Annotated in this window: 55 protein-coding genes, 1 pseudogene and 1 riboswitch (2 of these 57 running past the window's edge); of the genes and pseudogenes, 33 read left to right on the top strand and 23 right to left on the bottom strand. The window is 58.8% G+C overall.

Translation table 11 applies throughout. The features are described 5' to 3' along the window. The 5 genes from bioA to QU667_RS01430 all read right to left on the bottom strand — a co-directional run. Positions 1-1,108: the 5' portion of an adenosylmethionine--8-amino-7-oxononanoate transaminase gene (gene bioA / locus QU667_RS01450; protein ID WP_304987581.1), read on the bottom strand. Its footprint begins 239 nt before the window's first position; the window shows 1,108 of its 1,347 coding nt (coding positions 1-1,108); its start codon is at positions 1,106-1,108; the stop codon falls past the left edge of the window. Between the two features lie 21 nt (positions 1,109-1,129). Further along, positions 1,130-1,810 (bottom strand): dethiobiotin synthase, encoded by a 681-nt coding sequence (bioD, locus tag QU667_RS01445; protein ID WP_304987580.1) that lies wholly within the window; start codon positions 1,808-1,810, stop codon positions 1,130-1,132. Positions 1,811-2,018: 208 nt separating this feature from the next. Beyond that, on the bottom strand, positions 2,019-2,555 hold the full coding sequence (locus QU667_RS01440) for a biotin transporter BioY (protein WP_304987579.1): 537 nt from the start codon (positions 2,553-2,555) through the stop codon (positions 2,019-2,021). 425 nt (positions 2,556-2,980) lie between these two features. Further along, entirely contained in the window at positions 2,981-4,288 is a 1,308-nt protein-coding gene (locus QU667_RS01435) for a purple acid phosphatase family protein (RefSeq protein WP_304987578.1), read from the bottom strand. 47 nt (positions 4,289-4,335) lie between these two features. After that, positions 4,336-5,079, bottom strand: a complete 744-nt coding sequence (locus tag QU667_RS01430; protein ID WP_304987577.1) for a metallophosphoesterase family protein — start codon at positions 5,077-5,079, stop codon at positions 4,336-4,338. A 180-nt stretch (positions 5,080-5,259) separates the two neighbouring features. Here QU667_RS01430 and purB point away from each other — a divergent pair, with 180 nt between their 5' ends. The 4 genes from purB to QU667_RS01410 all read left to right on the top strand — a co-directional run bounded on the left by purB (position 5,260) and on the right by QU667_RS01410 (position 8,636). Further along, positions 5,260-6,552 carry an adenylosuccinate lyase gene (purB, locus tag QU667_RS01425; RefSeq protein ID WP_304987576.1) on the top strand — a complete coding sequence of 431 codons (1,293 nt, stop codon included), beginning with the start codon at positions 5,260-5,262 and terminating at the stop codon, positions 6,550-6,552. 24 nt (positions 6,553-6,576) lie between these two features. After that, positions 6,577-7,863, top strand: coding sequence for an adenylosuccinate synthase (locus QU667_RS01420; protein ID WP_304987575.1), 1,287 nt, complete (start codon positions 6,577-6,579; stop codon positions 7,861-7,863). 126 nt (positions 7,864-7,989) lie between these two features. Further along, positions 7,990-8,334 carry a type II toxin-antitoxin system RelE/ParE family toxin gene (locus QU667_RS01415; protein WP_304987574.1) on the top strand — a complete coding sequence of 115 codons (345 nt, stop codon included), beginning with the start codon at positions 7,990-7,992 and terminating at the stop codon, positions 8,332-8,334. Next, positions 8,331-8,636 (top strand): helix-turn-helix domain-containing protein, encoded by a 306-nt coding sequence (locus QU667_RS01410; protein WP_304987573.1) that lies wholly within the window; start codon positions 8,331-8,333, stop codon positions 8,634-8,636. The genes QU667_RS01415 and QU667_RS01410 overlap by 4 nt, the downstream gene beginning before the upstream one ends. A 41-nt stretch (positions 8,637-8,677) precedes the next feature. Here QU667_RS01410 and QU667_RS01405 read toward each other — a convergent pair whose 3' ends face one another. Genes QU667_RS01405 through QU667_RS01395 form a run of 3 tightly spaced genes read right to left on the bottom strand, consistent with a single transcriptional unit; the run spans position 8,678 to position 10,655 of the window. Then, positions 8,678-9,286: a DNA glycosylase gene (locus QU667_RS01405; protein WP_304987571.1), complete on the bottom strand. Its 609-nt coding sequence runs from the start codon at positions 9,284-9,286 to the stop codon at positions 8,678-8,680. Between the two features lie 9 nt (positions 9,287-9,295). Continuing rightward, positions 9,296-10,279, bottom strand: coding sequence for a YeiH family protein (locus QU667_RS01400; protein WP_304987570.1), 984 nt, complete (start codon positions 10,277-10,279; stop codon positions 9,296-9,298). 13 nt (positions 10,280-10,292) lie between these two features. Continuing rightward, on the bottom strand, positions 10,293-10,655 hold the full coding sequence (locus QU667_RS01395; protein ID WP_304987569.1) for an arsenate reductase family protein: 363 nt from the start codon (positions 10,653-10,655) through the stop codon (positions 10,293-10,295). 227 nt (positions 10,656-10,882) lie between these two features. On the opposite strand from QU667_RS01395, the gene QU667_RS01390 reads away from it, so the two are divergent. From QU667_RS01390 to QU667_RS01355, 8 genes are all read left to right on the top strand, one after another. Further along, positions 10,883-11,338 carry an Hsp20/alpha crystallin family protein gene (locus QU667_RS01390; RefSeq protein ID WP_304987568.1) on the top strand — a complete coding sequence of 152 codons (456 nt, stop codon included), beginning with the start codon at positions 10,883-10,885 and terminating at the stop codon, positions 11,336-11,338. 137 nt (positions 11,339-11,475) lie between these two features. Next, complete coding sequence (locus QU667_RS01385; RefSeq protein ID WP_304987567.1) at positions 11,476-11,745, top strand: hypothetical protein; 270 nt, start codon at positions 11,476-11,478, stop codon at positions 11,743-11,745. Between the two features lie 73 nt (positions 11,746-11,818). Further along, complete coding sequence (locus tag QU667_RS01380; RefSeq protein WP_304987566.1) at positions 11,819-13,207, top strand: aspartate ammonia-lyase; 1,389 nt, start codon at positions 11,819-11,821, stop codon at positions 13,205-13,207. Between the two features lie 145 nt (positions 13,208-13,352). Further along, the gene (dcuC, locus tag QU667_RS01375) at positions 13,353-14,633 is read left to right on the top strand and encodes a C4-dicarboxylate transporter DcuC (protein ID WP_304987565.1); all 1,281 of its coding nucleotides are present in this window, start codon (positions 13,353-13,355) and stop codon (positions 14,631-14,633) included. A gap of 6 nt (positions 14,634-14,639) precedes the next feature. After that, a complete protein-coding gene (locus QU667_RS01370) occupies positions 14,640-15,761 on the top strand; it encodes a M20/M25/M40 family metallo-hydrolase (protein WP_304987564.1) in 1,122 nt (373 codons plus the stop codon). A gap of 973 nt (positions 15,762-16,734) precedes the next feature. Continuing rightward, positions 16,735-18,762 (top strand): OPT family oligopeptide transporter, encoded by a 2,028-nt coding sequence (locus tag QU667_RS01365; protein WP_304987563.1) that lies wholly within the window; start codon positions 16,735-16,737, stop codon positions 18,760-18,762. A 271-nt stretch (positions 18,763-19,033) separates the two neighbouring features. Further along, positions 19,034-21,166 (top strand): methyl-accepting chemotaxis protein, encoded by a 2,133-nt coding sequence (locus tag QU667_RS01360; RefSeq protein ID WP_304987562.1) that lies wholly within the window; start codon positions 19,034-19,036, stop codon positions 21,164-21,166. A 136-nt stretch (positions 21,167-21,302) separates the two neighbouring features. Beyond that, the gene (locus QU667_RS01355; RefSeq protein WP_304987561.1) at positions 21,303-21,722 is read left to right on the top strand and encodes a pyridoxamine 5'-phosphate oxidase family protein; all 420 of its coding nucleotides are present in this window, start codon (positions 21,303-21,305) and stop codon (positions 21,720-21,722) included. A gap of 183 nt (positions 21,723-21,905) precedes the next feature. Here QU667_RS01355 and thiD read toward each other — a convergent pair whose 3' ends face one another. From thiD to QU667_RS01335, 4 genes are all read right to left on the bottom strand, one after another. Then, on the bottom strand, positions 21,906-22,709 hold the full coding sequence (gene thiD / locus QU667_RS01350; RefSeq protein WP_304987559.1) for a bifunctional hydroxymethylpyrimidine kinase/phosphomethylpyrimidine kinase: 804 nt from the start codon (positions 22,707-22,709) through the stop codon (positions 21,906-21,908). Positions 22,710-22,721: 12 nt separating this feature from the next. Further along, positions 22,722-23,543 carry a hydroxyethylthiazole kinase gene (thiM, locus tag QU667_RS01345; protein WP_304987558.1) on the bottom strand — a complete coding sequence of 274 codons (822 nt, stop codon included), beginning with the start codon at positions 23,541-23,543 and terminating at the stop codon, positions 22,722-22,724. Positions 23,544-23,608: 65 nt separating this feature from the next. After that, positions 23,609-23,715, bottom strand: a riboswitch (TPP riboswitch). A gap of 8 nt (positions 23,716-23,723) precedes the next feature. Next, the gene (locus QU667_RS01340) at positions 23,724-24,746 is read right to left on the bottom strand and encodes a PRC-barrel domain-containing protein (protein WP_304987557.1); all 1,023 of its coding nucleotides are present in this window, start codon (positions 24,744-24,746) and stop codon (positions 23,724-23,726) included. A 27-nt stretch (positions 24,747-24,773) separates the two neighbouring features. Further along, on the bottom strand, positions 24,774-25,595 hold the full coding sequence (locus QU667_RS01335; RefSeq protein WP_304988372.1) for a conjugal transfer protein TraD: 822 nt from the start codon (positions 25,593-25,595) through the stop codon (positions 24,774-24,776). A 268-nt stretch (positions 25,596-25,863) separates the two neighbouring features. On the opposite strand from QU667_RS01335, the gene QU667_RS01330 reads away from it, so the two are divergent. The 6 genes from QU667_RS01330 (at position 25,864) to sucD (ending at position 31,692) form a co-directional block, all read left to right on the top strand. Then, positions 25,864-26,130 (top strand): HPr family phosphocarrier protein, encoded by a 267-nt coding sequence (locus QU667_RS01330; protein ID WP_304987556.1) that lies wholly within the window; start codon positions 25,864-25,866, stop codon positions 26,128-26,130. Positions 26,131-26,207: 77 nt separating this feature from the next. Further along, on the top strand, positions 26,208-27,941 hold the full coding sequence (ptsP, locus tag QU667_RS01325) for a phosphoenolpyruvate--protein phosphotransferase (RefSeq protein WP_304987555.1): 1,734 nt from the start codon (positions 26,208-26,210) through the stop codon (positions 27,939-27,941). Positions 27,942-28,075: 134 nt separating this feature from the next. After that, on the top strand, positions 28,076-28,282 hold the full coding sequence (locus QU667_RS01320) for a ferredoxin (RefSeq protein ID WP_304987554.1): 207 nt from the start codon (positions 28,076-28,078) through the stop codon (positions 28,280-28,282). Positions 28,283-28,358: 76 nt separating this feature from the next. Next, positions 28,359-29,432 carry an aldose epimerase family protein gene (locus tag QU667_RS01315; protein WP_304987553.1) on the top strand — a complete coding sequence of 358 codons (1,074 nt, stop codon included), beginning with the start codon at positions 28,359-28,361 and terminating at the stop codon, positions 29,430-29,432. Between the two features lie 144 nt (positions 29,433-29,576). Beyond that, positions 29,577-30,767, top strand: coding sequence for an ADP-forming succinate--CoA ligase subunit beta (gene sucC, locus QU667_RS01310; RefSeq protein ID WP_304987552.1), 1,191 nt, complete (start codon positions 29,577-29,579; stop codon positions 30,765-30,767). Positions 30,768-30,786: 19 nt separating this feature from the next. After that, positions 30,787-31,692 carry a succinate--CoA ligase subunit alpha gene (sucD, locus tag QU667_RS01305; protein WP_304987551.1) on the top strand — a complete coding sequence of 302 codons (906 nt, stop codon included), beginning with the start codon at positions 30,787-30,789 and terminating at the stop codon, positions 31,690-31,692. A gap of 60 nt (positions 31,693-31,752) precedes the next feature. Here the strand turns inward: sucD and QU667_RS01300 are convergent, their stop codons facing one another. Both QU667_RS01300 and QU667_RS01295 read right to left on the bottom strand, forming a co-directional pair. Next, positions 31,753-31,977, bottom strand: coding sequence for a type II toxin-antitoxin system HicB family antitoxin (locus tag QU667_RS01300; protein ID WP_304987550.1), 225 nt, complete (start codon positions 31,975-31,977; stop codon positions 31,753-31,755). A 12-nt stretch (positions 31,978-31,989) separates the two neighbouring features. Then, positions 31,990-32,241, bottom strand: coding sequence for a toxin HicA (locus QU667_RS01295; protein WP_304987549.1), 252 nt, complete (start codon positions 32,239-32,241; stop codon positions 31,990-31,992). A 207-nt stretch (positions 32,242-32,448) separates the two neighbouring features. Here QU667_RS01295 and QU667_RS01290 point away from each other — a divergent pair, with 207 nt between their 5' ends. The 9 genes from QU667_RS01290 to QU667_RS01250 all read left to right on the top strand — a co-directional run bounded on the left by QU667_RS01290 (position 32,449) and on the right by QU667_RS01250 (position 40,875). Then, positions 32,449-33,747, top strand: a complete 1,299-nt coding sequence (locus QU667_RS01290; protein WP_304987548.1) for a TPM domain-containing protein — start codon at positions 32,449-32,451, stop codon at positions 33,745-33,747. Between the two features lie 130 nt (positions 33,748-33,877). Continuing rightward, on the top strand, positions 33,878-34,447 hold the full coding sequence (locus tag QU667_RS01285; RefSeq protein ID WP_304987547.1) for a LemA family protein: 570 nt from the start codon (positions 33,878-33,880) through the stop codon (positions 34,445-34,447). 17 nt (positions 34,448-34,464) lie between these two features. Beyond that, positions 34,465-35,355, top strand: a complete 891-nt coding sequence (locus QU667_RS01280) for a hypothetical protein (RefSeq protein WP_304987546.1) — start codon at positions 34,465-34,467, stop codon at positions 35,353-35,355. Between the two features lie 70 nt (positions 35,356-35,425). Next, the gene (locus QU667_RS01275) at positions 35,426-36,304 is read left to right on the top strand and encodes a hypothetical protein (protein ID WP_304987544.1); all 879 of its coding nucleotides are present in this window, start codon (positions 35,426-35,428) and stop codon (positions 36,302-36,304) included. A gap of 18 nt (positions 36,305-36,322) precedes the next feature. Further along, entirely contained in the window at positions 36,323-37,141 is an 819-nt protein-coding gene (locus tag QU667_RS01270) for a hypothetical protein (RefSeq protein ID WP_304987543.1), read from the top strand. 86 nt (positions 37,142-37,227) lie between these two features. Next, complete coding sequence (locus QU667_RS01265; protein WP_304987542.1) at positions 37,228-38,193, top strand: hypothetical protein; 966 nt, start codon at positions 37,228-37,230, stop codon at positions 38,191-38,193. A gap of 4 nt (positions 38,194-38,197) precedes the next feature. After that, on the top strand, positions 38,198-39,103 hold the full coding sequence (locus QU667_RS01260) for a hypothetical protein (protein ID WP_304987541.1): 906 nt from the start codon (positions 38,198-38,200) through the stop codon (positions 39,101-39,103). 30 nt (positions 39,104-39,133) lie between these two features. Beyond that, entirely contained in the window at positions 39,134-40,000 is an 867-nt protein-coding gene (locus QU667_RS01255; protein WP_304987540.1) for a hypothetical protein, read from the top strand. Between the two features lie 5 nt (positions 40,001-40,005). After that, a complete protein-coding gene (locus QU667_RS01250) occupies positions 40,006-40,875 on the top strand; it encodes a hypothetical protein (protein WP_304987539.1) in 870 nt (289 codons plus the stop codon). Between the two features lie 72 nt (positions 40,876-40,947). Here QU667_RS01250 and QU667_RS01245 read toward each other — a convergent pair whose 3' ends face one another. Both QU667_RS01245 and QU667_RS01240 read right to left on the bottom strand, forming a co-directional pair. Beyond that, positions 40,948-42,228 (bottom strand): sensor domain-containing diguanylate cyclase, encoded by a 1,281-nt coding sequence (locus tag QU667_RS01245; protein ID WP_304987538.1) that lies wholly within the window; start codon positions 42,226-42,228, stop codon positions 40,948-40,950. A gap of 128 nt (positions 42,229-42,356) precedes the next feature. Continuing rightward, positions 42,357-43,166, bottom strand: a complete 810-nt coding sequence (locus QU667_RS01240; protein ID WP_304987537.1) for a DUF6630 family protein — start codon at positions 43,164-43,166, stop codon at positions 42,357-42,359. Between the two features lie 206 nt (positions 43,167-43,372). Between QU667_RS01240 and QU667_RS01235 the strand changes: the two genes are divergently transcribed. Beyond that, positions 43,373-44,260, top strand: coding sequence for a fructose bisphosphate aldolase (locus tag QU667_RS01235; RefSeq protein WP_304987536.1), 888 nt, complete (start codon positions 43,373-43,375; stop codon positions 44,258-44,260). Between the two features lie 155 nt (positions 44,261-44,415). Here QU667_RS01235 and QU667_RS01230 read toward each other — a convergent pair whose 3' ends face one another. The 3 genes and pseudogenes from QU667_RS01230 to QU667_RS01220 form a co-directional block, all read right to left on the bottom strand. Continuing rightward, positions 44,416-45,435 (bottom strand): DUF4238 domain-containing protein, encoded by a 1,020-nt coding sequence (locus QU667_RS01230; RefSeq protein ID WP_304987535.1) that lies wholly within the window; start codon positions 45,433-45,435, stop codon positions 44,416-44,418. A 152-nt stretch (positions 45,436-45,587) separates the two neighbouring features. Then, a complete protein-coding gene (locus QU667_RS01225) occupies positions 45,588-47,102 on the bottom strand; it encodes an ABC transporter substrate-binding protein (protein ID WP_304987534.1) in 1,515 nt (504 codons plus the stop codon). Between the two features lie 214 nt (positions 47,103-47,316). Next, a pseudogene (locus QU667_RS01220) lies at positions 47,317-47,468 on the bottom strand (secretion protein HlyD). Positions 47,469-47,538: 70 nt separating this feature from the next. On the opposite strand from QU667_RS01220, the gene QU667_RS01215 reads away from it, so the two are divergent. Both QU667_RS01215 and QU667_RS01210 read left to right on the top strand, forming a co-directional pair. After that, complete coding sequence (locus QU667_RS01215; protein WP_304987533.1) at positions 47,539-48,828, top strand: hypothetical protein; 1,290 nt, start codon at positions 47,539-47,541, stop codon at positions 48,826-48,828. A 52-nt stretch (positions 48,829-48,880) separates the two neighbouring features. Continuing rightward, the gene (locus QU667_RS01210) at positions 48,881-49,423 is read left to right on the top strand and encodes a hypothetical protein (RefSeq protein ID WP_304987532.1); all 543 of its coding nucleotides are present in this window, start codon (positions 48,881-48,883) and stop codon (positions 49,421-49,423) included. Between the two features lie 111 nt (positions 49,424-49,534). Here the strand turns inward: QU667_RS01210 and QU667_RS01205 are convergent, their stop codons facing one another. Next, positions 49,535-50,716, bottom strand: a complete 1,182-nt coding sequence (locus tag QU667_RS01205) for a hypothetical protein (protein ID WP_304987531.1) — start codon at positions 50,714-50,716, stop codon at positions 49,535-49,537. Between the two features lie 197 nt (positions 50,717-50,913). Here QU667_RS01205 and QU667_RS01200 point away from each other — a divergent pair, with 197 nt between their 5' ends. From QU667_RS01200 to QU667_RS01190, 3 genes are read left to right on the top strand one after another with little or no spacing between them, the layout of a single operon-like run. Then, on the top strand, positions 50,914-53,358 hold the full coding sequence (locus tag QU667_RS01200; RefSeq protein WP_304987530.1) for a type 2 periplasmic-binding domain-containing protein: 2,445 nt from the start codon (positions 50,914-50,916) through the stop codon (positions 53,356-53,358). Beyond that, entirely contained in the window at positions 53,346-54,734 is a 1,389-nt protein-coding gene (locus tag QU667_RS01195; protein ID WP_304987529.1) for a sensor histidine kinase, read from the top strand. Before QU667_RS01200 ends, QU667_RS01195 begins: the two co-directional genes overlap by 13 nt. Then, complete coding sequence (locus QU667_RS01190; protein ID WP_304987528.1) at positions 54,731-55,360, top strand: response regulator transcription factor; 630 nt, start codon at positions 54,731-54,733, stop codon at positions 55,358-55,360. Before QU667_RS01195 ends, QU667_RS01190 begins: the two co-directional genes overlap by 4 nt. 197 nt (positions 55,361-55,557) lie before the next feature. Here QU667_RS01190 and QU667_RS01185 read toward each other — a convergent pair whose 3' ends face one another. The 3 genes from QU667_RS01185 to QU667_RS01175 all read right to left on the bottom strand — a co-directional run. Then, positions 55,558-55,764, bottom strand: a complete 207-nt coding sequence (locus tag QU667_RS01185; protein WP_304987527.1) for a hypothetical protein — start codon at positions 55,762-55,764, stop codon at positions 55,558-55,560. Positions 55,765-55,784: 20 nt separating this feature from the next. Next, positions 55,785-56,372 carry a vWA domain-containing protein gene (locus tag QU667_RS01180; RefSeq protein ID WP_304987526.1) on the bottom strand — a complete coding sequence of 196 codons (588 nt, stop codon included), beginning with the start codon at positions 56,370-56,372 and terminating at the stop codon, positions 55,785-55,787. A 115-nt stretch (positions 56,373-56,487) separates the two neighbouring features. Then, positions 56,488-56,826: the final stretch of a helix-turn-helix transcriptional regulator gene (locus QU667_RS01175; protein ID WP_304987525.1), read on the bottom strand. The gene runs 591 nt beyond the window's last position; only the last 339 of its 930 coding nucleotides appear in the window; the start codon falls outside the window, past its right edge; its stop codon occupies positions 56,488-56,490.

The raw sequence follows: 56,826 nt of genomic DNA, 5'->3' as shown, positions 1-56,826 counted from the left end.
GGATCTCGCCGACGTTTGGATGTGCGCCGAACGCCTCCGTCATCCGCTCTGTCAGCCACGCGGCGGTATGCTCCGCCTGCTCCAATACATTTTCCTCGTCGAGGATGTCGAGCACCGCAAGCGCGGCCGCACAGCCGAGCGGATTGCCCGCATAGGTATGACTATGCATGAACGCCTTGCCCTCGCTCCAGTCGGCATAGAACGCCTCGTAGATCTTTTCCTTAACGATGGTAATGGACATCGGCATATAGCCGCCCGTCAACCCCTTCGAGAGGCACATGAGATCGGGCGAGACGCCCGCACGCTCACACGAAAAAAGCCGTCCCGTACGCCCGAAGCCCGTCGCGATCTCGTCCGCGATAAGGAGCACATCATAGGTATCACAGAGCGCACGCAGTTTTCTGAGGTATTCCTCGGGGTAGATGCGCATCCCCGCACTCCCTTGGAGCAGCGGCTCGACGATCATCGCTGCCGTTTCGTGCCCGTGCTGTGCAAAGGCACGCTCCGCGTGCTCAATGCACGCACAGTCACAGTTCCCGCGCTGTTTCCCGTACGGACAGCGGTAGCAGTCGGGAGCCTCGACGTGAATGTTGTCCATCATCATGGGTTTGTACATCTCGGCAAAGAGATCCATGCTCCCAACCGAGAGTGCGCCGATGGTCTCGCCGTGGTAGCCCTCCGAAAGGCACATAAAGCGGGTTTTCTCCGTGCGCCCCGTCTGCTGACAGTATTGGAACGCCATCTTGAGCGCCGCCTCGACCGCCGACGATCCGTTGTCGTTGAAGTGGAACTTCGTCAGTCCCTCGGGCACGAGCGCGGCAAGCCGCTCGGCGAGTTCAATCGCGGGGCGGTGGGAGAAATTCGCAAAGATGACGTGTTCGAGGCGGTCAAGCTGCGCCGCAATCCGCGCATTGATCTTCTCGTTCGCGTGCCCGAGGAGGTTCGCCCACCACGAACTCACGATGTCGAGATAGGAATGCCCGTGCACATCGTAGAGCCACGCGCCCTTTGCGTGGTCTATCACCATGGGCGGCAGTTCCTCATAGTCCTTCATCTGTGCGCACGGATGCCAGATATGGCGCAGATCGCGCTCCTCAATCGTCGGCATAATGCTCTCCTTCTTTCTCCGTTACTGATACAATGCGGCAAGTGCGTCCGCCGCCATCGGCAGCTTTGCAGCACCGTGCTCTACACAGGCAAGCACGCGTGCTCCCGTCAGGATCTCCACCATCCGCACATTGTCCTCCTGCATCGCGCCGCCCTGCCAATTGTTAAAGATGAATCCCCTCAGCGGAATGCCACGCATCTTCAAATGCTCCGCTGTGAGGACGGCGGCGTTGATCGTGCCGAGCCCCGCGTCCGCGACGACAAGCGCAGAGAGCCCGAGCCGCAGGGCGAGATCGTCCAGAATAACGTGCTCCTCATTGTCCCAGCGCAGGGGGCAGATGATGCCGCCGCTGCCCTCGACGGTCAGATACTCCGTCCGCTCCTTTGCCGCGCGAAAGTCCCGCTCCACCTTGTCGAAATCCATCGGACGATCCTCGATCTGCGCGGCGAGATGAGGGGATACGGCGTCGCGGTAAACATAGGAAACCGTTGTATCCTCCGCCGCAAGATGCGCGACGCGTGCGACATGGAGCGCATCTCCCGGCAGCAGCGTGCCGTCCGCAGCCACCTCCGCCCCCGAGAGAGCCGCCTTGTAGTAGCCCGCACGCAGCCCCGCATCCACGAGTTTTTTCACAATCAGCCCCGTGACGTAGGTCTTGCCGATGTCCGTACCCGTGCCTGTAATAAATAATGCCTTGCCCATCGTGTACTCTCCTCCATGCGCGGTGTAATGCTCCACGCGAACACTTAGTTACGCAAGCGGTCAGGCACTTATCTGCCGAAATACCTGCGGATTTCAAACGCGCTACGCTTGAACGAAAGAAATCCGCAGGGGGGCAGAACGTGCCCTCGTTTCCGCTTGCTCCACTATGGTTCGCTTAGGAGGCATCACACCTCACAGCCAGCTTCCATTACAGCCAAAGTCCCGCCTTCTGTGTCCGCACGCCGATGTACGCCGCCGCGACACAGAGCAGGAAGTCCGGCAGAACCTGCAAGACCCCGCAGTACCAGATCGCCACCCAGAACCCGATCGGCGCGTCGATGATGTAGTTCGATGCGAAGTAGAAATACGAAATGCCAAAGACATAGACCACCACCATGCCTAAAAGGCACGCCGTCAGTGCACGACGGAACGTCGGCGCGCCCGTGCGAACAAACGCGCCCGTCACCCAACCCTGCACAATGAAGCCCACGAGGTAGCCGAACGTCGGCTGAAGCACATACGAGGGCCCGCCGCCCGAGGCAAAGACGGGAATCCCGACCAGTCCCATCAGCACATACGTCCCGATCGCGAGCGCACCGAGCCGCGCCCCGAGCATCAGCCCCGCGAGTAGTGTAAAGAGGAACTGGAGCGTATATACGTCCGTTCCAACCGGGATGCGGACGAACGCGCCGACCGCAACGAGCGCAATAAAGAGCCCGCAAAGGATCATTTCTCGTAGCTTCATAATCTTCTGATACCTCCAAGCATATTTATCCGTAAAATAAACTTGCTTTATCATACACGTTTCGTGTTTCACTGTCAACCAGTTTATTTTGTTCTGGTTTACAAACATTTTCGCAAAAAAAAGACAGTACACAGACTGTCCAATGTGTTATAATGCAACTGGTGCTATCTATTCGGTGGACGGTCAATCACGGCCTCGAAATGAGGTGATTGACGATGAACGAAACAAACATAACTCTGTTACTGCTAATCGTTCTAGTGTTACTGATAAAAAAGTAATCCGCCCCTAGCAGCCAACCTATAGGCGGATTACATTCCTTCTACAAGGGGCTGACCGTTTACACGATAGCACCTTTTTCTATGCGTATTATACAACAACGAGCACATTTTTTCAATAGGAATGCGAATTTATCAGCGCTGCCCCCGCTATCGCTTCGTCACACGCACGCGATCCATCTCCGTGCCGTCGGGCAGGAAGCAAGCGATCTCAAGCGCGTCATGCGCGACCTCCATCGTGAGATAGTTGTCCGTCTCGGGCTGCGGCAGCGTCGCCTCGTCAAAGGCATGGTCGATCCAGAGATTCGGATAGCGCACATCGCCCGCAACGCCCGTGAGGATGTAGAGCGGGCCTTTCTTGTCCGGCGTTTTTGTAAAATGATAGATGTGACCGCGGTTGCGATAGGTGTGCAGATGCGCCGTAAAGACGACATCAATCGCAAGCTCGTCGAATACGGGCATCCACACGAGCCCGTTCTCCTCGTCGATCCCCTCCTCCCGCTCGGGGCGTCCGTGGATGCGGTATTGCAGGACATCCTTGTGCATGAGGACGACGTTCCAGCGTTTTCTGTGCGCCTTGAGATCGCGGCGGATCCATGACAGCTGCTCAGCGACCAACCCGTCCTTGAATCCCACGAGTTCCTTCTGCTGCGTGCAGAGCACGATGTAGTGTACCGCGCCGTGGTCAAACGAATAGTAGTATCGTTCGAACTCCTTGCTCCCGTTCGGCGGGGTTTTGAAATAATTCAGATATGCCTCGGGCAGACGCGTTTTCCATTCCAGATTATACGTCTCATGGTTGCCCATGACGGGTGCGCCCGGAATGACGCGCATCACCTCCTCGACACCGCGAAAAAATGCCGCCCACTGCGTGCGATCCTCACCATTGTCCACGAGATCGCCCATGCACGCAAAGAGCTGCGCGTCCGTATTGCGCGCCCACGCGAGATGCGCGAGCTGCTGCCAGTCCCCGTAGTTCGCCGACTGCGCGTCGGGGAAAATGAGCATCTTGTAAGGCTCGTCCGGCAGCGGCGCATAGAGATCCTGCCAGTCTGTCGCCGCCGTCCCCGCCACAATGCGGTAACGGTAGTGCGTACCGGGCGTGAGCTGATCCGGCTCCGCAGCATACTGATAGAGCGTCAGACCATCGTCCGTAAAAAAAGCCTCGCGCACGGGGTACGTCCGCGCCCGATCTTCGCGCGGCAGACGCAGTTCGAGCACCTGATTCTCCAGCGGCACAACAAGATCCCACATGATGGTGCGCCCGCGCCCGTTGTCCTCCGCCACGATCTGACGCAGCCGCTCCGCATAGATCACCTGCGCGGTGCGCGGCAGTCCAAAATCCTTGAGGCGGCTCAGCCCCATGTGCCAGAGCGCCGCGCCACCCGCCCCAAGCACGCCCAGTGCCGCAGCCGCCTTCAAAAATCTGCGGCGGCTCAACTTCGTTTCATTCGACATAGATATTTCCCTTGTGTATCCCCAATCCCCGAATCTCCTTCAAAAATTCACGCCGACTGCACATAACACGCGGCAAGTTCCGCCGATGTGGGCGTCCGCCCCGCGCTGCGCAGGTCGAGATAGCGCCCCACATCCACGCAGCTGATGCGCCCGCCGGGGAGAAAGCTCCCCGTATCGCACGCAATGATGTTGTTCTCCAAAAAGAGCGGCGTATTCCGTTCCATGTCGTGCCCACCGATCAACTGCGTTGGCGTATGCCCGACGACGACCAGTTCACTGCCGCGATAGTGGTCGAGGAACGGCTCACGAATCCACAGCAGATCCTCGGCGGTCTGATCCTTTCGCGTGGGATGCACCCCCGCATGAACGAACAGGATGCGCTGTCCGTCATGCCGGACGCGATGATAGAGCGGACGCTCCCGCACGAAGGAGACAAGTTCCTCCGACTCTGCCGCCGGCAGTGCGGCAAGCTGCTTTTTCGTCACCTTGCCGCCGTTCATCAGCCAGATGTCAAAATGCCCGCGCAGCGTTCTGCCCAGCCCGTACGCGTCGATGTAGCCGAGCATCATCGCCTCATGGTTGCCGCAGAGGGCATACACATTCGCATGACGCTCCACCTGTGCCCGTACAAAGCGAAGCACCTCCACCGGTGCAGGACCGCGGTCGATGTAGTCGCCGAGAAAAACCAGCATATCCTGTTTATCGTCGAATTCGATCTTTTTCCATAGGGCGCGCAGTGCATCCATATGACCATGCACATCGCCCACGGCAAGTATACGACGGAACATCATCACACCCCCTTTTATGGATACCATTATACATCCAAATTTATGAAATGAAAATAATAAAAGATAAATTCTTTCTATGATGTATACGTCGTTCACCGTGCGCCCCGTGATTGACATTCCACGCCGCACGATATATGATAAGACTGTTGAGTTATGTTCATTTCCATGAACAGGAGGAAACACATGATAGAGAGATATACACGCTCGGAGATGGGGCGTCTCTGGTCGCTGCAAAACGAGTGGCAAACCATTCTGAACGTGGAGCTTGCCGCATGCGAGGCGATGGCGGAGCTGGGCGAGATCCCCGCCGCCGCCGTGCAGAACATCAAGGCGAACGCCAAGTTCGATGTCGCACGCATCAACGAGATCGAAAAGACCACCGATCACGACATCATTGCATTTCTCACGAATCTGGAGGAAAATGTCGGCGAGGACTCGAAGTACATCCACAAGGGGCTGACCTCAAGCGACGTGAAGGATACGGCATACTGCATCATGATGCGCGATGCCGCTGCGATCATCCTGGAGGATCTTCATGCCTTCCGTGAAGTACTACGCCGCCGTGCCGAGGAGTTCCGTCAGACCCCGTGCATCGGACGCACGCACGGCATTCACGCAGAGCCGATGACGTTCGGACTGAAGCTGCTCCTGTGGAGCGGCGAGATCGACCGCGACATCGAGCGCCTGACGCGTGCGAAGGAGATCGTCTCCGTCGGTAAGCTCTCGGGCGCGGTCGGCACCTACTCCAACATCGACCCGCGCATCGAAGAGCTGACGTGCAAAAAACTGGGGCTCACGCCCGTCAGCCTTGCCACGCAGGTCATTCAGCGCGACCGTCACGCGGAGTTCATCACAACGCTCGCCATCCTTGCGGGCACGATGGAGAAGATCGCAACGGAGATCCGCAGCCTCCAGCGCACGGACATCCGCGAGGCGGAGGAGTTCTTCAAGCCGGGACAGAAGGGCTCGTCCGCGATGCCGCACAAGCGCAACCCGATCAACTGCGAGCGCGTCTCCGGCATGGCGCGTCTCGTGCGCGGCAACGCCGTCGCAGCACTCGAAAACATCACCCTCTGGCATGAACGCGACATCTCGCACTCCTCCGTCGAGCGCGTCATCCTGCCCGACACGACCATCAACGTGGACTACTGTCTGCACAAGCTGACGAACATCGTGGACAAGCTGCTGGTCTACCCCGATGCCATGATGCACAACATGAACCGCACGGGCGGACTGATCTACAGTCAGCGCATCCTCACGGCACTCGTCAACAAGGGAGTGCTGCGCCAGACCGCCTACGTCTGGGTACAGCGCAACGCCATGAAGCGCTGGCTCGACAACGAGGATTTCCGTACGAACATCGAAAAGGACGCGGACATCGCCGCCCATCTCACGCAGGATGAAATCGAAGCATGTTTCGACCACACCTATTTCCTGCGTCATGTGGACTCCATCTTTGCACGCTTCGGACTCTGAGAAAAAATAAAGGGGACTATATCTATGTCAACCATCGTTATCACGGGAACGCAGTGGGGCGACGAGGGCAAGGGAAAGATCGTCGACTACCTCGCAAGCAAGGCGGACACCGTCGTCCGCTTCCAGGGCGGCTGCAACGCGGGGCATACCGTCGTCGCTGCAGGTGAGGAGTACAAGCTGCGCCTTCTCCCCTCGGGCATCCTCTACAAGGGTACACACAACATCATCGCGAACGGTGTCGCCTTTGACCCTGAGGTGTGCTTACAGGAAATGGACGCTATGGAGGCACGCGGCATCGACACCTCGAATATCCGTATCTCCGACCGTGCCCACGTCGTCATGCCCTATCACCGCCTCATGGACGGCATCGGCGACGCGCAGCGCGGCGCGGACAAGATCGGCACGACGGGGCGTGGCATCGGCCCCTGCTACATGGATCGCGACGACCGCATCGGCATCCGCGTCTGCGACCTCATGGAAAAGGACGAGTTTGCGAAAAAACTCAAGAAAAACCTCGACAATAAGAACGGCGAACTTGCCGCCGTCTACCACCACGAACCGCTCGACTACGAGGAAGTTCTGAAGGAGTATCAGGGCTACGCCGAGCGTCTGCGCCCGCTCGTCACCGACACCATCCCCCTCATCAACGAGGAGATCGACGCAGGACGCAAGGTGCTCTTTGAGGGCGCACAGGCGACCATGCTCGACATCGACTACGGAACGTACCCATACGTCACCGCATCGCACCCCATCTCGGGCGGCGTCACCATCGGCGCAGGCGTTGCGCCGAAGAAGATCAACAAGGTCGTCGGCGTTGTGAAAGCATACTGCACACGCGTCGGCGAGGGTCCCTTCCCCACCGAGCAGCTCAATGAGATTGGTGAGAAACTGCGCGAGGCAGGGCATGAGTTCGGCACGGTCACGGGACGTCCGCGCCGCACGGGCTGGCTCGATGCCGTCGTCGTCCGTCACGCAGGGCTGCTCTCAGGGATCGACTACATGGCAGTCACGCGCCTTGACATCCTCGACGGCTTCGACGAGATCAAGATCTGCACGGGCTACAAGTATCGGGGTGAGTTGCTGAAGGGCGTTCCCGCGAGCCTCAATATCCTCGCCGAGGTCGAACCCGTCTACGAGACCTTCCCCGGGTGGAAGACGGACATCTCGGGCATCCGCAGCTACGACGCGCTGCCCGAGAACGCGCGCAAATACCTTGCACGCATGGCAGAGGTCACGGGCATCGCCCTCGGCATCGTTTCCGTCGGACCCTCGCGCGAGCAGACCATCATCCTCGCTGAGGATCTTTTCTAAGGAATCGCATAACAAACGGCACGGTATGAGCAGACGCTTGTATCGTGCCATTTTTTCTTGACGATCACGATTCAATCGTAGTAAACTATCTTCAAGAGGCAGGTGATTCCACTGAAACTATCCAGAATGTTTATCCAAGCAACGGTATTTCTCAAAGAGTGGAAACGCCTTCATTTTACCGACAAAGATTTACGCCGCTTGGAGTATGCGCTCTTGCAGCATCCGAAATTGGGCAATGTGATTCAGGGTACAGGGCGTCTGCGTAAGATGCGATTTCCGTATGAGCATCGTGGAAAGCGCGGCAGTGTCCGCATCTGTTATGTCGACTTCGAAGAATACGAACGCATCTATCTGTTTGCTGTCTTTGCCAAAAACGAACAGGAAAACCTTTCTTCTGCGGAATGCACAATCCTCAAGAAGCAAATCGAACAACTTGAGAAATCTCTACAAAAAAGGAGGATACCGGAATGAGTACAGCCTTTTCCGTTCTGTCTGCCGCCATAGACGAGGCTATGGCCGATGCAGAGAGCGGCGACACGAAACTTCAAAGAGAACACCGTACGCTCGAAATAGCGACCGTGCCAATCTATTCGCCGGAACGAATCAAGAGCATTCGTCAACGGGAAGGAGTAACGCAAAGGACATTTGCTTCTTACTTCGGTGTTTCCTGCCGCACCGTCAAAGCATGGGAAACCGGTAGGAATCAACCGTCGGGACCATCCAGCCGACTGCTTCACTTGCTCGAAAACAACCAATGTTCCATTGTGGGCTGACCAAAAAACGAGGATTGCCGTATGCGGCAATCCTCGTTTTATCATTCTGCCACCGTAAATCCCGCCTCAACGAAAAACTTCCGATATGCCTCCGCCTTCTTTTCGAGCTTCATCGGATAGGCGCGTGAGGTAGACGGGAGTCGCGTGACGAGGAGGTCGCGGTCGCCGCAGCGTGCGGCAATGGTCATCCCCGTTTTGAAATCCTTTGCCTTGACCTCCGTCGCAAGCAGCGTGAGCAGGATCTCCGTCGCCTTGCCGCCCGTCGTGCAGATGCGGCGGCAGCGCGGAATCTCGGCGAGCACGGCGGGCAGATCGACCTTCTCCACCACCTCAAGAAACGCGTCCGAGGCATTGTCGTGTTCACGAATCGCGCGGCGCACCGTCGGACAGGAGGCGATGCCGCGCTCCGTGAGGAACGCCTTGATCTTCTCCGCGTCAAACGCCTTTTCTTCCCCATGCTGAAAGTGCATCGCATCGCCGAAGAATACCAACCCGTAGACACGCCACATATCGTTTTGGAAATTCGGATAGTGGAACTCCATCGTCCGCTTCTCCGGCTTTGGCGGGAACGTCCCCATCATCATCACCGTTGCGTTCGGCGGCAGAAACGGAGGGAACGGACGCAGCTCAATTTCATGCTCTTCCATCATGATTTCTCCTTATAAAAGCCCCAACGCGTGCTGCACGATGAGCGACGTACCCGCGACGGCGATCCAGCAGACCATGCCGAGCAGGAGCGGACGCGTCCCGTGTTTGATGAGCGACGGCAGATCCGTGTTCAGCCCGATTGCACTCATCGCGAGCACAATCGAGAACTTGCCGAGCATCCCAAGCCCGTGCGAAACTTCGGCGGGGAGAATGCCTGTCGTGTTCACAATGCACGCGAGCACAAAGTAGAGCACAAACATTGGGAAGATGCGCTTCAGCGAGAAACCCGCGCCGCTCTGCGCCGCACTGCGCATCATGAGCAAGGCGAAGAACAGGCAGACCGGCACAATCATCAGCGTGCGCGTCAGCTTCACAATCGTCGCGTACGCACCTGCATCATGGCTGTAGGCATAGCCCGCTGCGACCACGGATGACGTGTCGTTGATCGCCGTCCCCGCCCACATCCCGAAGCCCGCATCCGACATTCCCCAGCTGTGTCCGAGGAACGGGAAGATAAAGACCGCAAGCACATTGAAGAAAAAGATCGTCGCAATCGAGATCACAACATCCCGATCCTTCGCCCCAATGACGGGCGCGACCGCCGCAATCGCAGAGCCGCCGCAGATCGCCGTCCCCGCGCCGACAAGCGCGGTCATATCGCGATCCATCCCCAGAACCTTTCCCATCAGGAACGCCGCGCCGAACGCCGCAAGCAGCGTGAAGATCATGACATAGAGCGACTGCTCCCCGACCTCCACCACATGAAAGAGATTCATCTCAAAGCCGAGCAAGATGATCGCATACTGCAAAATCTTCTTGCCCGTAAATTTGATCCCGCTCTCGGTCGTCTTCGGCCGCCGCTTCTTCGCGAACAGCATACCGAGCAGGATGCCGAACACAGGGCCGCCCACAATCGGAAAATACAGCCCCAGAATGTACGCCGGGATCGCAAAGAGCAGCGCATAGAAAATGCCGTCCATGTATTCGCGTTTCATACATACACCTCTCTCACGCAAAAATCTCCGCCCACTCCTGTTCACGGAAACCCGTGCACACACGGTCATGCGTGATGAGGAGCGGACGCTTTACGAGCATCCCGTCCGAGGCGAGCACAGCGTACTGCTCCTCCTCCGTCATTGAGGGCAGCTTGTCCTTCAGCCCCAGCTCACGGTAGAGCATCCCGCTCGTATTGAAGAACCGCTTCAGCGGCAGCCCGCTCCGTGCGTGCCACGTACGCAGCTCCTCCGCCGTCGGCTTCTCCGTCACAATATCGCGCATCGGAGCCTCACAGCCGTGCGCCCGCAGAAACTTCTCCGCCTTCTGGCAGGTCGAGCACTTCGGATAGCCGATAAAAAGAACTTCTTTATCCATGCCTCATCTCTCCTTGCAGGAAATCCATCACATTACGTTCTCCATTATAGTCCCTCCCAAAAATTTTTCAAATTTTTCTTTTTGACCTATTGACTTTTTGACTATTTGAGGTATAATAACAATCGAAAGGTGAACAACAAGCAGCACCTTCCCAATCAAACAACAACGAACAGCGGCGTGCATTCCAAACAGTGTACCGCCGCAGCATCTCTAAGGAGTTGATCATCATGTTTGGACTTGTACCTTTTGCCGGACGCCGGAATCTCACGCAGCGTGACAGCGCGAATCCGTTTGCACTCTTCGACGCGATGCGCGATTCCTTCTTCCACGACTTCCCCGCTGCGAACTGGGGCGCCGCCTCGTTCAAGGTGGACGTGAAGGACAGCGGCGACCACTACGAGCTGACCGCCGACCTGCCGGGCATGACGAAGGAGGACATCGCCCTCCACTACGAGAACGGCTATCTCACGATTGCCGCCTCGCACAGTGAGTCCAACGACGAGAAGGACGACGCTGGCAACTACATCCGCCGCGAGCGTCACACGGGCGAAGTCAGCCGCTCGTTCTACATCGACGGCATCGACGACGCGAACATCCACGCCGAGTTCAAGGACGGCGTGCTGCAGGTAAACCTGCCAAAGACGGCGGACGCACCCGCACGCAAGCAGATCGAGATTCACTGATCTCCCGAAAAGGAACACGGGCACAATGCACTATGCATTGTGTCCGTGTTTTTTTGCCGTTTGACAATCCGTCAGCTGCACGCTATGATTTTCATGAAACAGTAATCCCTCATCACAAGAACAAAGGAGCAACGCGCATGAAAAAGAAAGCCTCCGTACCGTCGGTGGAGCCGAACTTCAGCAACATCAACGCCTATGCGGTCAATGCCGCGGTACACTATGCCAACGCCATGCTCCACTACACGGACTATACGGACATCTTTGCCGTCGGAATGACGGGATGGCGGGACGAAACCAAAAAACTCCGCCACAAAATCAGCGTCTACGTCGGCTCCAAAGAAAATTTTGGCATGGGACAGGAGATCGGTACCTACACCGCTCTCTCTTTCTTGCGAAAAAAAATATAGCCATTTCTTTGTTTATGTTGTATACTGTATACAATTGTTGAAAAGTTCCTCAAAAGGCAAAGGAGAGAGCACCATGAGAAAGGAACACGATTTTCTCGGCGAACTGGAAGTCCCCGATGATGTCTACTATGGCGTGCAGACGATGCGTGCCATTGAAAATTTCAACATCACGGGGCAGAAGCTCGACCCCGACTTCATCAAGGCACTCGCGCAGGTAAAAAAGGCGGCGGCACTCGCAAACATGGACACGGGCCGTCTGCCGCACGAAATCGGCGACGTGCTCGTACGCGCGGCGGATGAGATCATCGCGGGCAGTCTCATCGAGCAGTTCCCCGTCGACCCGATCCAGGGCGGCGCGGGCACGTCCATCAACATGAACATGAACGAGGTGCTCTGCAACCGTGCGCTTGAGCTGCGCGGCGAGCCGAAGGGACGCTACGACATCATCTCGCCGAACAACCACGCGAACATGGCGCAGTCCACCAACGACGCATTCCCGACGGGCATCAAGGTCTGCCTCTCGGCAAAGGGAGCGGTCTTTCTCGCTGCGCTCGACCGCCTCGCCACGGAGCTTGAGAAAAAGGCGACGGCGTACCGCGCGATCCTCAAGATGGGACGCACCCATCTACAGGATGCCGTTCCCATCACGCTCGGACAGGAGATGGGCTCGTACGCGTCTGCCGTGCGCCGCTCCATGCGCCGCATCCGCTATGTCCTGCGCCACATCCATACGATCAACATGGGCGGCACTGCGATCGGCACGGGGCTGAACGCCGAGCCCGCCTACATCAAGGCGGTCGCAAAGCGTCTCTCCGAGATCACGGGCGAGCAGTACCGCACCTCGCAGAACATCATCGACGCGACGAACAACACAGACGCGTTCGCCGATTTCTCCTCCGCGCTCAAAAATGCGGCGCTCGTCCTCATCAAGCTCGCAAACGATTTCCGCCTCATGGCATCGGGGCCGCGCTGCGGGCTGAACGAGCTGCATCTCCCGATGCGTCAGCCGGGCTCGTCCATCATGCCGGGCAAGGTCAACCCCGTCATTGCCGAGGTGCTCGACCAGGCGTGCTATCAGGTCATCGTGGGCGATCTCGCCGTGACGCTCGGCGTGGAGAACGGCCAGTTCGAGCTGAACGTCATGGAGCCGGTCATGGCGTTCAATATGTTCAACTCTCTGAACTACATCACGCGCGCGGTGAACACCTTCGTTGACAAGCTCCTCGTCGATCTGAAGCCGAACGTCGAGCAGTGTCAGAAGTGGCTCGACAACAGCGTCGGCATCGTGACGGCGCTCCTGCCGCACATCGGCTATGAGAAGTCCGCCGAACTGGCGCGTGAGGCATATACCACGGGCAAGCCCATCCGCGAGATCATCCTCGATCAGGGCATCCTCACGAAAAAAGAACTGAATCACATCCTCTCGCCGCGCCAGATGACGCGTCCGGGGATCGCAGAGTAGCGAACGAAGGGGAGTATCATGGGCGGTACTTCCCTTTTGTGCGCGTTCCCGCTCTTTTTCGATAAATGGAAGGAGTATCTTTCTTTTTGTCGAAATTTTATATTGTTTTAGGGTCTTTATCAACGTATCAAAGGAGGTCTTTTCATTGGCAATTGCAGGTGGAATCATTGTCATTCTAGCCTTTGCCGCCATCATCAAGAAGTACGAGACACGCATGGTGCTGCTCGCAGCCGGCTTTCTCATGTGCTTCATCGGCGGTGTCACGGGCAATGCAGTCGCGACGTTCAGCAAGACGATGGTACACGGCTCACTCGTGCCCGTGATCTGTACGGTCATGGGCTTCTCGTTCGTCATGAAGATCACGACCTGTGACCGCCATCTCGTCGAGTCCATCTCGGGTGTGATTACGCGGAGCAAGTTCATCCTCATCCCGCTCGCAACGCTGCTGACGTGGTGGATCAACATCGCCATCCCGAGCGCGGCGGGCTGCTCGGCGGCGGTCGGCAGCATCCTCATCCCGACGCTCATGGCAGCGGGCGTTCATCCCGCGATGGCAGGTGCGGCAGTGCTCGCGGGGACGTGGGGCAGTGCCATCAGCCCGGGACAGGCGCACAACATCTTCGTCGCCGATCTCGCGCAGACCGATCTCATGACCGTCATCATGGCACAGGTGCCCGCCGCGATTGTCGCATCCATCGTCGCCGTTGTCGCACTGACCATCATTGCAACAATACGTAAGGAAGGGCCCGATGAGGCGCGCCGTCTCGCCTATCATGCACAGCTCGAAAAGGAGGAGGGCGGCAGGAATTTCAAAGTCAACCCGATCTACGCGCTCGTCCCCCTCGTTCCGCTCGTCCTGCTCGTGCTCGGCAGCAAGCAGATCGCCGTCCTGCCGCTCACGGATGTCCCAACGGCGATGATCGTCGGCACGGTGCTCGCCCTCATCGTCACGCGGCAGAACCCGCAGGAGATCACGAAGAAGTTCTTTGACGGCATGGGCGAGGCATACGGCGGCGTCATCGGTCTCATCGTCGCCGCCGCCGTCTTTACCGCCGGCATGGCGGCAATGGGGCTCACGGATGCGCTGATTGAGGCGATGAAGGGTTCGGAGTCCGTCGCCAAGATGGCGGGCGCGTTCGGGCCATTCATCATCGCCGTGATCTCCGGCTCGGGCGATGCAGCGGCGCTCGCGTTCAACGGCGCGATTACCCCACAGGCGGCATCGTTCGGCATGAGCATCATCGACCTCGGCTCGCTCGCGCAGATGGCGGGCTCGATCGGACGCTCCATGTCCCCTGTCGCGGGTGCGGCGCTCGTGTGTGCAGGACTTGCCAAGGTCAGCCCGATGGAGCTCTCGAAGCGCAACGCGCTCCCGATGCTGCTCGCCACGATCACCTTTATGATCGTCCTCTTCCTCGGAAAGTAGGCAGCTATGATTGACAAAAAGCGCGTACTGGACGAGTTTTTCGAGTTGGTTTCCATCCGCTGCTCCACGCTCGATGAGCGCGAAATCGCCGATCTGCTGACAACGCGCCTGCGTGACCTCGGTGCGGCGGAGATTCACGAGGACGGGGCAGGCAAGGCGCTCGGCGGAAACACGGGCAATATCGTCGCGAACTTCAAAGGCACGGTCGCAGGCGTCCCCACCGTCATGCTGACGGCACATATGGACTGTGTCGAACCGTGCACGAACATCAAGCCGACCCTCAAGGACGGCATCATCCGCTCCGACGGCACGACCATTCTCGGCGCGGACGACAAGGCGGGCGTTGTCGCCATCCTCGAAACGCTGCGCTGTCTGAAAGAGCAAAACATCCCGCACGGCGATCTCCAGATCGTCTTTACCGTCGCCGAGGAGGGCGGCGTCAACGGCTCGCGCTGTCTGGATACGGGTCTCCTGCACGCTGACCTCGGCTATACGCTCGACACGCACGGACACGCCGGCACAGCCGCGTTCAAAGCCCCCGGCAAGAATCAGCTTGCCGTACGCATCGTGGGCAAGGCGGCGCACGCGGGCATCGACCCCGACGCAGGAAGGAACGCCATCACCGCAGCGGGCAGAGTGCTCACTGCCGTTCCGCAGGGGCGCATCGACGAGGAGACCACCTGCAACGTCGGCAAGATTGAGGGCGGCACAGCGACCAACGTCGTCGCCGAGTTCTGCACGCTGAACTTTGAAACGCGCAGCCGCGACAAGGCGAAACTGGACGCACTCACACAGCGTATGGTGGACAGTGTAAACGCAGCCCTCGACGGGACGGACTGTACCGCAGAAATCGACATCAAAAAGGACTACGATCCCTACGAACTGCCCCCCGACGCGCTCCCCATCCGCTATCTGCGCCGCGCCGCAGAACAGCTCGGCTTCCCCGTCGTGCTGGAGGAGGAGGGCGGCGGCTCGGATGCGAACCACTTCAATGCCTACGGTGTGCCGACGACCGTCCTCGGCGTCGGCATGACGGACTGCCACACGAAGGAGGAGAGCATCCACGAGCAGGATCTCTATGACGCGGCGGAGCTGACGCTCGCCATCGTGCGTGAAATCACCGAATAACCGAAACGACAAGGCCGGCACATCAGGCAGCTGCATTGCTTGACGTGCCGGCTCTGTCATGGGAGAAGTACGGACAAACGCATCACAAATTTTTGAGCGGCAATTCCTCAAATTTTTCTTTTTACGGTATTGACAATCTTCTGAAGTTTGACTATACTAAAGATAGTTAAGGAGGATTCGCAGATCGCTTGATTCAGGACAGGCGCTCCCATATGAGCCGTAAACATATGGGACGAGTTCTCCGGAGTTTCCACAGTGTTGACCGACGGTTGTTGGAGAGGGATACGGCGGTGCAGCTTCGCCGATGGCGAAGCCGGCACGGCCGGAGTTCCTTGACGGACTGGGAGGAGATTCCGATGGGTCATTGAATGGCCGCAGAAGATCCGGAGGTTCGCACAGGAGGGTCGAGTCCCGGCGCGCGACGGGACGGATGTATCAGAGGTGCGACAGGGAATGCGGCAGCCCGCAGAGGACGGGCACAGGGGCGTACATGGCGCGGCGTGGAGGAATGGTTTCCCGCGAGCGGAGTTGCGGGGGATGCGCCGGATGTATGTCGAGGTAGTTTCTCAGCGTTTGGAAGGAAAGTTCCGCGCCCCATGCTAGCTGTGGTACGGAATGAAGCAGAGATCGTGTAGATGCAGGAGAGTTACCTATCACTTCCCGTATTTTCCTCATGACCGCCGACAGATGACGAGAAAGTCTGTCGGCGGTTTTATTTTGCGTTTTTGAGAATCGCCGCCCCACTGAATTGATCCGTGCTCCCCCATGGAATGACGGCACAAGCTCCCCCGTTCCACCCACCAAAATCGCGGAGGACACGCCGAACGGAACCGCCAATGCCGTCCGATGCACGAATTCATTTTGTCATCAATTTTCTGTATACAATAATTTATAATTTCATATTCATCATTCTTGTGTTATAATGCTGTTGTTATTTTTTTCTTTATTGGACAAAAGGACAGGTGATTCTTGCATGAAAGATGCGCAGAACGAGTTTATGCAACACGAGCTGCGGCTCCCCGAGCTTACCGTGCGCGGTATGCTGCTCGGTGCGATCCTCACGATCATCTTCACGGCATCGAATGTGTACCTCGGGCTCAAGGTCGGCCTGACGTTCTCGTCGGCAATCCCGGCGGCGGTCATCTCGATGGCGATTCTGAAGATGGCAAAGGACGCGAACATCCTTGAGAACAACATGGTGCAGACACAGGCATCGGCAGCGGGAACGCTGTCCGCCATCATCTTCATCATCCCGGGTATGCTCATGATCGGCTACTGGCACGGCTTCCAGTTTTGGCAGACACTCGTGGTTTCTGCGTGCGGCGGCTGTCTCGGCGTGCTCTTTACCATCCCGCTGCGCCGCGCGATGGTCGTCCACAGCGATCTCGCATATCCCGAGGGCGTTGCCGCCGCCGAGATTCTGAAGGTCGGCAGCCAGACCAAGGCGGACGGCAAGACCGATTCCGGACTGAAGGAGATCCTCGCGGGCAGCGCGGTCGCGAGCGTGGTCGCATTCCTCACGAACGGTCTGCAGGTGCTCGGCGGTTCGCTCTCGGCGTGGTTTCACGTCGGGCGAGGCATGACACAGCTGCCTCTGGGCTACTCCACCGCGCTCGTGGGTGCGGGCTACCTGATCGGCATTGCGAGCGGACTTGCCATGCTGACGGGAATCGCTATCGCATGGGCGGGGTTCGTCCCCTACTTCACCATGGCGGAGATGCCGCCCGACGGCATGGCGATGCAGAAATTCGCCGGGATGATCTACCAGCAGAAGGTACGTCTCATCGGCGCGGGCGCGATGGGCGTAGCGGCGATCTGGACGCTCATCACCCTCGCGCGCCCCGTGATCGACGGCGTGAAGGAGTCCATTGCGGGCGCACGCACGACCGGCGAGGAAAAGGGACTGCACCGCATGGACATTGATATGTCGATGAAGAGCATCGCGCTCGTCTTTACGGTCACAGTCATCGGGCTTCTTGCCATCTTCTTTATGTTCGTCAGCCCGGAGCAGATTCCGCCGAGCCAAAAGCTGATCTTCTCGATTGTCGGGGTCGGCGTTTCGGTTCTCATGGGCTTCTTCGTCGCTGCCGCCTGCGCCTACATGGCGGGTCTTGTCGGCACATCCTCCAGTCCGATCTCGGGCATCGGCATCCTCGGCATCATTGTCGCCTCTCTCGTCATGTATGCGCTCTGCTCCTCGTTCGGCATCTTTGAGATGCCGGGCGGCGAGAAGTTCGCGACGGCGACCGCCATCTTTACCACCTCGATCATCCTTGCCATCGCCTGCATCTCGAACGACAATATGCAGGATCTCAAGACGGGCTGGCTCGTCGGAGCAACGCCGTGGCGGCAGCAGGTCGCGCTCCTCATCGGCTGCGTGGTCGGCGCACTCGTCATCGCCCCCGTGCTGAATCTCCTCTATGAGGCGTACGGCTTCCCCGGCGCGATGCCGCGTCCGGGAATGGATCCCGCACAGGCGCTCTCCGCGCCGCAGGCTGTGCTCATGACCACCATCGCACAGGGCATCTTCTCCAGCAAACTCGCGTGGGAGTACATCTATATCGGCATCGGCGTGGGCGTGATCCTCGTCCTGATCGATCTCTTCCTCAAGCGCACGACAAAGAATCTCTGTCTGCCGCCGCTCGCCGTCGGCATGGGCATCTACCTCCCGCCCGTCATCCAGACGCCGCTCGTTGTCGGTGCGATCCTCGGCTACGTCCTCAACCGCCATATGCGTAAGACCGGCGGCTCGAACGCCGAGGCGGCAGGTCTCAGGCGCGGCACACTCTTCGCCTCGGGGCTCATCGTCGGCGAGTCCATCGTCGGCGTCCTGCTTGCAGGTGTCATCGTCGTCTCCGTTTCGAACGGCGGCGGCGAGGCACCGCTCGCAATGGTCGGCAGCGACTTCGCCGATACCGCAGAGATGCTCGGCCTCCTCGTTTTCTTCGGCATCCTCGCCCTCTTCAGCAAGGTTGTGCTGAGCGGAAAGAAATCGTCCTGACCGCTCCTGGTCTTTGACACAGGCACGCCGTCCGTTCGTCGGGCGGCGTGTTTTCATATGCGTTACAGCATTGGAAGTTCGATGCAATCAATAACTTTTTGAAATTTCTTTAAATACTATCATTATCATTTTATTTCTTGGAAAATTTGTGCTTGTATCCCCTCCCATAATATACTATACTAGCGTCAAGTCTTTAAGAAGATCCCCATACGGAAAGGAGAACTATATCCATTTTTATTTACGGTTACCCTATCAAAGGAGCTGAAAAACCATGCAGGAAGCAATGAAAGAACAACCGGGAACGGGACGCGGCATCGGATTTCAAATCAACGCAATGGTAGCGCTGGGTGTCGTCGTCATGGTGGCAATCGTGATGGCGGTCGTCGCCTATATGTCGTTTGAGGCGCTCAGCGAGCGCGGAACGGCGGAAAAATTTGAGGCGACGGGTAAAATCGGAGCCTCGATCGAGGATCAGTACAACTCCGCGAGAAACACCGCAGATTTGATCCAGTCCCTCCTCCATGAGGAGATGAGCCATCCGGTGCAGATGCGGTCACGCAACCGCATTCCGGACTACCTCAACGCAGCGCTCGACGTGAATCCGAACCTCACGGGTGCCGGCATCATCTTTGAGCCGAACGCCTACGACGGCAACGATGCCGCAATGGCGGGCGCACCGTTCGGCGATCCCACGGGACGGCTCAATATGTATGTCTCGCGCACGAACGGGCTGAGTGCGCTCAACGATGTCGACAGCAGCGAGTGGTACAAGGAGCCGAAGAAGTCGCTGAAGCCCCACCTGACCGAGCCGTACTACTATGACGACCACGGAAAGAAAACGCTGCTCATCACGCTGAGCTTCCCCATCATGGAAAACGGCAGGTATCTTGGTGTCGTTCTCATGGACATCAACGTCAACAATCTGCAGGATGCCATTGCGCAGATGAGTTCGAAGCAGGAGTTCTACGCGCTCTTCACGGACAAGGGTACGCTGATCGCAAACGGTCTGGATCCGAGCCGCATCATGGAGAACTACTATCAGACCGCGAACATCACACAGGAGCAGATCGCGCGGATCTTTGACGACAGCGAATACTCCGAAACCAGGAACTCCAATACGACGGGGGAGAAATCGGTCTTAGTCTTCTCCCCGCTCCACCTTGAGGGGGTCGATGCACAGTGGGCACTCCTCTCGGTGACGGAGTATGACATCTTTGTCGGCAAGGCAAAGCACATGGTTCTCGTCTGTGTCGGCATCGCGGTGCTGTGCACGATCCTGCTCATCGCCCTGCTCTCGCTCTTCATCCACAAGCGGATTGCCGACCCGATCAGCGCACTCGCCGGGATGATCGCGAACTTCGCCCGCCTCGATCTGCGCGCGGAGAACAATCAGCGCATCCACGAGTTCCTCGGACGCACGGATGAGATCGGCACGATTGCCACTGAGCTGCGCCGCATGGCGAACGCCCTGCGCGAGATGGTCGGCAAAATCAATGGTGCCTCGCAGTCCGTCGCGGCGACCAGCGAGGAGTTGACGGCGACGGCACAGTCTACGGCAGACTCGGCGAACAACGTCGCCTCTGCGATCCATAACATCGCCGAGGGCGCGACCAGTCAGGCGCAGGAAACACAGGACGCCGCTCTGCATCTGGAGGAGATCGAGCATCTCGCCGATGTCAACGAAAAGGTGTTGGGCGAGCTCAATGAGGCTGCCGGCAACATCAAATACCGCAAGGACGAAGGCTCCAAGATCCTCGCCGAACTGATCGAAAAATCGACCGCCACATCGAAGGCGACGGAACAGGTCGCACAGGTCGTCGATGAGACGAACCAGAGCGCGGAGCGCATCGAGGAAGCCAGCGCAATGATCCAGTCCATCTCGGCACAGACGAACCTGCTCGCACTGAATGCAGCGATTGAGGCGGCACGCGCGGGCGAGGCGGGCAAGGGCTTCGCCGTCGTCGCCGAGGAGATCCGCAAGCTCGCCGAGCAGTCCAAGGGATTCACTGACGAGATCGGCGAGATCATCCGCGAGCTCAAGGAAAAATCGCAGCAGGCAGTCGACACGATGGATGTGTCCAAACACCTCGTCGCGGATAGCAAGGTCGACCTCGACAAGACGAAGCATCAGTTTGACCGCATCTCCGAGGCAGTCGACGTGACCGACTCCGTCGTCAGCCGCCTCAACAAAACCGCCGAGGAAATCGCACAGAAGAATCACGCCATCGCCGAGGTGGTACAGAACCTCTCCGCCATCGCAGAGGAGAATGCCGCCACGAGCGAGGAGGGCAGCGCGGGGGTCGAAACGCAGACGAACGCTCTGCACGACATCGCCAAGGCGAGCGAGGGCCTCGCGGAGATCGCCACCGAGCTGCAAGGCGAGATCGGCAGGTTCCGCGTATAAATCACAGACAGGAACACGCAGGGGACTGCGGCATGAGGGCTTATACCCGCGCGCTGCAGTCCCCTTGCCGCCCTCAGCGGCGCACGCCTGCGGGAGGCGTACGAAAGCACACCACGATACGAATTGAGGAAAACAGATGAACATGAGGGATGCGTTTGAGCGCATCATGCGCGAGCAGCGCGAAATCGCGCTTGCAACAACAACGGACGGGCTGCCGCACGTGCGCATTGTGAATTTCTACTACGCGCCCGAGGAGCACCGCATCTACTTCGCCACGTTCAAGGACAACGAGAAGGTGATCGAGCTCGCGGCGAATCCGAACACCGCCTTTACCACCGTTCCGCACAACGATACCGTAGAGCACGTCCGCGCGAGCGGAAGAGCCGTGAAGTCGGCGCATACGGTCTATGACCTCGCGCCCCTGTTTGCCGCAAAGATCCCGCGCTATCAGGAGACCATCGACGAAGTCGGCGACGATCTCATCCTCTACGAGATCGCCTTCGATGCGGCGGTCGTCACCGTGGATATGAGGCACATCGAGCACATCCGGCTCTAACAATATGCTGTAAATATGTTGAGGGGAAGCCATATTCCGGCTTCCCCTCTTTTTTTGAACTTACGGAGCGAAAAATGCGTGCGGCAACATCGCCCCCGCGCAAATCCATTCAATCCCGCCGCAGCTTTGGCAGCAGGAAGCGCAGGAGGACGTAGGCGAGGGTGCGCCTGCGGGTGCGTGTGTCTAGCATATAAATTCACTCCTCAAATCAAATCCATGCGCGAGCGGGCCGCTGCCCGCGCCGAGGTCGAGCCCCGCAGCGAGCGCGCCCGAGAGGTATGCCTTCGCGCGTTCGACTGCCGTATCCAAGTCCATGCCGCGTGCGAGGTTCGCGGCAATCGCACTGGAAAGGGTGCAGCCCGTTCCATGGGTGTTTGTGGTCGCAATGCGCCGTCCCTCGAACCATCGCGCACCGTTTCCATCGACGAGCAGATCGTTCGCATCGTCGACGCTGTGTCCCCCCTTCATCAGGACGGCGGTATGCGTGCGCTCGTAGATCCGCGTCGCCGCTGCGGTCATATGGGTGCGGTCGGTGATGCGCAGGTCGGACAACACCTCCGCCTCGGGGATGTTCGGCGTGATGATGGTCGCACGCGGCAGGAGCAACGATACGAGTGCCGCAACGGCATCTTCGCTGATGAGCCGCGCCCCGCTCGTTGCGACCATGACGGGATCAACGACGACGTTCCGCGCATGGTATGCATCGAGCTTCTCCGCAATGATGCGGATGAGCGCAGCACCATGAGCCATGCCGATCTTTACGGCATCGGGCGGGATGTCGGTAAAGACGGCATCGAGCTGTGCCGCGAGGAATGCGGGCGGGACGCCTAGGATGTCCGTGACACCCGTGGTGTTCTGCGCAGTGAGTGCGGTGATTGCGCTCATGCCGTAAACGCCGTGCGCGGTCATGGTCTTGAGATCCGCTTGAATCCCCGCGCCGCCGCTCGAATCACTGCCCGCGATGGTGAGCGCCGTATACATTTTCATCGTACATCCTCCTCAGAGTTTCATAATGTTCATACGCGCGGCGAGTTCTTCGTCCGTCAGGCAATAAACAGCGTCAATGATCCGCGTGCGATAGGTCGCATTGCCGTCGCACTCCCCCATCTGCACCCATGCGATCTCGCCCGCCGCCCCCATGAGTGCGACGGTCTCGGCGGCTGCCGCGAGCGGATCGGACGGGACGGCGGCAAGGGCGGCGGCGAGGAGCGCGGAGAGCTGGCAGCCCGTGCCTGTGACACGTGCCATCTCCGCGCGTCCGTTTCGGATGGCATAGCAGTCGCTCCCGTTCGTCACGAGGTCGATTGCGCCCGTGACTGCGACGACTGCGCCCGTGCGTGCGGCAAAGGTGCGCAGAGCATCTGCCGAAGCCATGAGGTTTTCCTCGGTGACGGCATCCGCCGCACTCGCGTCAACGCCCTGTGTCGCGCCGCTCCCGACGGCAAGCGTGCGAATCTCAGAAATATTACCGCGAATCAAGGCAGGGCGAACCTCGTCCAAAATACGCAGTGCGGTCGCGGTGCGCAGCGCGCTCGCGCCTGCGCCGACGGGGTCGAGCACAACGGGATGACCAAGAACGCGTGCACGCTTTCCCGCTGCGATCATGCTCGGGATGGTTCGCGCGTTGAGTGTGCCGATGTTGAGGCAGAGCCCCGCACAGAGGGCGGTGATCTCCTCCACCTCCTCCGAATCGTCCGCCATGATGGGACGCGCCCCGATGGCGAGCAGGACGTTCGCCACGTCATTGACGGTGACATAGTTTGTAATGCAGTGGACGAGCGGGGATGCCGCGCGGATTTGGTCGAGGGTTCGTGTGTTCATGATATTTCCTCCGTCGTAAAAGTGATTTCACACAAAAAACGCGGCCATGCCAACTGACATAGCCGCGTGCTCTGCACATATATCCCTACGTTGGCATTATCCAAATCAGGTTGTGGGTCGGGACGCATCATCCCCTCTCAGCCGACTGCTGTCAGCTCCCCTTATTCGGTTTATATACGGTTACTGTGCGCTCATCGAGAGCTCGATGAACTTGTTGCCGAGCTTCGCCTTCTGCAGGACTTCCTCGGTGATGTCCGCGCCCGCCTCGACGATGACGACACCGTTGTCCATCTTGATCGTGCGTGTCGCCTTCTTGCCGAGCAGGAATCGGCGGTGACGATCCTCGTTCACGCGCTCCGCGCTCTTGTCCTCGGCGGGCTCTGCCGCAGCCGGAGCGGGTTCGGCCGGTGCCGGATCCTCAACCACCGCCATCGCAGGATGCGCCACCGGCGCGGGGGCTGGCTCAGGCTCAGGCATCGCCGGCGCGGCGGTCGGTGCCGGCTCCTCTGCAGGAGCTGCCGGAGCAGCGACAGGCGCGGCCTCCTCCATCGGGGGCTCCACCACAGGAGCAGCCTCCGCCACGGGTGCGGACTCCTCGATCACGGGCATCGCAGCGACGGGCGCAGCTTCTACGGCGGGAGTTTCCTCAATCACCGGCTCAGCCGCAGGCACAGGATCTGCGGGCGCTGTCACAGCGGGTGCCGCCGGTGCAGCCGCTGCGTCAGATTTTTTTCCGGCATCGCCCTCCGGGGAGATGACTGTGACTTCCTTTCCGAAGATGGAAACCTGATCCGCCGTCACCTCGGACGCCATGCCCTCCGGTGTCGTGATCTCGCACTTTTCGATGCTGCCGTCCTCGCCGATGAAGATCTCGGAGATCGTGCCCTGGATCACGCCCGAGCGCGTAATCGCCTTCGTCCCGATCACGCGGATGTTGTCGTCGAGCAGGGTCTCGAAATCGCCCGCCGCATCCAGCGTCAGGATGTTCTCGCTGTTGTTGATCGTGACGGCATCCTCGCCGACCGCAATGACATTATCATAGGGAATGAGCTTGACGCCGCGATACCAGTCCTCGTCCTCGATCGTGATCGCCGCTACAACGCGGTTCGGCGCGTCGATGAGCAGCGTCTTGCTCATGCCGAGCTCGCGTCCCTCGGTGATACTGATGACAGGAAGCCCCAGAATGTCAACGCTTTTCTTCATGTGTATTCCTCCATTTTACCAAAAATGTCAGGTTCTCAACTCCTGTGCCCGCCGATCCGCCTCGGCAAGCAGTTCCTTCGACACCTCGCCGAACGGCAGCGCAGGCGTCCCCTGCGCACGGAGCATATGGGAAACGACGGTCAAGGCTCTGCGGGAGCGCTCAAACTCCTGCACCATGACGGCGTTCTTTGCAATGACAGGGAGCGCACACGCCTCATCAAAGAGGGCGAGCGCCGCTTCGTAGTCCCCAAAACGCTTGTAGAGCGTCGTGAGCTCGATGATGAGATACGGGACATAGGAGTCGTCCGGATAGCGTGCAAGTGCACGGCGATATGCCGCAACGGCCCGCAGCGGATTGTCCTCCGCCGCCTCGTAGGCGACATCCAGCAGGGCATCCATGTTCTCCGGCAGATCCTCCGCCTCCTGCGGGGGCGTGCTCTGTGCCGGATCCCGCCGGACTGCGGGGGCGGCATCCCGCTCCTCTGCGGGGAGAGGATGCGCTGTGGCAGCGGGAAACGACGCCTCCGGCAGTGCCGTCTCCGTTGTCGCCGCGTAGGCACAGGGGGGATCTGTCGCAGTGTCCGCCTCCTGCGGCGGCGGCATCGGCAGCTCGCTCGGCGACAGCGGCGGGATTATTTCCTTCGCATCCTGCTGTGCACGCCTGCGCACACGCAGCGTCAGAAAATAATTGTAGAGCGTCACGATGAGCCCCGCCCCCGCGATCAGCGCCGCATACTGGATGTACAGCGTCCGGGTCAGCGGCGGACGGAGCACAATGCTCCCCACGACAAGACCGACACTCATCAGCACGGCGAGCACCAGCGAAGACGGGCGAATCTGCGACGGCATTGTCCTCGCCCCCCCTTGCTCCTCACCAACGTCCAATGCAGCAGACACGCCGCAGGTATTCTAAGATAGTTTCGACACAAACACGAAAACTCCTTCTCTGCTTCGGAAAATCCCCCAAAAAGTCGCACAAAACTTTTTTATTTCTGCCCTTTTTTCATGTCCCGTTTTATAGTATAATAACTATGACGTTCATTCGCGTGCAAAAAGATACAGCGCACGCGAGGAGAATATCGGATGAATCAACTTATATCGGATGGGAGAGGTTCACATGACGCAGGAAACAGTTATGATCGAGAACAAGACGGGCATCCACGCACGTCCCGCATCGGTGTTCGTCCAGACGGCGACCAAGTTCAAATCCAAGATCCAGATCGAGGCGAAGGGCAAGAAGGTCGATGCCAAGAGCATTCTCATGCTCATGAGCATGGGGCTCGTCAAGGGCACGGAGCTCACCATCATTGCCGAGGGCGCGGATGAGGCGGATGCCGTGAAGGCTCTTGCGGATCTCGTCAACTCGAAGTTCGGCGAGGAGTAATCCATACGATAGGGGGACGCCCGAGGTTTTGCAGTACACTGTCGCCTCGCGGCGTTTTTTCATAGGGGGGTATAAACATGGCGGAAAGCATCCGTGGAAAAGGCGTTATCTCCGGCATCGCCGTCGGAAAGGTCATGCTCGCGGGACAGAACCTCGACGGCTATCTCGCGGCATACAAGCCCGGCTCGATCGCAGAGGAACAGGGCAAGGCGGAGGCGGCACTCACCGCCGTCACGGAGATCCTGCTCGCGACCATCGACCGCCTCCGCAAGGAGGAGCAGACCGAACAGGCGGCAATCCTTGAGGCGCACCGCATGATGGTGCAGGATCCGATGATGGCGGAGAACATCAAGACAAAGATCGAGGAGACGGGCAGTGCGCCGCAGGGCATCCTTGACGCCGCCAGTGATCAGGCGCAGCTGTTCGAGCAGATGGAGGACGAGTACTTCGCTGCGCGTGCGGTCGATCTGCGCGACGTGGGCAAGCGCATCGCGAAATACGTCCTCGGGGTCAAAGAACCGGAGATCGGCGCGGGTCAGGTCATCCTCTGCGGCGAGGAGATCGAGCCGTCCGTCGTGGCGGGGATGCCAACGGATCAGATCGCGGGCGTGATCCTCGGCTCGGGCAGCGCGACGAGCCACGTCGTCATCATCGCCAAGGCACGCGCGATCCCGACCGTGCTCGGCATCGGCGACAAGATCAACCTCATTCATGACGAGGACGAGATCATCCTCGACGGCAGCCGCGGCGACATCATCATCCGCCCGACCGAGGCGGAGCGTTCGCTCTATCAGACCAAGATCGAAGAGCAGAAAAAGCTCGCGGCGCACTACGCCGCGCTCAAGGATCTGCCCGCCGTGACCAAGGACGGCGTACGCATCGAACTCACGGCGAACATCGGCACGCACATGGACGTGGATAACGCACTCACGTACGGCGCGGAGGGCGTGGGGCTCTTCCGCTCCGAGTTCGTCTTTATGGGCTCCACGACGATCCCGACGGAGGAAGATCAGTTCAAGGCATACCGCGCTGCGGTCGAAAAGTGCGGCGGCCACATCTGCGTCATCCGCACCATGGACATCGGCGGCGACAAGCCCCTGCCCTACCTCAACATCGACCCCGAGGAGAATCCGTTCCTCGGCTACCGCGCCCTCAGAATCAGCCTTGACCGTCACGACCTCTTCCTCCCGCAGATCAAGGCGATCCTGCGCGCAGGTCTCTATGGCAAGGCGGCGATGATGGTTCCCATGGTCATCAGCGTCAGCGAGATCCAACGCGTACAGAAACTCGTCGAACAGGCAAAGGTGGAGCTCACCCACGAGGGCAAGGAGTACTCCGACGACGTACAGGTGGGCATCATGGTCGAAACGCCTGCCGCTGCCGTCGTCTCGCCGCTGCTCTCCCAGTACGTCGACTTCTTCAGCATCGGGACGAACGACCTCATCCAGTACACGCTCGCGGTTGACCGGGGCAACGCACAGATCGCGCACCTCTACAACCCGTTCAACCCCGCTGTCCTCCGCCTCATCCAGCGCACGATCCAGAGTGCGCGTGAGCGCGGCATCTGGGCGGGTATGTGCGGCGAGATGGCGAGCGACCCGTACGCCGCCGTCATCCTGCTCGGCATGGGCATCACGGAACTCTCCATGAGTGCGCCGAGCATCCCGCGCGTCAAGGAGATGATCCGCTCCGTCACCTCGACACAGGCAAAGGAACTCCTCGCCGATGTCATGAAGATGGAACACGGCGTCGAGATTCGCGCCTACCTGCACAAGATGCTCGAAGGCTCGGACGCGAGCGCAAGGATCTAAGGGAATCGCTCATTGTTGCAAAAAGCACAGACAAGAACGTCGTTCTACGTCATACTGTGTGCGTGTATTATATTTGATTCGGAATTCCTGCCGCGCTTCGGTGCGGCAGGGATTTTCATTTGGGAGAGGCTTCCATGAAACTATCCATCGACGACGCCGCGTGCGTCTCCTGCGGGATGTGTGCCGAACGTCTGCCCGCCGTCTTTCGCATCGACCGCACGGCACGCTCCGCCGTACTCGTGCGCCAGCCCGTACCAACCGAGGAGGACGATGCGCTCGAAGCGGCGGAGGACTGCCCCGTCGGCGCAATTATTTCTTCCTTTTTCGTGGCAAACAGATGATTATGTGATAAAATGAAGGTGATTTTTTCGATTGCCATTTCTGGATGGCGGCACAGCCGCACGGGGGGAATCTACAATGACGGAATTAAAGATGGAACCGTTTGGAACGATGCCGGGGGGAGAGCGGATCGACCTCTATACACTCACGAACGGACGCGGCACACGCGTCGCTGTCACAACCTACGGGGCGCGGCTGGTGAAGTTCGAGCGCATGGTACACGGCGCACCGCTCGACATCGTGCTCGGCTATGAAACGGGCGAAGACTATGTCCGCGACACCGCCTCGATGGGGGCGATTGTCGGACGGCACGCGAACCGCATCGCGGGCGGGCGTATCACGGTCGCGGGGCGTCCCTATCAGCTGGAGCTGAACACAGGATCAAAAAAGCAGAACCACATCCACGGCGGCTCAAACGGGCTGCACTACCACCTCTGGATGGCGGAGATCGTCGAGGGCGGCGTGGAGTTCACGGCGATCAGCCCCGACGGCGAGGGCGGCTACCCCGGCAACTTCGAGGCAAAGGTCGCCTACCGCCTCACGGACGACGATGCACTCTCCATCTCCTACCGCGCCGTCAGCGACGCGGACACGATCTGCAACCTCACGAACCATACCTATTTCAACCTGGAGGGGTGTACCGCTGACAGCGTGCTCGATCACACGGCGGAGATCTACGCCGACGAGTTCACGTGGGCGGATGCGGAGTCCCTGCCCGACGGACGTATCCTCAGCGTCTTTGGAACGCCGATGGACTTCACTGCGCCGCACCGCATTGGCGAGCGCATCGACGCGGACTATGACCAGTTGCAGTTTGCGGGCGGCTACGATCACAACTGGGTGCTGCGCGGCGACATCGCGCCCGAGCCATACTCCCATCTCAAAAAGGCGGCACGCGTCACATCGGAAAAGACGGGGCTTGCCCTCTCCTGCTACACGACGCAGGTCGGGATGCAGTTCTACACGGCAAACTCCCTCGCGAAGCGTCCGCTCATCGGCAAGGGCGGCAAACAGTTCCCACGGCGCGGAGGCTTCTGCCTTGAAACACAATTCTTCCCGAACGCGCCCGCAAACCCGCATTTTCCACAGCCCGAGCTGCGCATGGGAGAGGTCTGGGAGGCGGAGACCGTCTATGTGCTCGAAGAATTATAATACCATCTATAGAAATTCCTTATGACCATCATGCTTTTTTCAATCGTTCGTTTATGCAAAATTCCTAGACTTTTCGATAAAAGGAGGGTAAGATAATATGTATCAATGAGTTCTGCTCACAAAAATTAAGGGAGGATTGACTAAATGAATATTCATGAGTACCAGTCCAAGCAGGTTCTGCGCGAGTTCGGCGTGAACGTGCCGAACGGGCTGCCGGCGTTCACCGTCGATGAGGCAGTCGAGAATGCGAAGAAGCTGGGCTCCCCCGTGATTGTCGTCAAGGCGCAGATCCACGCGGGCGGCCGTGGCAAGGCGGGTGGTGTCAAGATTGCAAAGAACACAGATGAAGTCCGCACCTACGCGCAGGAACTCCTCGGCAAGGTTCTCGTCACGCATCAGACCGGCCCCGAGGGCAAAAAGGTCGGTCGCCTCCTCATCGAAGAAGGCTCGAAGATCAAAAAGGAATACTACCTCTCGTTCGTCGTTGACCGTCAGACCGCGAGCATTGTCATGATGGGCTCCGAGGAGGGCGGCGTCGAGATCGAGAAGGTCGCCGCCGAGACCCCCGAGAAGATCATCAAGGAATACATCGACCCCGTGATCGGGCTTGCTCCGTTCCAGGCATCGCGCATGGCGTACGCCATCAACATCCCGGGTCCTGCCGTCCGCAAGGCGGCGGCGCTCATGCAGGGTCTCTATGCCGCATTCATCGGCAAGGACTGCTCACAGGTCGAGATCAACCCGCTCGTCGTCACCGAGGACGACGATGTCATCGCACTTGATGCGAAGCTGAACTTCGACGACAGCGCGCTCTTCCGCCACCCCGACATCGCAGCGCTCCGCGATGAGACCGAGGAGGATCCGAAGGAGCGCGAGGCGGCTGCGGCAGGGCTCAACTACGTCAACCTCGGCGGCGATGTCGCGTGCATGGTCAACGGCGCAGGGCTTGCGATGGCGACCGTCGACATCATCAAGCACTACGGCGGCGAGCCCGCGAACTTCCTCGATGTCGGCGGCGATTCCGAACCCGAGAAGATCGCCAAGGCGTTCAGCATCATGCTTGAGGGCGGTCAGGCGAAGGGCATCTTCGTCAACATCTTCGGTGGCATCAACCGCTGCGACAACATCGCCAGCGGCATCATCGAGGCGGCAAAGATCATCTCCAAGGACGGCAAATCCCTCCCTGTTCCCGTCGTCGTCCGCCTCGAAGGCACAAAGGTCGAAGAGGGTCGCGAAATCCTCAAGAACACGCCGATCGGCAACGTCTTCCCCGCAGCCACGATGGAGGGCGGCGCAGAGCAGATCGTGAAACTCGTCGCACAGGCGAAGGCGTAATCGAAAGGGAGGTCATACAATGTCAGTAATGATTGATAAGGACACCAAGGTCATTGTCCAGGGCATCACCGGCAAGGCCGCCATGTTCCACACGAAGCAGATGCTCGACTACGGCACAAAGATCGTCGGCGGCGTCACCCCCGGCAAAGCGGGGCAGACCGTCGAGGGCGTACCCGTATTCAATACCGTTGCAGATGCCGTGAAGGCGACGGGTGCAACTGCCTCCGTCGTCTACGTCCCCGCACGCTTCGCGGCGGACTCCATCCTTGAGGCGGTCGATGCGGATCTCGACCTCGTCGTCTGCATCACCGAGCACATCCCCGTGCTCGACATGGTGAAGGTACGCCGCTATATGCAGGGCAAAAAGACCCGCCTCGTTGGACCGAACTGCCCCGGGCTCCTCACCGCGCAGCAGTCCAAGCTCGGCATCACACCCGGCACGGTCAGCAAGCCCGGCCACGTCGGACTCATCTCGCGCTCCGGCACCCTCACCTATGAGGCGGCGTTCCAACTCACGAACGCGGGCATCGGTCAGACGACCACCGTCGGCATCGGCGGCGACCCCGTCAAGGGCACGGACTTCATCGACGCGCTGCAGCTCTTCAAGGACGATCCCGACACCTATGCCGTCCTCATCATCGGTGAGATCGGCGGCACGGCGGAGGAAGATGCCGCGAAGTGGATTCAGGAAAATATGAAGGACAAACCTGTGTCCGCGTTTATCGCCGGCCGTCAGGCGCCTCCGGGCAAGCGCATGGGTCATGCAGGCGCAATCATCTCCGGCGGCAAGGGTACGGCAGCGGACAAGGTTGCCGCCCTGGGTGCGGCGGGCATCCCCGTCGCCGACACCGTCGCACACATCGGCGAGACCATGGTGAGGCTCCTCAAGGAGAAGGGTCTCTACGACAAGTGCCACACCTGCTGAGATAATTTACAGCATAACGAAGCCCCCGCATATGCGGGGGCTTTTTGTGTGCAGCGCAGATTATACAGCTGCCGCCAGTTTCGGAGCGGGTACCGTGCGTCCCTCAGCTTTTGCCGTTTCAATCCACGAAACGATCGCATCCGAAATGTTCCGCAGCGCCTCCTCCTTCGTTTCTCCATCCGCCATACACCCCGGGAGTTCAAACACCTCAGCCAAGAAGCCTCCGCCATCCTCCACGGACAATGCAGAAATCGTCACCTGATATGCGTCAATATCAACCATCATACATACACTCCTTTATCTCTCCACAACCCGTTTATACAGCACGAGTGCCCGTTTCACATAGATCGCCTTCAGCGGACGACGCTTCCCTCTCGAATCCACGGTCAGAATCTCCTGCAGACGCGGATGTGAAAACGTATAGTGATCTCCTTTCCCCGATCGACAAGTAAATCCGCCTACCTTCGTCATCAATTTTTCCAGCTCATCAAAAGTAACGTCAGCAGGATTATTTTCTATTTTTTGGAGTAACTTTTCATAATGTCCCACCGGCTACACCTGCTTTCTCATTATATAATACCATTTTCCCTCCAATTGTAAAGATGCGCCATTCGCAATGTCAAGAAGTCGAAAAGCAACAGAGATCTTTCAAAAAGGACGTTTGAACCTGTCATATGTGACAGTTACGCAATCTTCAAAAATATGCTACAATAGTATTATCGCACTATGATTTGTACGCGAAAGGATGTGGTATTCATGAACAGTGAGAAACATCTGCGGGCATACCTCGCGCTCCTCCTCATGCTCGCGGTACTTCTTCTCAGCGGCAGCCCTGCGGCGGATGCCGCCGAAAGCGATCTGCTCGCAAAGCCCGCGCAGCGGTCGTACATCGTCGACACGGCGGGCATGGTCACGCCCGCGGACGCGGCACAGATCAAAAAGATCGGTGCGGAGCTTCGCGCAAAGACAAAGGCGGAGATCGTCGTCGTCACCGTACCGACGCTCGGCACCGCAGACATCGAGACGTACGCGAACGAACTCTTTCGCAGCTGGGGCATCGGCGATGCACGGATGAATAACGGCGTGCTCCTGCTCATCGCGAAGGACGACCGCGCGTTCCGCATCGAGGTCGGCTACGGACTGGAGGGCGCGATCACGGACGGCTATGCGGGCAGCGTCCTCGACGCGATGAAAGGGGAATTCCGCAAGGAGAACTACTCCCCCGCGATCCTCACGGCGTACATCACGCTCACGCAAAAGACGTGTGCGGAGTACGGCGTGGGGCTCGAAAGTCTCGGTGCGGCGCTCGGCATCCCCGCAAAGCCCGCACATCTCGGCGCAGTGGCTGACTTTGGCGACATACTGATGCCCGAGGATGCGGCAGCGATTGAGCAGATGGGCGGAGACCTCACGAACGCGACGGGCGCACAGATGATTGTCGTCACCATGCCGACGCTGAAGGGCGTAAATGCAGAGCGGTTTGCGCAGCAGCTCTTTGCGGACTGGCAGCTGAAGGACGCGGCACAGGGGAAAACGGCTCTGCTCTTTATCGCAAAGGAAGAGCGCGAGGTGTTCTTCCTGTTCGGACCTGCCCTGACCGAGATGGAGCAGGAGCACGACACGACCTACGCCACCAATCGTATCCGCTCCGAGTTCCCCTTCGACAAGGACGACATTTCCGAAGAGATCCGAAAGGGCTACGCCATAGTCAGCGCACGGCTGTGCACGAATGCCCATGTGACTGTCCCCGACTCCATCGACGAGGGCGGCAGTGAGCCGTTCTACGTCTATCTCTTCGGCTTCCTCATCTGTATCCCGATCCTCCTGCTCATCCTCTGGATGGTGGGGCAGGTGTTCAGTATTGCCTTTTTCTCGCTCGCTTCCCTGCTGAACCTCCTCTCCTCGGGCAAATACGGTTATACGCCGTACGGCGGAATCGGCGGCACCTACGACGACGACGATGATCGTCCCTCCTACGGCGGCGGTGGCTCCTCGGGCGGCGGCAGCTACGGCGGCGGCTCCTCGGGCGGCGGCGGTGCGTCGGGGAATTGGTAGTTATGAGAGGCGATCATGCGATGTTCCTAAGCAAGCCCTCGTGGGGCAAGTGCGTAAATTGCGCGATCACTTGTGCAACGAGGTGTTCGCGTGGAACGCGCAGGGATCTACACGAAAGGAAGTTTTCACCATGAACAACAAGGGCGTTATCTCCGTCGGTGTCATTCTCATCGTCGTCATCCTCGGCTGCATCTTCGGCTTCATCTCTCTCTATAACGGGCTGAAGGAGGCGGAGATCCGCGTCGATGCCGCCTACGGACAGGTCGAGAACCAGATGCAGCGGCGCAGCGACCTCATCCCGAACCTCGTGAACACGGTCAAGGGCTATGACATCCACGAAAAGACCATCATCGAGGAGGTTGTAAACGCACGTACCAAACTCGCAGGTGCGCAGGGCGTGGAGCAGATGGATGCGGCGAACGCAGAGCTGACGGGCGCACTCGGACGTCTCTTCGCCATCGCCGAGGCGTACCCCGACCTCAAGGCGAACACACAGTACCTCGAACTCATGCGCGAGCTGTCGGGATCTGAGAACCGCATTGCCGTCGCACGGCGCGACTACAACGAGGCGGTGCGTCAGTACAACGTCACAATCTCCACCTTCCCCGGTATGTTCCTCGCGGGATCTATGGGCATGACGCAAAAGCCCCAATTCAAAGCAAAAGAGGGCGCGGACGCCGTCCCCGAGGTGAAGTTCTGACAGAAAGGAGGCGCATCATGCTCCGACAATTTGCTGCAGGCGCGCTCATTTCCGTCCTGCTCCTCGGCGCAGCCCCCGTCCATGCGACCGTCGACACCGAGCGACAGCTCGACACGATCGCAAATGCGGACGAGGCATGGAATGAGGTGCTCGAACACCTCGCCGATGCCGACAGCCGCTATATGCGCTTTGCCACGCATGACTACCCCACCCTTGACATCGCCGTCACCGATCTCGATGCGAACGGGCGGCTCGAAGTCATCTTCCGCACAAGCCGCATCTCCAAGGAGATTGTCTCCGCTGCACGGATGCAGAAGAAACCCGCCGGCTTTATCAAAGGTATGGAGCATGTCTCCGCCGTCCCCATCGGTGTTCATGCGTTCATCTATGAGGTCACGGAGGACGGCACACGGCTTGCGCCCGTGAAGATCGACATCCTGAACGGCGATGTCACAGCGGATGCGCCCGACCTCAGGAAGCTCCAGTATGTCCACGAGATCAGCGCGGCGATGGGAGGCGCACGTCTCTATCACATCCACACACTCGTACGCGAGAACGCCAAAGAGTGGGGCGCACCGGTGCAGCCCTACCGCATCCTCTATCAGACACTCTGGCTCACGGACAATACACTCTTTTGCAGACTGGATGCGACAGAGGAAGGCTCCTTCGGCATCTATGAGGAAGGTATGCCCGAAGCCATCCCCCGCCTCGTGCGCGTAGGCGACACGGAACTCACCCCCTCGAATTTTGAGGGGTCGTCGTTTCACGAAGCCTTTGATAAAAAACCGGCGGTGTGCGGATCGGTATGTTGGATGAGCGGCGCGGACTTCCGCAAGGCGGACTTCCGCGCGAATGTCCGCCCCCTCCTCGCCGCCTCGTGGTACGGTTTTTCCTATGGACTGCGCTGAGGACGCACGGATATATTCTGCACCAATCTGAAGATCTATTTTATCAGCAATTCCCCAGAGGAGGTACACCATGAAGCGATTGAAAAAAACCATCCTCGCGGCACTTGCCGCGCTCATGCTCACAGGCACGGCATCCGCTTCTGCCGTCTCCACCACCGCACAGCACATCACCTCGCCTGCGGCAGCAAAGAAACAGCTGAACACCATCGCCAAGGCGGAAAAGCTCTGGAAGGATGAGTTCGCCATGCCCCAGTATGACGACGACGATATAGCACAGCTGCATCTGCTTTCCTTCACCCCCTCCCGCACATATTTCGCCGTCACCGATCTCGACGGCAACGGACGTCTCGAACTGCTCTTCCGACACGCCGCCATGCTGCCTGTTGCAGAGGGCATTACCCCGTATCCCCTCCGTGACATCCCCACAGCACTCGCCATGGCAGTCTACGAGATCGGCACGGACGGTCGCCTTGCCCGCCTCCCCGAGACGGAGAACGGCTACGGCGCACCCGATCTCACGGGGCTGTATGCGCTCCATCAGGTGAACGCCAACGGCACGCGTCCGTACAACATCTGCACGCGAACCATCACAAAGGACGAGCACGGCCACTATAGCTATACCGTCGCCTATCAGCAGATTGCCATCGTAGACGGCGTCGTCACGTGCGAACTGCTCGCAGAGGAAAACGGCTATTACAACGTCTATGACATCGACCGCATCGAGGAGGTTCCCCTCTCCGCCAGCATCTACGACGACGATCCCGCCCATCGCGAGATGAGCCCTGCGGATTTTGCACAGACGGGGTTTTATCAGGACTTTTATCGGATCTACACGCCGTCCAGTGCTGTGCACTGGATGAGCGGTGATGAGCTGAACCGCGATCCGCAGAAAGCCCTCGCCGCCTCGTGGGCAGGCTTTGTCTACGGCGTTATGGACGGGAAGGGGTAACCCGGAAGGAAGTATCCAATGAACATTCCGCTCAAAAGCACACTGAGCGTCGCCTGTGCCGCCCTCACATGCGCGGCGTCCGCCGCCGCTGCCCCCCCGTCCGCCGTACAGATCGAGACGATCGCCGCTGCCGAAGCACTCTGGCGGGACGATGCTCTTGCGGAGCAGACCGACCGGCAGGACGGCACGTCATTTGACCCTGCCCGGACGCGCTTTGCCGTCACCGACCTCGACGGAAACGGGCGGCTCGAGCTGCTGTTTTGTCACGGTATGTGGGACGCAGAATCCATGAATACACTCCCCGAATACCTCCAAAAAATGCCGACGGCACTCGGCATGTCCGCCTACGAAATCGGCGCGGACGGCAGTCTCGTCCGCCTTCCTGATGCAGATTTTAGCGGCGGCACGCCGAATCTGACCACGCTGGACTCCTTCCACCCGATGGTAAAGGACGGCATACGCCAGTACAACCTCCGCACGGAGCAGCTTCACATCGACGCAGACGGCAAAATGCGGTGCAGCGAGCGCTATCAGCGCGTCACTCTCAAAGACAGCACACTCACGTGCGAACTGCTCGCCGAGAGCTGGAGTCTCGTACGCCTCGAGCCCCCCTACAACGGCGGGACCGTCGGGCTGCCCTCGCAGATCTACGACGGCGACCCTGCGCACCGCGATATGCCCAGTCAGGACTTTTCCTCCACGCGCTTTATCTTGGACTTCAATCGGAATCACTGGGTGCCCTCCGGCATCTGCTGGATGACGGGCGAGGAACTTCTCAAGAATCCGCGCGAGGCGCTCACGACCTCGTGGTACACCTTTTCCTACCACAGCGTATAGGAAGGATAAATATAACGGAGGAGCGTCGTCCGTAACATTTGACGTAACCCCTTCATTTTATCGATGATTCCGAAAGGAGGCATATCATGAAAAGACCTTCCCTGAAACAGACCGCGTGCGCCGCCCTCTCCGCGCTCACCCTCACGGCGGCGCCCGCCTTTGCCGAGTACCCCGCCCGAGGACTTGCGGGACTCCCCGAGCCGCAGCGCCTGGACGGCGCACCGCTCCCCGCCGCGCTCTCCCTTTGGGCGCAGCTCGACGTAATCACATCGTCCGGCATCCTCGATACGGAGCTGCGTCGGCGCAGCGCACACAAAAACGGCGGATACGAGTTCTACGTCGCCGTCACCGACCTCGACTACAACGGCAGGCTCGAAGTCCTCATCAGCCGCCACACCCTGAGCTATGAACCGTTCGTGTATGCGGGCGAAGGGCTTTCCGACAAGGCGCGCGCGGCGCTTGCCGCACTCTGTACGGAGAACCCCGTCGCGGTAGAGAGCGCGGCGTACGAAGTCAGTGCGGACGGAACGCGCCTCGAAGAGCTCACCATCACGGGCGAGAGCGGCATCGCCCCCGACTTCACCAACTTCTACACCAAGCCGCGCACAGATGCCGGCGGCTATCTCTATCACGTCTATACGCCCTGTCTTACACCGCAGCCGACAGAGGGCGATCCGTGGTGCTACCCGATCTCGCTCGCGACACAGACCGCGCGCCTCACCGGCGACACCATGCACCTCGCGTGGACAGCCGAGTCCGAGGGAACGGTCGCCATCGGGCGCGATTCCTACGAGCGGAATTTCACCTCCATGGAGATTCGTGCCACCGGGGAAACAATCGACCCGCGCCGCGTCCCCGAAGAGCTGCGCCGCCGCGACGAGGGCGGGCCGCTGCCCGTCTGTGCGGGCGAAGCCATCGCCAGGGGGCAGCGCAACAAACTGCTCGAACTGTGGTGCAACTGGACACATCGGCAGGACATAGTAAACTACACGCGCGGAATGCCCGGTATGGGCATGGGAAGCGCCCCGCAGCTGAGCGGAGCAAGGATGTAGCATCATGAACATTGTCCGAAACATCCTCTGCGCGGCGCTTACCGCCCTCGGTGCGCTCGCGCTCACCGTGCCCGCCGCCGCAGCGCCCGCCGTCCCTGACGCCGAGGCGCAGCTCGACGTGATCGCCGCCTCGGACGCCCTCTGGAAGGAAATCGAAAACTATCACGTCACACGAAACACGCCGCAGAGCGACCACAAATACGACTTCTTCGTCGCCGTCACCGACCTCGACGGCAACGGCCGGCTCGAACTGCTCGTCTCGCAGCATGATTACAATGAACATCTGCTCCATCATGCGTGGAGAAGCCTCTCGGAGGTGCAGAGAGACGTCGTCCGCGATCTCATCCGCTTTTTCCCGTCCCATGTCCGGAGTTCGGCATACGAGGTCAGCGCAGACCGCTCGCATTTGGAGCCGATTCCCATTGTGGACAGCGCGACGGGGGAGCCCTTCCCCTACTATGGGAGCGACGGATTTCCCGACTTCACGGGCATCTCCTGCACGCCGCGCGTGACAGAGGAGGGGTGTCTCTACCACGTCACAACAGACCACCTTGTGGGGGGGCAGCTTGAAATTCGTGACGGCGCAGCGCTCTGCGCGATTGCCTCCGAGACGCAGACCATCCTCCTCCGAGACGGGCGCATGACCGTCACATGGGTCGGGCACGCGGACGGGACGGCAAGCACCTTCGGCAACTACGTCGAGCCAATCTTCACGCGGATGAAGATCGTCGCCACCGGCGAAGAGATCGACCCGCAGAATGTGCCGCCGGAATACGATTGGGCGAACTCTGGTCATCGCGTAAACGCCTTCCCGCGGCGCGAGCTCGAGCAGAACCCGCGCACCGTCCTCGGCAACTCGTACTACGGATGGACGCACGACGGCGAAGAGGTTCACCTGGGACGCGGATGAGCCGCCGTTCTGCATGAAAGGAGAAGTCCGATGAAGAACCGCCTACGAAAAACAATCGCCGCTGCAACGCTTGCCGCCCTCGCACTCATCATGCCCGCCCCCGCCTCCGCGTTAGCCCCCGAGGCACAGCTGCAGATGATCGCGGAGGCAGAGCCGCTGTGGAAGGATGAGTTCGTCGCGCGCTGGGATGAGGGGCAGACACCGCATCCCTACCTCATGCGCTTCAACCGCCGTCTGACGCACATCGCCGTCACCGACCTCGACCACAACGGCAGACTTGAACTACTGTTTCGCCATGCGATGACGCTGATGGATATATCCGGCCCCCATGCGGCGGGTGTTGTGGATATCCCGATTGATGTCAGCCTGTCCGCCTACGAGATCTCTGCGGACGGACGGCTCGAACGCCTCCGCGCAGAGAACGGCTACGATTGGCCCGATCTGATGAACCTCCACCCCCTCAGCGAGATCGACGAGCACGGCACGCGCTGGCATCATGTCCGCACCGTGACCGTCTCCCGGGGCAACTACTTCACGGACAATGATCCTTCATACACCTATACAGCGTCCTATCAGCGCGTCGCCCTCGACCATGGAACGCTGCGCTGTCAGCTGCTCGCCGTGGAAAAAGGCAGCTATCGGGACGTGGACAGCCCCTCCACCTGTAGGAAAATCCACGTCTCCGCCAGTGTCTTTGACGGCGATCCCGCCCATACGAATATGAGTGGACAGCAATTTCAGCAGACCGATCTGTATCAGACCTTTGACGATGCACTCCTGCCGCCAAGCTCCATCCACTGGGTGAGCGGCGACGAGCTCAATCGCAACCCGCACGAGGCGCTTTCCGCCTCGTGGAGCGGATTCGCCTACGGCGCATTGCGCGGGGCAAGGGGGTGAATGCCATGAAAAAACTCTTTTGCACGGCAGTCGCCGCCCTCGCACTCACCGCCTCCCCCGCCGAAGCCGAGCCGTTTGCGCCCGCGCCCGATGCCGAGGCGCAGCTCGATGTCATGGCGGCATCCGGCGTCATCGAGGAGGAGATCAACGACCTCTACCACACATGGAACGGCATACTCAGCAGCGGAATGCAGGAGCGCAGCATGGCGTACTTCTACGCCGCCGTCACGGATCTTGACCGCAACGGACGGCTCGAACTGCTCATCACATGGCATTTTCTGAACCGCGATCCGCTGTATTTTGCGGGCAGCGACATCGCAGAGGAGCAGAAAAAGCAGCTCGCCGATCTCTGCGACAACTATCCGAGCCGCGTCTACAGCCGTGCGTATGAGATCAGCGCGGATCGAACGAAGCTTGAGCCGCTGCTCGAACTTCAACACGAGGAAGGGCACGCCCCCGACTTCACGCGTCTCCACATCCGAGGGAAAAGGACGGACGGACACTACATCTACTACGCCGATCGGCAGCTCATGCCCCGCGTCGATGGGATGACAAGTGCGGCGGAGCACTACGCCATCGAACATGAGGGGCAGATGATCTGGCTCGATGCGGGTGTGATGGGCGTCGGCACACGGACACGCTCGGAGGGGATTGTGAGCGTCTATGGCGAGGATGTAGAGCCGCACTACACCTCCATGAAGATCATCCCTACGCATCAGGAGCTCAACCCCTACGGCAAAGAAGCCGAAGCGTTCCGGCAGAGATACATGGACGGCGGCCGCCGCGTCAACTTCGTCGACTGGCAGGCACTCAACAAGGATGCACGCACCGCCCTCGCCTCCTCGTGGTACGGCTGGTCGTACGAGGAGGAGTAACATCCTGCACACACAAAAAACAGCGATTTGCCTATTGGTGCAAATCGCTGTTTTTGTGTGCAGCAAATATTTTCAGCGGATCACTTCATGCTCATCGCGGCGGCTGATCACATAGCGCCCCCGCCCGCTCTCCTTCGCCTCGTACAGCGCCTCATCCGCTTTCTGCAGCAGCAGATCGAACGAGCCATGCCCGACCTTCCCCTCGGCAATGCCCGCACTGGCCGACAAAATGCCAAAGCGCTTGTCCTCTTTGAACGCTTCAAAGAAATCATCAAGAAACGCCTGCATCCGGCTCGGAATATTCTCGCTCACCACGCCATCGGTGAATATGATGAGGAACTCATCGCCGCCGAGACGAACATTCAGCGTATCGGGGAAATGCTTTTTGAGCAGATCGGAGGTTCGGATGAGCGCCTCATCGCCCGCCATATGCCCATACGTATCGTTCACCGACTTGAAATGATCCAGATCGAGACAGGCGACCACCATTTCATTGGTCTCCAATTTGGACAGAAAGTCATCCAGCTGACGGCGGTTCGCCAGTCCCGTGAGCTGGTCATGCAGCGCCATGTAGATGATATTCTGCTGATACTCGTATTCCTTCGTCACATCACGGGCAATGCCGACCGTGCCGATGATCGTATCTCCGTCGAAAATCGGCGTTTTATACGTCTTGAGCTTGCTGAGGCTGCCGTCCGCCTTCATGACCTCTTCATCAAACAGGCAGGTTTGCCGCGCGGCGATGACTTCATCCTCCGTCTCAACGCAGACATAGTCGCTCGCCTCGTAGACCTCCTTCGGAATATCCCAAATATAGTAATGATCCCGCCCTCTGACATTCTCCTTTTCCTTCGCGACCGCCGTACAAAACGCATCGTTCACTTCGAGGTGTATGCCCTTCATATCCTTGAACCAAATCATATCGGGGAGCGTGTTGATCGTCGCCTGCAGCCACGTTTCCTGCAACCAAGCACGCTTGGCATCGGCCATGCGCGTCAGAACATTGTTGAAATAAAACCGCGCCAGTGCCGCGCCATCGTTCAACCAGATCTCATCGACCGCATCATAGTCCTCACGCACCAGCTGCTCCGGATTGTCCGCACACAGAATCAACAGACTGTCATGCGTCGGCATCGTTTTACGAACCATATACGGCGACAGGAAACATTTTTTATCCATGATGATGAGCAACTGCTCCTCATCCGCCAACTCCCGAATCAGCTCATCTTCCTGCGCGATCGTATAAAAGCTGTGATGAAAACGCTCCTTGGGGGCGATCCCCTTCCAGACATCCGCCTTATCTTCCTCCACGCCGATGAGGGCAATCTTTAGCCGGACATGATACAAATTCATCTCTCCCTTACAGGAAAACGATACAAAATACTTTCTTACATTATATAATAGGACATTTGTAAGAAAAAGAAAAGAGATTTCATAAATTTTTTCACACAACTTGTGCGGCGGCTCCTTGCTTGATCGCCTCACATCTCCTCCGCCCGTGCAATTCGGTGCAGGAGAACGCGTGCACATTCTGCCGCACGCACAAAATCTGCCCTTGTCAAAACAAGCAGAACATAGTCCTCGCTGTTCATATCCATCGCGGCAAGAATATGATCCCTCCACATCGCATTCACCATCTTGCTCCAGACAGGAATCCCGTCCGTCTCACCGAGCATATCCCCGTCAACAGCAAGTCCCGTGCCTACTGTCAGCGACTGCACGGCAGCGACAAAATCCTCCCGCTCGCTCTTCCAGTCAAGCGCCACTGCCCTGCCGCTGCGTACCAGTTTTTTGCAAAGTGCCTCCCATGCGTCATCCACCCCCGCCGTGCCCTTCGCCTGTAACTTTTTCCGCAGCTGCTTCGTATCTACGGCATCCACGCGCAGGATATGGGCAAGCGCAGCGAATGCGTCCGCCATCGCTTGCGGCTCGTCTTGTGTCGGTTCATATTCCCCGACATCGGGGAGCATTCTTTTTTGCACGAAAGCCTTCATGATCTGTGCCGCATCATCATAGGAAAGCTCCGTGCGGCGATACTTCTTCCCGCCGATTTCCAGCGTGAGCACCACCTGACCGGCAGACTTCCCACCGAACGCCTTCATCGACGTACAGCCCCCCACCGCCTGCGGCGGGCAGATCTCCACAAACATATTCGTCCCGTCCCGCATGGACTTCAATTCATTCTCAATCCCCACGATATGAAAGCCGTGACGGTTCATCGAACTGCACTTCAAGCACCAGTCCTCGTAAGTATCAAAGATTTTTTCCTGAATCAGATGGTACAGGCTCATGCCGCCAAATCCTCCCTCCTGTTTGCCATACTGCCACCTTACGACATTTCACCGTGCGGGTCAAGACGGCACACGGATGCCGTACCCATTTTTTTGATAAGCCGTACAATTATAATTGATTTTGTATCTCATTTGCGCTATAATAAAAACAGTATTCAACGGGGTTCTTCCCCTCTCATGTTTTCATACAACAGGAGGTATGTCCAATGAATCAGGAACAACTCAAACGTATGACCGAAGACAAAGGCTTTATCGCCGCACTCGACCAGAGCGGCGGCTCCACTCCGAAGGCGCTCAAGGCATACGGCGTGGACGAGAGTGCCTATCACGGCGAAGAGGAAATGTTCACGCGCGTCCATGAGATGCGTACGCGCATCATCAAGAGCCCCTCGTTCGACAAGAGCCGGATCCTTGCGGCAATCCTCTTCGAGAACACAATGGATCGCAAGATCGACGACCTCTACACCGCCGACTACCTTTGGGAGAAGAAGGGCATCATCCCCTTCCTCAAAGTCGACAAGGGACTCGCCGATGAGAAGGACGGCGTGCAGCTCATGAAGCCGATCCCGGGGCTCGACGCACTGCTTGACCGCGCAAATGAGCGCCACATCTTCGGCACGAAAATGCGCTCCGTCATCAAACAGGCAAACGAAGCGGGCATCCGCGCCATCATCGACCAGCAGTTTGTCATCGGAATGCAGATCGCACACAAGGGGCTCGTCCCCATCCTCGAACCCGAAGTCGACATCCACTGCCCCGACAAGGCAAAGGCAGAGGAGATCATGCACGGCATCATGAAGGAGTACGTTGCAAAGCTCCATGAGGGTGCAAAGATCATGTTCAAGGTCACCATCCCGACCGTTGACAACCTCTATGCCGACCTCATGAAGGATGCAAACGTCGTCCGTATCGTCGCCCTCAGCGGCGGCTATACCATGGACGACGCGAACGAAAAGCTCGCACGCAACCACGGGCTCATCGCCAGCTTCTCCCGCGCCCTCGCGCAGGATCTGCGCTTTACGCAGAGCGACGAGGAGTTCAACACCATCCTCAAGAAGGCAATCGACAGCATCTATCAGGCATCCATCACCTGATGCACACCTGACGGAGCTGTCATTTCCCCCATATTCTCACGAACAATCCCCCGTCACAGCGTGGCGGGGGATTTGTTTGTGCAGGGCTGAATGCCAACGCCTTCCACGAAATTTCACCTGAAAAACATTACGCTCAGAAGCGATATATCGTATCGCTATATGTTTTTTATTATATCACGTAGTAATTCGGGGCTGTCTCCAAAAATTGATTCGTGAGACGCATCTACGATAAATTTATTGTATTTCTGAACCACTGGTTCATCTACTTGGATTTTATCCAAGTCGTTATTGTCATTGATTGTAATTGCAACATCAGGCGATACGGGGAAATATAAAATCAAATCTTTTGGCTCTTTATTTTTATTTTTATAATCGGCTTTTATGTTTATTATTGGTTGATCAGATGTAAGGAATCCTGTTGAATTTTTGTTAATAAGCAAGGTCATATGTGGTTTATGGCGTATAAGGTGATCTATCAAAGCCCCTTGGTATTGCCACACTAACATATGTACAAAATGGCGAGGATTTATTTGTTGAGGATCAATATCATGGTTTTTGCAAAAGGTAAACATTTGAGGATCTTTTATCCCCTGTTCCATCACATTGATGAAGTGATCACTCATCTTCTTTGTTCTGAAATATTGTATTCCTATAAAGTTTATAAAATCCTCAAAATCCTTTCCTGTATAAAATGACATATCATGCTGTTGTAAGCTTTTGAGCCAAGCAACAGCCTGCCCTTCTATATCGCTATAAAATTCCTCAGTCATATTTTTCTTAGCCGCATCCAGCCCCTTCTGCATATCGGCAAAACTGCTTTCTATTTCTTCCAACCGCCCACTATTCTCGGCGCAATTTATGTGAGCCAACAATCCTTTGCGCAAGTTATCCAGTCGTTTTTCTGCTTCAAAGGGGTATTGATATACGCGCAAGTGTTCCATCAATGCTTTTTGAACCCATTCCCTCTGATTGGAAATATAAAGCTTATAAAACTTTATCTCTGCTTCACTCCACGGTTCAATTTCATAAAAATATCTTTGTTGCGCTATATTATGTGTTCCGGATTTAAAAACATTACGGTTTCTCAAACACCATAGTTTCTTATCAGCATCACACCATGCTTGCAAATAACTTTGAAATACATAGTGTTGCGCTTTCTTCAATTTCAATTGCATGAACATCACCTCTGAAATTACGCTTCAACGAAAAACGGCAAGTTCTATTCAAGTCGGTACAAGAAGCAGTTCACCTCCCGGTGCTCAAGAACAATTTGCCATCCCTTCCACCACCTGCACGGTCTACACGTTCGCCCACAGACGCCTTCCACTCAATCCACCGTCCACTCGTTGACATTCGCAAAGAAGCCGATGGCGCGATGCCCGAGCACGTTGTTCTCCGCGACGCCGTGCACGCGTGTACGCATCACATAGACAGTGTCAATGTAGCAGAGGAACACATAGGGCGGATCCTTTGCCAGTTCCTCCTGAAACAGGCCATAGAGCCGCATCCGCTCGGCGGGGTCGCTCGTACGCCGCGCCGCCACGAGATATTCATCAACGCGTGCGTTCGCGTAGTGACCGTCATTCGCTTTCCCATTCGTTGCAAATACCTTGTATGTATGCACGTCTGCATCGAGCGCACTGCCCCAGCCGATGAGGTACGCCATCTGTCCGTCCCAATCGATCTTTGCCGGAGTCTCCACTGTGCAGTGGATGCCGGCGGCGCACAGCTGCTCCGCTGCGGCATTGATGATCTCGATGCGGGCGAAATTATCGTTCCGCACGGTGAGCCGGAAGCCGACCTCCTCGCCGCCGCGCATATAGTAGCCGTCACTCCCCCTCGTGCAGCCCGCCGCCTCAAGGAGCTGCTGCGCCTTTGCGGGGTTGTAGTCGTAGCGCTCCACGTTCGGATTGTTGTAGACGCTGCGCTGCAAGGGGCCGTACGCCGGTATTCCATAGCCGAGCAGTGCCTTGTCGATGAGCGCCTGTCGGTCGATCGCATAGGAGATCGCAGGGATGAGGTCACGGTTCCGCTGCCAGTAGGGATGCGCGAAGTTGAACAGGATCGCGCGGTAGTCCGCCGTCTTCATATCATAGCAATGGTAGGCGGGATTCCCCATGAACTGCGCTGCATTCGTCGGAGCGAGATGCGCCGCGTCGATCTTTCCGTCCGCAAGTGCCTGCGCCTCCGCAACATCATCCTCGATGATCTTGAATACGAAGCTGTCGATCTTCGGTGCGCCGCGATAGTAGTCCTCGTTGCGCGCGAGGACGATTTCCTTTCCCGCCTCCCAATGATCGAGCCGGAAGGGACCCGTGCCGACAGGGCTGCGGAAGAATCCTGTCGTCCTCAGATCCCGCCCCGCCAAGAGATGTGCGGGCAGGATCGGCTGCACCATGTAGTCGAGGAAGGCGGCGTTCGGCGCGGACAGACGGATGCGTACGGTCTTGTCGTCGATCTCGGTGATCTCGCGCACATCCTCGAAGTTCTGCGCATTGAGCGAATCCGTCATCGGATTCCGGATCGCCTCGATGGTGAATTTCACATCCGCCGCACGCAGCGGCTTCCCATCGTGCCAGAACACGCCGTCACGCAGCCGGAATACATAGGTATAGGTCTCCGGATCGTATTCGTACGACTCCGCCAGTCCCGGCACCGTCTCCCCCGTCACATCCCGCCGCATCAGCCCGTCAAAGAGCAGCTGGTCGATCACCCCGTACTCGTTCCGAAGAGGATTGATCTGCTCGTAGTCCCTCGACCCATAGACGATCCGCGCTCCATGATCCTCGTCCACACGGTTCTCACCACAGCCGCCCGCAAGGGCAAGTAGTACAAATGCCATGCACAAAAGCAACCGTTTCTTCATTGCCATCCCCCCATTTTGCTCGCATTGGCCTTTTCCCATTTTTGAAAAGTTTTTCTGCATACGATGATTATATGATAAACCATTCTTCATTTGTATTTCATTTTCCTCCCACCCATGTACGAAATTTGTCCAATTTTTATGAAAACCTGTCATATATGACAGGTTACAGAGGAAATTTTTTATGTTAAACTTAAGGAAGCACGGATAAATTCAACGCCATCACCTTGGCGCATCTTTTTCGCCCTCTCTGTGTCGACAAATCCTCCACATAGCGCAACGACTATGCGTCCGGTTTGTCTCCTTGATCGAACGAAAAATCTGCACCAATCTGACGGATTTCATTTTATCAGCGATTCCTTAAGGAAGCACGGATAAATTCAGCAGAATATATGGATCAAAAGGCGGTGATCTTATGCCGGAGGTAGTTCGGGCAATACAGTGCCAAAACTGCGGCGGGGCGATGTACTCCGACCAAAAGACGGCGGCGTATGTCTGCGCGTTCTGCGGCACGGCGGTTCCGTGGACGAACGAGCAGGTCTTTTGGACCTCGCCGATCACGTTCCGTCACAAGCCCGTGCAGATCGTTGACGGTGCGATGAAGCTCGGGCACGTGGAGGTGATGACGGGGGTCGATCCGCACGATGCGCGGGTTCTCAGTCAAAAATACCGTCAAAACAGTGTGGCGGGCAAGCTCACGCTCTGGGACGAAACGACGACGGCAGCGTTCGCAGGAGTCTGCCGCCTGACGTTCGTATGCCCGTTCTGCGGCGGAGAGTTCACGGGCGAGTCAACGCAGCATTTCTTTACGTGCGGCTACTGCAACAATACGTTCGAGGACGAGGAGCTCGTGCGCCCCGGCGGCTATCGACAGGAGTTCATCATGGGGGTTGGCGCGGAGAATGTACCCGAAAAGGCGATTCCGTTCTCCGTCACGATGACGCAGGCGCAGAATGCCGCACGGGTACTCGCACAGCAGTTCCCGCAGGAATTCGCGGGGCAGGACATCGAGCGGCGCATCCGCACGGAGATGACGGCGGTCTACATTCCGTTCTCACTCGCCGATCTCAGTGTCAAGATGTCCACGCACAGCAATCGCGGGGATTTTGAGGCGTACGAGGAGATCGTCAACTGGGCGTGTCCCGACACGACGCTCTATGATATTCACCTCCTCGATCGGCTCGATCCGTGGGATTTCGGCGCGGTGATTCCGTTCGACCCCGCCTTTGCCGAGGGGATTTTCCGCATTGCAGCGACAGCAAACAATGCCTCACGCGCGGATGTGATCGACAATCTCCTCGCGGAGCGCCTTGTCGCCGATCTAAAGGACACGTTCGATCTAAAAAAGACAAAAATTGCGCTCTGGGGGCGGAACTTCCGCAAACACAAGAGCGCGACCTTCCTGCTGCCCGTCTACTATCTGGATCGGCGCACAGAGGACGGGGACGGAGCGCGACAGGTGCGCATCGCAGTGAACGGGCAGACGGGCAAGGCGGCGGCGCTGTTCTATCAATACGGGCGGGAGGAACGCTATGTCTCTCGCGCGCCGTCACACCCGAAGGCAATGTCGACGGAGCACACCGTCCGCACGCCGCCCGTCGCAGTAAAGCGCGTCGGCTCGCCGTTCCTGCACCGCGCCCTGCCGCTCGAACAGGTGGTGAAAAAATCCTTCGTACAGCGTCTGCGCGGGCTGTTCGGAGGCTGAAGAAGTTCGGTGCATTCTCATCGTTTTCATTCACAGGAGAAAGGAGGGCATGATGAAAAAATTTCGATACGCCCTGCTCCTATGCATTCTGCTCATCCCCGCCCGACTGTGTGCGGCAGCGGGGCTCACGGATGAGGACATGGCGCTCGGCGGCATCCACCTCGGCGCGACGCGTGCCGAGGTCGAGGCGGTCTACGGCGAGGGCAATCACTACGCAGACGGTGTGGAGGTGTGGAACGGCGCGGATGTCGGCATACACGCCATGGACTACGGCTCCTCACTCCACGTGACGTACCGCAGCTCGGACATGGGCTGGCACGTCATCAGCGTGCATCTTGGCGTGGACGACGTGAACGCGTACCTGTCAACCCCGTCCGAGGAGGCGCAGCGCTTTACGACGCCGCGCGGCATCCATCTCGAAAGCACCGCAGAGGATCTTGCGGCGGCATACGGCTACCTGCCGAAGCCCAAATGCAGTCACAATGCGCCGCCCGTCTGCAGCTATTGCTACGACGGGGAAACGGCACAGCTCGCGTTCTACATCTGCGCCGAGCACAGCCCCGGCATTCGCGCGATCTGGCTGCACAGGAAGTGAAGCGGCATTGTAACACAAAAAGAACAGGTTTGCAAGGCAAATACCGCGTTGCAAGCCTGTTCTTTGTTTTGTCCGATTCCTTAAGGAAGCACTGATAAATTCAGCAGTTCCTTAAAAATACGCCGTGAGACTCATCCCGAGCACCTTCTGCCGTGCACCGTCATACGTACGCCCCATTCGAAGCGGCGTGCCGGAGCGGGCGGGGCGCAGGTCGTACCCCTCGACGGCGAGCGCAACGCCGCGCGCGAGGATGATGTCGGCACGCGCCCCCCAGCCGCGAAAGCCCGCACGTCCGAAAAAGGTCGGGTCGCCGTCCATCGCGTGATGAAGATACGTCGCACGCGGCTGATGATAGTATGCGATCCACGCACCGTAGTCGCCCGCCCGCTCCACGTCGGGACGCTGCCTGAGGCGCAGGGTCGCCACATATCCGTTTCCCTCATCGTCATAGCGGTCGAGGTCGGTGCGGGCATTCCCGTGCAGATACTCAAGTTCGAGGCTGCGGTGGCGGTCGAACCGATGTCCCACAAGCAGCTCCACGACGCGCTGATGGTCGATGCCGCCGTGCAGGGCGAGCGGGTCTTTCATCGTCTGCGCCCGCGTGACAGCGGGCAGTTCCGTGTCCATGTCGTAGTAGAACGCGCCGCCCATCCACTTTGCCCGGTTCCGCTCGTAGCCGAGGATGATGCCGCGCCGCCGCCGATTCCCCGTCGGCGCGACGGTACGCCCGTAGAAGATGGAGGTCATGCCGACGTTCTTGTCGCCGTAACGCCAACGCACGCCCTCGACGCGCTTGTCAAAGACGTTCCCCTCAATCGGTGTGAATATGAATCTGCCCGCACGGATCTTCGCACCATGCCCGTTCCCGTGTTCGACAAAGAGGCGCGAGAGGTAGAGATGATGGTCATTCCGATGCGCACCCGCGATCGTGTCCTTGTCATAGCGGATGTCCTCAAGCATCCCGCTGATGCTCCATCCGCCGCCGAGGCAGACGGTCGGAGCAACGCGGAAGCGGCGCGTGGAGAGGAATACGTCGCGCCGCTGCGTGACGGAGGGCAGTTCCATGCGCGCCTTGCCATAGAGCCAGCGGTAGTCGCCCCAGAACTCGACGCGCGGTGTTTTTGCCGTCTGTGCTGCATCAGCCACCGTGTCCGCATCTGCGGCGGACACAGATGCGTCGGTCTGCATCCCGGTCGCCGCAGGGGGTGATGCCGCCACATCGGATGCCGCCGTCGGTGCAGGGGAAATGGTGATGCACAGGAGCGCGAAAACGGCAGAAGTATAGTGTCGCATGGCAAGCCTCCGATTGTTGTGGTATTTTATCCTTATTTTCCGCATTCTATCATGAAACATGAAGATTCACAAGAAAATATCATGTTTTATTTGTATTTATCTAAAGTTTTTAGACAATAGGACTTTTCGTTCAAGGATTTTCACTCATATCAAACGAAGTAATATGGATAAATGTTCACGCTGAGGGAGGTGGGGCGATGTGTCGGCTGCGGCGGTACGTGTCCCTCTGTCTGCTCGCTCTATGTGCGCTGCTGCTGTCCGCATCGCACGCGTCCGCACTCTCGCTTGCCTACGACCGCAACTACGGCGCGGCGTACGTAAACATCCTGCAAGAGGCGGCCGATGTACCGCTTGAGCCGCGCGGGTACGCGCGGAATCTGCTCGATCTGTTTCAGGATCGCCGCGTGGATGCGGTCGAGATCTATGATTTTCAGGCGGAGCGTTTCCGGCGCGGTACCTCAGAGATGCTCTACTGGTACCCGCATTTTACGGCGGCAGTTGTGCTCGCTGTGTGGGAGGACGCCCCCGTCTCCGTGACAGGCTGGGCAGATCTCAGGGAGGGGGTCACGATCGTCCTGCCCGACAGTTCGCCGGAGCGCGAGATTTTTTTTCTGGCGCTCGCACAGCGGCTCGATCCCGACTTCGATGTTTCGTTTGCACATCTCGCACGCATGAGAGTGCAGGGAACGCTCCGTTTTTATCCCGTGCACCGAGGTATTCGCGGGCTTTTTGCCGGGCGGAACGCGCGTGATGTCTATGTGCTCTTTGCCCACGAGGCGGAGCGGCTGATCCGACGCGGCGCACGGCTGCGCATGGTCGAGCCGCAGGAGGGGACGCTCACCTGTACGAAGGGCATCCTCTCACGTGCGCCCATCGCATTCTCCGCGCAGCTGCCCGACGATCTTGCGGCGGCGGGCTACCCGCCCGTCTCCACGGATGCCGCTGTCGCCCGCACGATACCGCCCGACTTCCCGCACGCGCTCCACCGAATCAACACACGCTTCCACACGGAGATCATGGAACGCCCCCTGCTGACGCCGCGCGAGCCACACGAACGCTTTACCATCCTTGTTTTGACCCTCGTTGCAACGGTCGTATGGGGCGCGTGCATCCGCCGCCGCGTGCTCAACCACGGGACGCGCCGCGCCGTCCTCCTCCTCCTCGCCATGCTCCTCCTCTGGGAGCTGGATCGTACGGTGAAGATCCTCACTCTCGCACATAGCAACACACTGGTACACACGCTCTGGTATCTCTACTATGTGTTTCGCGGCGGGCTGTCGGTCGCGCTCCTCTGGATCGCGTGGAGCTCGGATGAGGACGTGCTCGACCGCACGATGCCGCCGTGGCTGCGGGCAGTGTTCGGCATCAACCTCCTCATCGCCGTGCTCATTCTCTGCAACGACCTGCATCATCAGTTTTTCTACTTCACATGGAGTACGGAGGCAATGGAGTGGTCGGAGCATCTGTCATGGGGTGCGTACGCCTACTGGACGCTCTGGTTCTCCGAGATCTTCGCTGCGCTGCTCCTTCTCCTCGAAAAGGCAAAGGCACAGCAGGTGCTGCGCCCCGCGATGGTGCTCCCCTTCGTACTGTTTGCGCTGTTTATGGTGTACTCGATCGCATATCAATATGTGGAGTGGGTGACGTGGGCGGAGATGACGGCAGTGACGGCGCTCTTTTTTCTCCTGCTCATCGAGCTGTGTCTGCGGACGGGGCTGATGCCGTCGAACCGCTTTCATCAGGCGTTCTTCACACATTCGCAGCTCGCGATGCAGCTGGTCAATGCAAATGGAACGCCCGTCTTTACGTCGGCAGTGTCCCCTCGTGCGCCCTCGCGCGATGTCCGCACCGAGCGCATGGAGGTGCACGGCGGCGCACTCCTCTGGCAGGAGGATCTCTCCCCCCTGCACGAACAGCAGCGGCAGCTCGCGCTCACGCGGGATGCCCTCCGCCGCGCCCATCTGGTGCTGCGCGAGGAGCACACGATCCGCCATCAGCTGCTCGCGCTGACGCTCCGCCGCAAGCTGTCCGACGAACTGGAGGCGATTCTCGCCGCAAAACGTCCGCTCCTGCGCGGCTTCCGCGAGCAGCTGATGGCGACGGAGAACGAAGCGGAGGTGACGCTGCTCATCCGCCGGCTCAACCTGCTCTCCTCGTATCTCAAGAAACGCTGTGTGCTCTTCCTCAAGGGGCAGGAGGACGGTCATATCCGTGCCGACGAGCTCTCGATGGCGGTGTCGGAGACCTGTACCTATCTGCGCCCCTTGGGACTGCGCGTCGGTGTGGAGTGGTCGCAGAGCGAGGCACCGGATGCGGAGGCGGCACTTGCGCTCTTTGACTTCTTCGCGGAGTTTCTGACGCGTGCCGCAGCCGAGGAGACCTCGGAGGTGTTCTGCCGCTTTGCGGACGGGGCGGCGTTCTTTCTGATCGAGGAGGCGGACTGGATCGCCCCGTGGACAGAGGACTGGCAGGAGCGGCACAGGGTCTCCATCACGCGCAGAGATCACGACTATGCCCTCGCACTGACCGTATGCCCTACGTCCGCCGTGTCGGATGCCGCACACAGCGCGGCGCAGGCAGCGGGAGATGCCGCCCCCTCGGCACGGGCAGAGGATAAGGAGGAGCGCACATGGAACGACTGACCGCACACGGTTTCGCGGCGATCCTCGTCCTCGTACTCCCCGCGTGCCTCGTCCTCATCGCCCAGACCGCCGTACTCTGTTGGGGATTTTCGCACCTCGATCGGCATCGCATACGCCGCACCCTGCCGGAGGCGACAGCACTCGCCGTCGCGCTCTGCATCACGCTCCTCCTCGGCGGCGGATGGAAACTCGAACTCATGGGTCTGCCGCCGACGGAGTGGCTACTCTACGAGCGTGTGTTTGCGGGGACGGCCGCCGTCGGCGCAGGGCTCTTTTCGATGCGGTGGACGCCGCGGCGCGGCGGACTGCTCACGGCGGCGGGCGTGTTCTCCCTTCCGCTGTTTGACATCTTCCTGCCCGTCTGTGCGCTCCTCGTCCTCCTGCTGCTCGCAGGGCGGGTTCTGCTCCTCATCCGACACATACGGGCGTGGAGTGCACGTGAGGTGACGGTCGCCTCCATCCGCGAGGGGCTCGATCTCCTGCCCGACGGACTGCTCTTCGCCCGTGCCGATCACACTGCGGTTCTCGTCAACATCACAATGCTGCGCTTCATGGAGCGGATCCTCGGGCGGCAGTATCGCAGCGCGGATGTGTTCTGGCAGGAACTCATGGCGTTCGACGATCCTGCCACAGCGGATAAGATTGTGCACGAGAATGCCGTTCTCCTGCGCTTTGCCGCCGGCGACGCATGGCTCGTACAACGTGTACGGCTGACGGAGGGGCTCGACGGCTGGCAGCTGACCGCCTCCTGCGTCACGGAGGCAGATGCCGTTTCGCGAGAACTTGAGGCGAAAAACGCCGCACTCAGCGCCACGGTCAGCGCACAGAAGGAACTGCTCGCGACCCTTGAAAAAACGGAACGGCACCGCACGCTGCAGGACATCACCTCACGCGTGCACGATGTCCTCGGGCAGCGCATCAGTATGCTCCAACAACTCCTCGCAAGCCCCGCGCCGAAGGACGCACTGGATACGATCATCCGCATTGACAGCCTCCTTGAGGAGGTTCCACTGATGCAGGAGGAACATCCCGCCACCCTCCTCGCCGATATGACGGACACCTACACGCGGCTCGGCGTGCGCCTTGTCCAAACGGGCGAGCTGCCGCGCAGTCTGCGGCGTGCCCGCGCCTTTGCCGCCATCATCCGCGAGGGGCTGAGCAACGCGGTCTGCCACGGACGTGCAAACGAGATCCGGATCACACTCACCGAACACCGCCTGTGCATCCGCGACAACGGCATCGGCTGCACGACGCTCCGTCCCGGCGGAGGGCTTGCGGGCATGATCCGCCGCGTGAACGAACTCGGCGGGCATCTGCGCATCACCACATCGCCGCATTTTGAACTCGACGCACAGATAGGGGAGGATCGACGATGACAAAAATTCTTCTCGTGGACGATCAGAAAATACTCCTGGAGGGTCTGGTAAAGCTCCTCGCGCCGCTCACGGACATCAAGGTCGTCGGCACCTGCACCCTCTCAGAACTGGCAGAGGAGGCGTGCGTGCGCCTTGCCCCCGACCTCGTTCTCATGGACATCTGTATGGAGGGTCGCACGAGCGGCATCCGCATCTGCGAACGTCTCAAGAAGCGTTTCCCCACGCTGCGCGTCGTCCTCATGACGGGGATGCAGGAGGTCGCCTTTCTGACGTGGGCAAAGAACGCGGGCGCGGACAGCTTCATCTACAAGGAGTCCTCAAGCGAGGCATTCGCCGACTGCATCCGTGCCACCATGCGGGGCAAACGGATCTACCCGCGTGCAGCCGCAGGACGTGCCCTCGCCAGCACGGACAATCCGCTCACGGAGCGCGAGCTCGGCATCCTGCACCGCATCTGTCGCAACATGAGCTACGAGGAAATCGCCGCAGAGCTCGGCATCACAAAGCGCACCGTCAACTTCCACGTCGGCAATATGCTCGCCAAGACCGGCTACAAGAGCATCGTCGGGCTCGCTATCGAGGCGACCGAGCGCGGCTATGCGGGCAGTGTGCCACGGGAGAGGTGACACACGAAAGCGTGACGGGATGGGCGCTTGGAACGTCCGGGAAAACGCTCACAAAGGAGCGATCATCACGAAAACACGATTCCTGCAATAAAAAAGATTCCAAATGTCAGATCAGACACGTGGAATCTCTTTTATGCCAATTGCACAGAATCCGCAGGGGTATCATGTCACTCCATGCGAATCAACAGAAACGCCCATCACCCATAGACAACATCTCCCTCCGCATCATCGAATCCCTCTTCGTCCGTTCCTTCCTCCTCATCCTCCATCTCCTCCTCTTCGGTCGAATCATCCGAAGAAGCTGCCTGTTCGTCCTCATCCTGCATCGCCTTATAGATGCCATAGCCAAGGAAACCGGTTGCAAGAACTACCGCCGTGATTCCGACCGTTTTCAACGTGCTCATTTTGTCTGCTCTCCGCTCCTCTACCGCATCCGCAACTCTGTCGCGAGCGCCGACATGGCGTTATACGCCACCGCTGTCCCTGCGGCGTTCGCCATCCACCCCCGCGCGAACTCAGCTCCAATGCCGATCTTTGCCGCCTCCATGACCGCATCCATATTTGCGCCGAAGAAGACAAACTCCCAGCCGTATTTCTCCTTCTGATGCTCGATTCGCTCCTTGATCTGCGCCGCCGAATACTTGCGGCTGGAATTCTCCTCGCCGTCCGTGATGATGACAAAGAGCACCTTCTCCGCGCGATACTCCTCCGCCGTCTGCTTCTGCACCGCGCGAATCTTCTCCATCGTGCGCCCGATGGCATCGAGGAGAGCCGTGCCGCCGCCCACACGATAGTCCTTGTCGGTCAACGGTGCGACCGCACGGATGTCGATGCGGTCATGCAGCAGCCGATACTGATTGTCGAACAGCACCGTCGTCACACGCGCCTCGCCCGCAAGCTCCGCCTGCTCCTTCAGCATCGAGTTGAACCCGCCGATCGTATCCTTCTCAAGCCCCGCCATCGACCCGCTCCGATCGACGATGAACACCAGCTCCGTCAATCCCTTCTTCATGACAAATCCTCCTTCGTTTCCATACCATAATCCGAGGCTTTCGCCTTCTCATGATTACAGTATAGGGAAGAAGGAGGACAGATTTTGTCTATTTAAAAAAATTGTTTTTCATAAATCACATCTTTTTATCCACCACCTTTACCGCACGCCCCTGACTCCGGAGCCACATATCAATGCCATTCCCATACACCTCGGCAGTAATCCGATAGACGCCCCCATCCTCCGCAATAATCTTCGCCGTGGGGAGGCGGTCGAGGACGGCCTCGACCGATGCGCCGCTGTAGTCGAAGGTGACGCGGCGGAGTTCACCTGCGTACATGAACTGGATGCGTTTACGGAACTCGCCGTCGCTGAATTTCCCGCTGTGGGTCACGCGGAACGTCGCCCCCGTCGGCTCGAAACGCGCGATGCGGTCGATGCGGAAGATGGTCGGGAACTCCCTGCGCCCGTCCGC

The organism is Selenomonas dianae (genome assembly GCF_030644225.1).
GTDB lineage: Bacteria > Bacillota > Negativicutes > Selenomonadales > Selenomonadaceae > Centipeda > Centipeda dianae.
Note: the sequence above shows the minus strand (reverse complement) of the source record. Positions and strands in the feature narration are given on the sequence as shown.

What these genes read in the sequence shown, in the direction of transcription:
- QU667_RS01335 (WP_304988372.1), bottom strand. Translation starts at nt 25,595, where the DNA reads ATGCCGTCGCAGATTCGCCCGTCTTCGCTGGTGCTCGCCGTGCTGATG.
- thiM (WP_304987558.1), bottom strand. Translation starts at nt 23,543, where the DNA reads ATGAACACACGAACCCTCGACCAAATCCGCGCGGCATCCCCGCTCGTC.
- QU667_RS01300 (WP_304987550.1), bottom strand. Translation starts at nt 31,977, where the DNA reads ATGATGGTTGATATTGACGCATATCAGGTGACGATTTCTGCATTGTCC.
- QU667_RS01390 (WP_304987568.1), top strand. Translation starts at nt 10,883, where the DNA reads ATGTTTGGACTTGTACCTTTTGCCGGACGCCGGAATCTCACGCAGCGT.
- QU667_RS01285 (WP_304987547.1), top strand. Translation starts at nt 33,878, where the DNA reads ATGAACAACAAGGGCGTTATCTCCGTCGGTGTCATTCTCATCGTCGTC.
- QU667_RS01360 (WP_304987562.1), top strand. Translation starts at nt 19,034, where the DNA reads ATGCAGGAAGCAATGAAAGAACAACCGGGAACGGGACGCGGCATCGGA.
- QU667_RS01430 (WP_304987577.1), bottom strand. Translation starts at nt 5,079, where the DNA reads ATGATGTTCCGTCGTATACTTGCCGTGGGCGATGTGCATGGTCATATG.
- purB (WP_304987576.1), top strand. Translation starts at nt 5,260, where the DNA reads ATGATAGAGAGATATACACGCTCGGAGATGGGGCGTCTCTGGTCGCTG.
- QU667_RS01365 (WP_304987563.1), top strand. Translation starts at nt 16,735, where the DNA reads ATGAAAGATGCGCAGAACGAGTTTATGCAACACGAGCTGCGGCTCCCC.
- QU667_RS01200 (WP_304987530.1), top strand. Translation starts at nt 50,914, where the DNA reads ATGTGTCGGCTGCGGCGGTACGTGTCCCTCTGTCTGCTCGCTCTATGT.
- QU667_RS01215 (WP_304987533.1), top strand. Translation starts at nt 47,539, where the DNA reads ATGCCGGAGGTAGTTCGGGCAATACAGTGCCAAAACTGCGGCGGGGCG.
- sucC (WP_304987552.1), top strand. Translation starts at nt 29,577, where the DNA reads ATGAATATTCATGAGTACCAGTCCAAGCAGGTTCTGCGCGAGTTCGGC.
- QU667_RS01250 (WP_304987539.1), top strand. Translation starts at nt 40,006, where the DNA reads ATGAAAAAACTCTTTTGCACGGCAGTCGCCGCCCTCGCACTCACCGCC.
- QU667_RS01435 (WP_304987578.1), bottom strand. Translation starts at nt 4,288, where the DNA reads ATGTCGAATGAAACGAAGTTGAGCCGCCGCAGATTTTTGAAGGCGGCT.
- QU667_RS01355 (WP_304987561.1), top strand. Translation starts at nt 21,303, where the DNA reads ATGAACATGAGGGATGCGTTTGAGCGCATCATGCGCGAGCAGCGCGAA.
- QU667_RS01195 (WP_304987529.1), top strand. Translation starts at nt 53,346, where the DNA reads ATGGAACGACTGACCGCACACGGTTTCGCGGCGATCCTCGTCCTCGTA.
- QU667_RS01205 (WP_304987531.1), bottom strand. Translation starts at nt 50,716, where the DNA reads ATGCGACACTATACTTCTGCCGTTTTCGCGCTCCTGTGCATCACCATT.
- ptsP (WP_304987555.1), top strand. Translation starts at nt 26,208, where the DNA reads ATGGCGGAAAGCATCCGTGGAAAAGGCGTTATCTCCGGCATCGCCGTC.
- QU667_RS01420 (WP_304987575.1), top strand. Translation starts at nt 6,577, where the DNA reads ATGTCAACCATCGTTATCACGGGAACGCAGTGGGGCGACGAGGGCAAG.
- QU667_RS01415 (WP_304987574.1), top strand. Translation starts at nt 7,990, where the DNA reads ATGTTTATCCAAGCAACGGTATTTCTCAAAGAGTGGAAACGCCTTCAT.
- QU667_RS01385 (WP_304987567.1), top strand. Translation starts at nt 11,476, where the DNA reads ATGAAAAAGAAAGCCTCCGTACCGTCGGTGGAGCCGAACTTCAGCAAC.
- QU667_RS01190 (WP_304987528.1), top strand. Translation starts at nt 54,731, where the DNA reads ATGACAAAAATTCTTCTCGTGGACGATCAGAAAATACTCCTGGAGGGT.
- QU667_RS01290 (WP_304987548.1), top strand. Translation starts at nt 32,449, where the DNA reads ATGAACAGTGAGAAACATCTGCGGGCATACCTCGCGCTCCTCCTCATG.
- QU667_RS01185 (WP_304987527.1), bottom strand. Translation starts at nt 55,764, where the DNA reads ATGAGCACGTTGAAAACGGTCGGAATCACGGCGGTAGTTCTTGCAACC.
- QU667_RS01260 (WP_304987541.1), top strand. Translation starts at nt 38,198, where the DNA reads ATGAACATTGTCCGAAACATCCTCTGCGCGGCGCTTACCGCCCTCGGT.
- QU667_RS01330 (WP_304987556.1), top strand. Translation starts at nt 25,864, where the DNA reads ATGACGCAGGAAACAGTTATGATCGAGAACAAGACGGGCATCCACGCA.
- QU667_RS01270 (WP_304987543.1), top strand. Translation starts at nt 36,323, where the DNA reads ATGAACATTCCGCTCAAAAGCACACTGAGCGTCGCCTGTGCCGCCCTC.
- QU667_RS01210 (WP_304987532.1), top strand. Translation starts at nt 48,881, where the DNA reads ATGAAAAAATTTCGATACGCCCTGCTCCTATGCATTCTGCTCATCCCC.
- QU667_RS01235 (WP_304987536.1), top strand. Translation starts at nt 43,373, where the DNA reads ATGAATCAGGAACAACTCAAACGTATGACCGAAGACAAAGGCTTTATC.
- sucD (WP_304987551.1), top strand. Translation starts at nt 30,787, where the DNA reads ATGTCAGTAATGATTGATAAGGACACCAAGGTCATTGTCCAGGGCATC.
- QU667_RS01230 (WP_304987535.1), bottom strand. Translation starts at nt 45,435, where the DNA reads ATGCAATTGAAATTGAAGAAAGCGCAACACTATGTATTTCAAAGTTAT.
- bioD (WP_304987580.1), bottom strand. Translation starts at nt 1,810, where the DNA reads ATGGGCAAGGCATTATTTATTACAGGCACGGGTACGGACATCGGCAAG.
- QU667_RS01245 (WP_304987538.1), bottom strand. Translation starts at nt 42,228, where the DNA reads ATGAATTTGTATCATGTCCGGCTAAAGATTGCCCTCATCGGCGTGGAG.
- QU667_RS01320 (WP_304987554.1), top strand. Translation starts at nt 28,076, where the DNA reads ATGAAACTATCCATCGACGACGCCGCGTGCGTCTCCTGCGGGATGTGT.
- QU667_RS01265 (WP_304987542.1), top strand. Translation starts at nt 37,228, where the DNA reads ATGAAAAGACCTTCCCTGAAACAGACCGCGTGCGCCGCCCTCTCCGCG.
- QU667_RS01405 (WP_304987571.1), bottom strand. Translation starts at nt 9,286, where the DNA reads ATGATGGAAGAGCATGAAATTGAGCTGCGTCCGTTCCCTCCGTTTCTG.
- QU667_RS01340 (WP_304987557.1), bottom strand. Translation starts at nt 24,746, where the DNA reads ATGAAGAAAAGCGTTGACATTCTGGGGCTTCCTGTCATCAGTATCACC.
- thiD (WP_304987559.1), bottom strand. Translation starts at nt 22,709, where the DNA reads ATGAAAATGTATACGGCGCTCACCATCGCGGGCAGTGATTCGAGCGGC.
- QU667_RS01440 (WP_304987579.1), bottom strand. Translation starts at nt 2,555, where the DNA reads ATGAAGCTACGAGAAATGATCCTTTGCGGGCTCTTTATTGCGCTCGTT.
- QU667_RS01315 (WP_304987553.1), top strand. Translation starts at nt 28,359, where the DNA reads ATGACGGAATTAAAGATGGAACCGTTTGGAACGATGCCGGGGGGAGAG.
- QU667_RS01400 (WP_304987570.1), bottom strand. Translation starts at nt 10,279, where the DNA reads ATGAAACGCGAATACATGGACGGCATTTTCTATGCGCTGCTCTTTGCG.
- QU667_RS01410 (WP_304987573.1), top strand. Translation starts at nt 8,331, where the DNA reads ATGAGTACAGCCTTTTCCGTTCTGTCTGCCGCCATAGACGAGGCTATG.
- QU667_RS01275 (WP_304987544.1), top strand. Translation starts at nt 35,426, where the DNA reads ATGAAGCGATTGAAAAAAACCATCCTCGCGGCACTTGCCGCGCTCATG.
- QU667_RS01255 (WP_304987540.1), top strand. Translation starts at nt 39,134, where the DNA reads ATGAAGAACCGCCTACGAAAAACAATCGCCGCTGCAACGCTTGCCGCC.
- QU667_RS01380 (WP_304987566.1), top strand. Translation starts at nt 11,819, where the DNA reads ATGAGAAAGGAACACGATTTTCTCGGCGAACTGGAAGTCCCCGATGAT.
- QU667_RS01395 (WP_304987569.1), bottom strand. Translation starts at nt 10,655, where the DNA reads ATGGATAAAGAAGTTCTTTTTATCGGCTATCCGAAGTGCTCGACCTGC.
- QU667_RS01225 (WP_304987534.1), bottom strand. Translation starts at nt 47,102, where the DNA reads ATGGCATTTGTACTACTTGCCCTTGCGGGCGGCTGTGGTGAGAACCGT.
- QU667_RS01180 (WP_304987526.1), bottom strand. Translation starts at nt 56,372, where the DNA reads ATGAAGAAGGGATTGACGGAGCTGGTGTTCATCGTCGATCGGAGCGGG.
- QU667_RS01240 (WP_304987537.1), bottom strand. Translation starts at nt 43,166, where the DNA reads ATGAGCCTGTACCATCTGATTCAGGAAAAAATCTTTGATACTTACGAG.
- QU667_RS01370 (WP_304987564.1), top strand. Translation starts at nt 14,640, where the DNA reads ATGATTGACAAAAAGCGCGTACTGGACGAGTTTTTCGAGTTGGTTTCC.
- QU667_RS01280 (WP_304987546.1), top strand. Translation starts at nt 34,465, where the DNA reads ATGCTCCGACAATTTGCTGCAGGCGCGCTCATTTCCGTCCTGCTCCTC.